Annotated in this window: 52 protein-coding genes (1 of these 52 cut by a window edge); 24 read left to right on the top strand and 28 right to left on the bottom strand. The window is 59.6% G+C overall.

All coding sequences use genetic code 11. The annotated features are described in order from the left end of the window. The 3 genes from ACI514_RS22575 to ACI514_RS22565 form a co-directional block, all read left to right on the top strand. Window positions 1–507: the 3' portion of a DUF2126 domain-containing protein gene (locus tag ACI514_RS22575; RefSeq protein ID WP_405122420.1), read on the top strand. The gene continues 2,769 nt to the left of window position 1, outside the view; 507 of the gene's 3,276 nt are visible here — the last part of the coding sequence; its start codon lies beyond the left edge, outside the window; it ends in the stop codon at window positions 505–507. 88 nt (window positions 508–595) lie between these two features. Beyond that, entirely contained in the window at window positions 596–3,082 is a 2,487-nt protein-coding gene (locus ACI514_RS22570; protein WP_405122419.1) for a circularly permuted type 2 ATP-grasp protein, read from the top strand. Then, window positions 3,082–3,972, top strand: a complete 891-nt coding sequence (locus tag ACI514_RS22565) for a transglutaminase N-terminal domain-containing protein (RefSeq protein ID WP_405122418.1) — start codon at window positions 3,082–3,084, stop codon at window positions 3,970–3,972. Before ACI514_RS22570 ends, ACI514_RS22565 begins: the two co-directional genes overlap by 1 nt. A 211-nt stretch (window positions 3,973–4,183) precedes the next feature. On the opposite strand, the gene ACI514_RS22560 is transcribed toward ACI514_RS22565, so the two are convergent. Together ACI514_RS22560 and ACI514_RS22555 are read right to left on the bottom strand one after the other, a co-directional pair. Then, a complete protein-coding gene (locus tag ACI514_RS22560; protein WP_077570658.1) occupies window positions 4,184–4,372 on the bottom strand; it encodes a hypothetical protein in 189 nt (62 codons plus the stop codon). Between the two features lie 67 nt (window positions 4,373–4,439). After that, window positions 4,440–5,027, bottom strand: coding sequence for a TIGR00730 family Rossman fold protein (locus tag ACI514_RS22555; RefSeq protein WP_160055379.1), 588 nt, complete (start codon window positions 5,025–5,027; stop codon window positions 4,440–4,442). Between the two features lie 340 nt (window positions 5,028–5,367). On the opposite strand from ACI514_RS22555, the gene azu reads away from it, so the two are divergent. Then, entirely contained in the window at window positions 5,368–5,811 is a 444-nt protein-coding gene (azu, locus tag ACI514_RS22550; protein ID WP_405122417.1) for an azurin, read from the top strand. A gap of 198 nt (window positions 5,812–6,009) precedes the next feature. Here the strand turns inward: azu and nadE are convergent, their stop codons facing one another. The 3 genes from nadE to ACI514_RS22535 form a co-directional block, all read right to left on the bottom strand. After that, the gene (nadE, locus tag ACI514_RS22545; protein WP_405122416.1) at window positions 6,010–6,837 is read right to left on the bottom strand and encodes an ammonia-dependent NAD(+) synthetase; all 828 of its coding nucleotides are present in this window, start codon (window positions 6,835–6,837) and stop codon (window positions 6,010–6,012) included. A gap of 4 nt (window positions 6,838–6,841) precedes the next feature. Continuing rightward, entirely contained in the window at window positions 6,842–8,065 is a 1,224-nt protein-coding gene (gene pncB, locus ACI514_RS22540; protein WP_160055381.1) for a nicotinate phosphoribosyltransferase, read from the bottom strand. Between the two features lie 213 nt (window positions 8,066–8,278). After that, the gene (locus ACI514_RS22535; protein WP_127925629.1) at window positions 8,279–9,181 is read right to left on the bottom strand and encodes a LysR family transcriptional regulator; all 903 of its coding nucleotides are present in this window, start codon (window positions 9,179–9,181) and stop codon (window positions 8,279–8,281) included. 163 nt (window positions 9,182–9,344) lie between these two features. On the opposite strand from ACI514_RS22535, the gene ACI514_RS22530 reads away from it, so the two are divergent. From ACI514_RS22530 to ACI514_RS22490, 9 genes are all read left to right on the top strand, one after another. Then, window positions 9,345–10,835, top strand: a complete 1,491-nt coding sequence (locus ACI514_RS22530) for an aldehyde dehydrogenase family protein (protein WP_405122415.1) — start codon at window positions 9,345–9,347, stop codon at window positions 10,833–10,835. 90 nt (window positions 10,836–10,925) lie between these two features. After that, window positions 10,926–12,209 (top strand): NAD(P)/FAD-dependent oxidoreductase, encoded by a 1,284-nt coding sequence (locus ACI514_RS22525; protein WP_405122414.1) that lies wholly within the window; start codon window positions 10,926–10,928, stop codon window positions 12,207–12,209. A 368-nt stretch (window positions 12,210–12,577) separates the two neighbouring features. Further along, entirely contained in the window at window positions 12,578–13,711 is a 1,134-nt protein-coding gene (locus ACI514_RS22520) for an ABC transporter substrate-binding protein (RefSeq protein ID WP_038360427.1), read from the top strand. 238 nt (window positions 13,712–13,949) lie between these two features. Continuing rightward, entirely contained in the window at window positions 13,950–14,864 is a 915-nt protein-coding gene (locus tag ACI514_RS22515; RefSeq protein ID WP_095121858.1) for an ABC transporter permease subunit, read from the top strand. Between the two features lie 3 nt (window positions 14,865–14,867). Further along, window positions 14,868–16,169, top strand: coding sequence for a high-affinity branched-chain amino acid ABC transporter permease LivM (gene livM, locus ACI514_RS22510; protein ID WP_095047315.1), 1,302 nt, complete (start codon window positions 14,868–14,870; stop codon window positions 16,167–16,169). Next, complete coding sequence (locus ACI514_RS22505) at window positions 16,166–17,038, top strand: ABC transporter ATP-binding protein (protein WP_077570679.1); 873 nt, start codon at window positions 16,166–16,168, stop codon at window positions 17,036–17,038. The genes livM and ACI514_RS22505 overlap by 4 nt, the downstream gene beginning before the upstream one ends. Beyond that, complete coding sequence (locus ACI514_RS22500) at window positions 17,035–17,751, top strand: ABC transporter ATP-binding protein (RefSeq protein WP_038360430.1); 717 nt, start codon at window positions 17,035–17,037, stop codon at window positions 17,749–17,751. The genes ACI514_RS22505 and ACI514_RS22500 overlap by 4 nt, the downstream gene beginning before the upstream one ends. 839 nt (window positions 17,752–18,590) lie before the next feature. Then, a complete protein-coding gene (locus tag ACI514_RS22495) occupies window positions 18,591–19,355 on the top strand; it encodes an SDR family oxidoreductase (protein WP_007915905.1) in 765 nt (254 codons plus the stop codon). A 175-nt stretch (window positions 19,356–19,530) separates the two neighbouring features. Next, window positions 19,531–20,436 carry a cation diffusion facilitator family transporter gene (locus ACI514_RS22490; protein WP_405122413.1) on the top strand — a complete coding sequence of 302 codons (906 nt, stop codon included), beginning with the start codon at window positions 19,531–19,533 and terminating at the stop codon, window positions 20,434–20,436. Window positions 20,437–20,546: 110 nt separating this feature from the next. On the opposite strand, the gene ACI514_RS22485 is transcribed toward ACI514_RS22490, so the two are convergent. From ACI514_RS22485 to ACI514_RS22455, 7 genes are all read right to left on the bottom strand, one after another. Further along, a complete protein-coding gene (locus ACI514_RS22485) occupies window positions 20,547–21,680 on the bottom strand; it encodes an AGE family epimerase/isomerase (RefSeq protein WP_160055391.1) in 1,134 nt (377 codons plus the stop codon). Between the two features lie 181 nt (window positions 21,681–21,861). Continuing rightward, window positions 21,862–22,434: a HupE/UreJ family protein gene (locus ACI514_RS22480; RefSeq protein ID WP_160055393.1), complete on the bottom strand. Its 573-nt coding sequence runs from the start codon at window positions 22,432–22,434 to the stop codon at window positions 21,862–21,864. A 27-nt stretch (window positions 22,435–22,461) separates the two neighbouring features. Then, window positions 22,462–23,076, bottom strand: a complete 615-nt coding sequence (ureG, locus tag ACI514_RS22475; protein WP_007915910.1) for an urease accessory protein UreG — start codon at window positions 23,074–23,076, stop codon at window positions 22,462–22,464. A gap of 11 nt (window positions 23,077–23,087) precedes the next feature. Next, window positions 23,088–23,762 (bottom strand): urease accessory protein UreF, encoded by a 675-nt coding sequence (locus ACI514_RS22470; protein WP_405122412.1) that lies wholly within the window; start codon window positions 23,760–23,762, stop codon window positions 23,088–23,090. Continuing rightward, window positions 23,759–24,259: an urease accessory protein UreE gene (gene ureE / locus ACI514_RS22465; RefSeq protein WP_160055397.1), complete on the bottom strand. Its 501-nt coding sequence runs from the start codon at window positions 24,257–24,259 to the stop codon at window positions 23,759–23,761. Before ureE ends, ACI514_RS22470 begins: the two co-directional genes overlap by 4 nt. Before the next feature lie 300 nt (window positions 24,260–24,559). Further along, window positions 24,560–25,192, bottom strand: a complete 633-nt coding sequence (locus tag ACI514_RS22460; protein WP_077570695.1) for a TetR family transcriptional regulator — start codon at window positions 25,190–25,192, stop codon at window positions 24,560–24,562. 155 nt (window positions 25,193–25,347) lie between these two features. Then, window positions 25,348–25,815, bottom strand: a complete 468-nt coding sequence (locus ACI514_RS22455; RefSeq protein ID WP_160055399.1) for a hypothetical protein — start codon at window positions 25,813–25,815, stop codon at window positions 25,348–25,350. A gap of 385 nt (window positions 25,816–26,200) precedes the next feature. On the opposite strand from ACI514_RS22455, the gene ACI514_RS22450 reads away from it, so the two are divergent. Beyond that, window positions 26,201–28,276 carry an AsmA family protein gene (locus ACI514_RS22450; protein ID WP_160055401.1) on the top strand — a complete coding sequence of 692 codons (2,076 nt, stop codon included), beginning with the start codon at window positions 26,201–26,203 and terminating at the stop codon, window positions 28,274–28,276. 93 nt (window positions 28,277–28,369) lie between these two features. Here the strand turns inward: ACI514_RS22450 and ACI514_RS22445 are convergent, their stop codons facing one another. After that, window positions 28,370–28,903: a bacterioferritin gene (locus tag ACI514_RS22445; protein WP_160055403.1), complete on the bottom strand. Its 534-nt coding sequence runs from the start codon at window positions 28,901–28,903 to the stop codon at window positions 28,370–28,372. A gap of 98 nt (window positions 28,904–29,001) precedes the next feature. Next, window positions 29,002–29,949, bottom strand: a complete 948-nt coding sequence (locus ACI514_RS22440) for a LysR substrate-binding domain-containing protein (RefSeq protein WP_405122411.1) — start codon at window positions 29,947–29,949, stop codon at window positions 29,002–29,004. 108 nt (window positions 29,950–30,057) lie between these two features. Here ACI514_RS22440 and ACI514_RS22435 point away from each other — a divergent pair, with 108 nt between their 5' ends. The 3 genes from ACI514_RS22435 (at window position 30,058) to ACI514_RS22425 (ending at window position 31,972) form a co-directional block, all read left to right on the top strand. Then, a complete protein-coding gene (locus ACI514_RS22435; protein ID WP_405122410.1) occupies window positions 30,058–30,696 on the top strand; it encodes an FMN-dependent NADH-azoreductase in 639 nt (212 codons plus the stop codon). Beyond that, complete coding sequence (locus ACI514_RS22430; protein WP_007950617.1) at window positions 30,697–31,002, top strand: multidrug efflux SMR transporter; 306 nt, start codon at window positions 30,697–30,699, stop codon at window positions 31,000–31,002. Window positions 31,003–31,093: 91 nt separating this feature from the next. Next, the gene (locus tag ACI514_RS22425) at window positions 31,094–31,972 is read left to right on the top strand and encodes a triacylglycerol lipase (RefSeq protein ID WP_160055408.1); all 879 of its coding nucleotides are present in this window, start codon (window positions 31,094–31,096) and stop codon (window positions 31,970–31,972) included. Window positions 31,973–32,081: 109 nt separating this feature from the next. On the opposite strand, the gene ACI514_RS22420 is transcribed toward ACI514_RS22425, so the two are convergent. Continuing rightward, on the bottom strand, window positions 32,082–32,969 hold the full coding sequence (locus tag ACI514_RS22420) for a DMT family transporter (protein WP_150775866.1): 888 nt from the start codon (window positions 32,967–32,969) through the stop codon (window positions 32,082–32,084). A 96-nt stretch (window positions 32,970–33,065) separates the two neighbouring features. On the opposite strand from ACI514_RS22420, the gene ACI514_RS22415 reads away from it, so the two are divergent. The 3 genes from ACI514_RS22415 (at window position 33,066) to ACI514_RS22405 (ending at window position 35,572) form a co-directional block, all read left to right on the top strand. Further along, the gene (locus ACI514_RS22415; protein WP_405122409.1) at window positions 33,066–33,860 is read left to right on the top strand and encodes an AraC family transcriptional regulator; all 795 of its coding nucleotides are present in this window, start codon (window positions 33,066–33,068) and stop codon (window positions 33,858–33,860) included. A gap of 63 nt (window positions 33,861–33,923) precedes the next feature. Continuing rightward, on the top strand, window positions 33,924–34,229 hold the full coding sequence (locus ACI514_RS22410) for a PsiF family protein (protein WP_077570711.1): 306 nt from the start codon (window positions 33,924–33,926) through the stop codon (window positions 34,227–34,229). A gap of 329 nt (window positions 34,230–34,558) precedes the next feature. Continuing rightward, on the top strand, window positions 34,559–35,572 hold the full coding sequence (locus ACI514_RS22405) for an AI-2E family transporter (RefSeq protein ID WP_016984798.1): 1,014 nt from the start codon (window positions 34,559–34,561) through the stop codon (window positions 35,570–35,572). A 112-nt stretch (window positions 35,573–35,684) separates the two neighbouring features. Here ACI514_RS22405 and ACI514_RS22400 read toward each other — a convergent pair whose 3' ends face one another. Continuing rightward, a complete protein-coding gene (locus ACI514_RS22400; RefSeq protein ID WP_405122408.1) occupies window positions 35,685–36,953 on the bottom strand; it encodes an Hsp70 family protein in 1,269 nt (422 codons plus the stop codon). Between the two features lie 291 nt (window positions 36,954–37,244). Between ACI514_RS22400 and ACI514_RS22395 the strand changes: the two genes are divergently transcribed. From ACI514_RS22395 to ACI514_RS22385, 3 genes are all read left to right on the top strand, one after another. Beyond that, a complete protein-coding gene (locus ACI514_RS22395) occupies window positions 37,245–38,195 on the top strand; it encodes a DnaJ C-terminal domain-containing protein (protein WP_095126127.1) in 951 nt (316 codons plus the stop codon). A gap of 23 nt (window positions 38,196–38,218) precedes the next feature. Continuing rightward, the gene (locus ACI514_RS22390) at window positions 38,219–38,524 is read left to right on the top strand and encodes a chaperone modulator CbpM (protein ID WP_160055416.1); all 306 of its coding nucleotides are present in this window, start codon (window positions 38,219–38,221) and stop codon (window positions 38,522–38,524) included. 204 nt (window positions 38,525–38,728) lie between these two features. Further along, window positions 38,729–40,135, top strand: a complete 1,407-nt coding sequence (locus tag ACI514_RS22385) for a hypothetical protein (protein WP_405122407.1) — start codon at window positions 38,729–38,731, stop codon at window positions 40,133–40,135. A 60-nt stretch (window positions 40,136–40,195) separates the two neighbouring features. On the opposite strand, the gene ureC is transcribed toward ACI514_RS22385, so the two are convergent. From ureC to urtA, 11 genes are all read right to left on the bottom strand, one after another. Next, window positions 40,196–41,896, bottom strand: a complete 1,701-nt coding sequence (ureC, locus tag ACI514_RS22380) for an urease subunit alpha (RefSeq protein WP_405122406.1) — start codon at window positions 41,894–41,896, stop codon at window positions 40,196–40,198. A 156-nt stretch (window positions 41,897–42,052) separates the two neighbouring features. Continuing rightward, window positions 42,053–42,358: an urease subunit beta gene (locus ACI514_RS22375; protein WP_038360474.1), complete on the bottom strand. Its 306-nt coding sequence runs from the start codon at window positions 42,356–42,358 to the stop codon at window positions 42,053–42,055. Beyond that, complete coding sequence (locus ACI514_RS22370) at window positions 42,358–42,891, bottom strand: GNAT family N-acetyltransferase (protein ID WP_110719598.1); 534 nt, start codon at window positions 42,889–42,891, stop codon at window positions 42,358–42,360. The genes ACI514_RS22375 and ACI514_RS22370 overlap by 1 nt, the downstream gene beginning before the upstream one ends. Before the next feature lie 5 nt (window positions 42,892–42,896). Beyond that, window positions 42,897–43,430 (bottom strand): GNAT family N-acetyltransferase, encoded by a 534-nt coding sequence (locus tag ACI514_RS22365; protein ID WP_160055422.1) that lies wholly within the window; start codon window positions 43,428–43,430, stop codon window positions 42,897–42,899. 9 nt (window positions 43,431–43,439) lie between these two features. After that, on the bottom strand, window positions 43,440–43,742 hold the full coding sequence (ureA, locus tag ACI514_RS22360) for an urease subunit gamma (RefSeq protein WP_016984788.1): 303 nt from the start codon (window positions 43,740–43,742) through the stop codon (window positions 43,440–43,442). A 223-nt stretch (window positions 43,743–43,965) separates the two neighbouring features. Then, window positions 43,966–44,805 carry an urease accessory protein UreD gene (locus ACI514_RS22355; protein ID WP_405122405.1) on the bottom strand — a complete coding sequence of 280 codons (840 nt, stop codon included), beginning with the start codon at window positions 44,803–44,805 and terminating at the stop codon, window positions 43,966–43,968. 43 nt (window positions 44,806–44,848) lie between these two features. Further along, a complete protein-coding gene (gene urtE / locus ACI514_RS22350; protein WP_103306101.1) occupies window positions 44,849–45,547 on the bottom strand; it encodes an urea ABC transporter ATP-binding subunit UrtE in 699 nt (232 codons plus the stop codon). Between the two features lie 137 nt (window positions 45,548–45,684). Beyond that, window positions 45,685–46,554, bottom strand: a complete 870-nt coding sequence (gene urtD / locus ACI514_RS22345) for an urea ABC transporter ATP-binding protein UrtD (RefSeq protein WP_405122404.1) — start codon at window positions 46,552–46,554, stop codon at window positions 45,685–45,687. Further along, window positions 46,551–47,630: an urea ABC transporter permease subunit UrtC gene (gene urtC / locus ACI514_RS22340; protein WP_160055426.1), complete on the bottom strand. Its 1,080-nt coding sequence runs from the start codon at window positions 47,628–47,630 to the stop codon at window positions 46,551–46,553. The genes urtD and urtC overlap by 4 nt, the downstream gene beginning before the upstream one ends. Then, entirely contained in the window at window positions 47,630–49,132 is a 1,503-nt protein-coding gene (urtB, locus tag ACI514_RS22335) for an urea ABC transporter permease subunit UrtB (protein ID WP_405122403.1), read from the bottom strand. Before urtB ends, urtC begins: the two co-directional genes overlap by 1 nt. 256 nt (window positions 49,133–49,388) lie before the next feature. Further along, on the bottom strand, window positions 49,389–50,654 hold the full coding sequence (gene urtA, locus ACI514_RS22330; RefSeq protein WP_123530867.1) for an urea ABC transporter substrate-binding protein: 1,266 nt from the start codon (window positions 50,652–50,654) through the stop codon (window positions 49,389–49,391). Between the two features lie 305 nt (window positions 50,655–50,959). Here urtA and ACI514_RS22325 point away from each other — a divergent pair, with 305 nt between their 5' ends. Continuing rightward, window positions 50,960–55,819 carry a DUF4329 domain-containing protein gene (locus ACI514_RS22325; RefSeq protein ID WP_405122402.1) on the top strand — a complete coding sequence of 1,620 codons (4,860 nt, stop codon included), beginning with the start codon at window positions 50,960–50,962 and terminating at the stop codon, window positions 55,817–55,819. 63 nt (window positions 55,820–55,882) lie between these two features. Here the strand turns inward: ACI514_RS22325 and ACI514_RS22320 are convergent, their stop codons facing one another. Further along, a complete protein-coding gene (locus tag ACI514_RS22320; protein ID WP_405122401.1) occupies window positions 55,883–57,253 on the bottom strand; it encodes a PepSY-associated TM helix domain-containing protein in 1,371 nt (456 codons plus the stop codon). Between the last annotated feature and the right edge of the window lie 68 nt (window positions 57,254–57,321).

Raw genomic sequence — 57,321 nt, 5'->3', positions numbered from 1 at the left:
ATCGAGCTCGAATTGCGTCAGGCGCTGGAGCCATGGCATGTCCTGGGCGAGGAGGGCGCGACAGGTGGCACGGTGCGTTACGTCGACTCATCGCTGGAGCGCCTGCAGGTCAAGCTCAAAGGCTTGCCGCCGCAGCGTTATCTGCTGACCTGTAATGGCATCGCCGTGCCATTGCATCCGACCGGACGCGTAGGAGAGTTCGTCGCTGGGGTGCGTTATCGCGCGTGGCAACCGGCTAACTGCTTGCAACCGACCATCCCGGTGCACGCGCCGCTGGTGTTCGACCTGCTCGACACCTGGATGGGCCGGTCACTGGGCGGTTGTCAGTACCATGTTGCCCATCCGGGCGGGCGCAATTACGAGACATTGCCAGTCAACGCCAACGAAGCCGAAAGCCGGCGTATGGCGCGGTTCTTTCGCGTCGGACACACGCCGGGGAAACTTCCTATACCGAATGTAGAAATCAGTGACGAGCTACCGATGACAATCGATTTACGACGTTTCTAAGGCCTACGCGACACGCGGATTTTTCGTCTATCCGCGCGTCATCTGCCTGCGTTAGTCTGACCGTTCCTTGCTGTCTGCCGAGCTTTCCATGCCTGACCTGCTAGACCGCTACCCGCTCACAGCGGGCACTTATCACGAACTGCTCGACGGCAGTGGCGCGGTGCGCCCGCACTGGCGGCGGCTGTTCGACCAGTTGCAGCGCAGCACCCCGGCGCAACTGGTACAGCGTCAGGCATTGCTGGCGCGGCAGATTCAGGAAAACGGTGTCACGTATAACGTCTATGCCGATCCCAAAGGCGCGGATCGGCCTTGGGAGCTGGATCTGCTGCCGCATGTGATTGCTGCAGATGAGTGGCAGCAATTGTCGGCAGGCATCGCTCAGCGTGCGCGCCTGCTCAATGCTGTGCTGGCGGACTTGTACGGCCCGCAACGGCTGATCAGCGAAGGTTTGTTGCCGGCAGAGCTGGTCTTCGGTCACAACAATTTTCTCTGGCCGTGTCAGCATATCGCGCCGCCGGAAGAGATATTTCTGCACCTGTACGCCGTGGATCTGGCACGCACGCCGGACGGGCGCTGGTGGGTCACGGCGGATCGCACACAAGCGCCGTCGGGCGCCGGCTATGCCCTGGAAAACCGCACCATCGTGTCCCGTGCCTTTCCCGAGTTGTACCGTGATCTCAAGGTGCAGCATCTGGCGGGTTTCTTCCGCGCATTGCAGGAAACCCTCGCACGACAGGCGCCGAGTGACGATGACACGCCGCTGGTGGTGCTGCTCACACCGGGGCGCTTCAACGAAAGTTATTTCGAACATTTGTATCTGGCTCGCCAGTTGGGTTACCCGCTGGTCGAGGGCGGTGACCTGACGGTGCGCGATGCCACGGTCTACCTGAAAACCCTCAGTGGTCTGCGTCGGGTGCACGCGATCATGCGCCGGCTCGATGATGATTTCTGCGATCCGCTGGAGCTGCGCACGGACTCGGCGCTCGGTGTTCCCGGTCTGCTCGAAGCGGTGCGTCAGGGCCGCGTGCTGGTGGCCAATGCATTGGGCAGTGGCGTGCTGGAGTCGCCGGGATTGCTTGGGTTTCTGCCCAAGATCAATCAATACCTGTTTGGCGAAGATATGATCCTGCCGTCGATCGCAACGTGGTGGTGCGGTGAGGCGCCGGTATTGGCGCAAGCCCTGGAAAAACTGCCCGAACTGCTGATCAAACCGGCGTTCCCCTCGCAAAGCTTCGCGCCTGTGTTCGGCCGTGATCTGAGTGAAAAACAGCGCCAGGCGCTTGCCGAGCGCATGCAGGCGCGCCCGTATGCCTATGTGGCGCAAGAGTTGGCTCAATTGTCCCACGCGCCGATCTGGCAGGCGGAAAATGGACAACTGCAACCACGGGCGATCGGCATGCGTATGTACGCCGTGGCCAGTGGTGAGGGTTATCGCGTGCTTCCCGGTGGTTTGACCCGGGTGGCCGCCGAGGCGGATGCCGAAGTGGTATCGATGCAGCGCGGCGGGGCGAGCAAGGACACTTGGGTACTTGGCGATCGTCCACCCAGCGGCGAGCAATGGAAGAGCCAGCGTAATGTCGGCGTGCACGATCTGGTGCGGCGCGATCCGTATCTACCCTCGCGAGTGGTGGAGAACCTGTTCTGGTTCGGCCGTTACTGCGAACGCTGCGACGACAGTGCGCGGCTGCTGCGGATCATGCTCGCGCGGTATGTCGATGGCGATGACCCGCAAGCGCTACAGGCGGCGGTCGACCTCGGTGAGCGGCTGACGTTGCTGCCGGACGAAGGTGAACTCCCTGAGCGCCTGTTGGCAGCGCTGCTGGGTGAGGACTGGTCGTTCAGTCTGCGCTCCAACCTGCAGCGTTTGCAGTGGGCAGCCTCGCAGGTGCGTGGCAAGCTTTCGCGCGAGAACTGGCAGGCGCTGGTGGAGTTGCAGCGCGAAGCGATGGACCTGGACACCGACGAACCCGACTTCGGCGAGCTGCTGGATTTCCTCAACCGGCTGGTGATGTCGCTGGCGGCGCTGTCCGGGTTTGCCCTCGACGACATGACCCGCGACGAAGGCTGGCGGTTTCTGATGATTGGCCGGCGCATCGAGCGACTGCAATTTCTCAGCAGCAGTCTGGCGGCATTTCTGCGTGGTGCCGGCGCATTCGATCAGGCGGGCCTGGAGTGGTTGCTGGAGTTGGGCAACAGCAGCATCACCTATCGCTCACGTTATCTGGCCGTGGCGCAATTGATTCCGGTGCTCGACCTGTTGCTGCTGGACGAGCAGAACCCGCACGCGGTGTTGTTTCAGTTGAAGCTGGTGACCCGCACGTTAAAGCGCTTGAATGATGATTTCGGTGTCCCACGGGAAGCGGGATTGCCACAGTTGGTCGAGCGTCTTGCGCGTTTTGATCTGGGATGCCTGGAGAATCCATTGTTCGGGGAGGCCAGCGTACGAGCGGCGCTCAATGGTCTGGCGGATCTGCTGCAAGAGATTGCCGATGCCAGCGGTCAGGTCTCGGATCGTCTGGCCCTGCGCCATTTCGCCCATGTCGATGACGTCAGCCAACGCACGGTGTCTGTCTGATGAATGCTCGATACCAGATTTTCCACGACACCTGTTACCACTACGACAGCCCGGTTTCTCTGGCACAGCAATTGGCGCACTTGTGGCCGCGAAAGTGCGATTGGCAGCGTTGTACCGCACAGCAATTGCTGATCAGTCCGGACCCGACCGCACGGCGCGATGAGCTGGATGTGTTTGGTAATCCGTTGACCCGATTGGCCTTTGAGCGGCCGCATGACGAATTGCAGGTCAATGCACAACTCACCGTTGAAGTGCTGGCGCGGCCGGCGCTGGACTTCAATCAGTCGCCCGCGTGGGAGCTGACCCGCGATGCGCTGAGTTACAGCAGTCAGCCGTTGTCCGCTGAGTTGCTCGAAGCCTGTCGCTACCGGTTCCAGTCACCGTACGTGCATCTGAAACGCAGTTTCGTCGAATTCTCGCAAAGTTGTTTTCCGCCGGGCAGGCCGTTGCTGCTGGGCGTGCAGGACTTGATGCAGAAGATCTTCAGCGAATTCACCTTCGATGCTGAGGCGACCCAGGTGGCGACACCGCTGGTGGAGGTGCTGGAGCGACGACGCGGGGTTTGTCAGGACTTCGCTCACTTGATGCTGGCATGCGTGCGCTCGCGAGGCTTGGCAGCGCGCTACATCAGTGGTTATTTGCTGACGCAGCCGCCGCCGGGGCAGCCACGCTTGATCGGCGCCGATGCGTCGCATGCCTGGGTGTCGGTGTTTTGTCCGGTGCTGGGCTGGGTGGATTTCGATCCGACCAACAATGTGCAGCCGGCGCTGGAGCACATCACGCTGGCGTGGGGGCGGGATTTTTCCGATGTGTCACCGTTGCGCGGGGTGATTCTCGGCGGCGGCAATCATGACCCGGAAGTGCGCGTCACCGTGATGCCGCTGGATTAACGACGATCAAAAAATGTGGGAGCGAGCCTGCTCGCGAAGGCGTCAGGTCAGTCAACTTATAGGTAGCTGGTACACCGCTTTCGCGAGCAGGCTCGCTCCCACAGGGAATTCGGGTGTATTGGGGAATGGAAGGCTGTGAGGGCCGGCAGTGAAACCGCCAGCCCCGTCACAAATCCGCAGGGTCTGATTCGATCATCAAACCCGGTGGGGTTCAGGCGTCGGGCGCCTGATCTTTCGGTGTTTCAGTTGCATCAACATCATCTTCCGGTGCCACTTCACCCTCAGGGTTCAGTGCTGCTTCTTCAGCGGTTTGTTTCTTGCGCTGAAGCTTTTCCTCTTTCTTCTGTTCCTTTGCCAGGTCTCGTTGACGTTTGGCGAAGGAGTAATTGGGTTTGGCCATGGGCGTTCCTCTTGGTCGAAGGTGAGGTTGAGCGGCGCGTATTCTGCCCTGTATCGGTGCCCGGTGGTTAGCCGGGTTTTTGCTCGACCCATTTGGGCGTGACGGTCGGCTTCCAGTTATCCAGGGCATCGAGCAGTGCTTGCGGCGATTCGCTCACTTGCAGCATGTCACGGTGTGGCGCGCGAACGAAGCCTTCGCCGACGATATGGTCAAGAAAAGCAGTGAGTTTGCTGTAGAAACCGTTTACTTCCAGCAGGCCCAAAGGTTTGCCGTGGTAGCCAAGCTGGCCCCAGGTCCATACTTCGAACAATTCTTCCAGTGTACCGAGGCCGCCGGGCAGGGCGATAAACGCATCGCTCAGTTCAGCCATGCGCGCCTTGCGCGCGTGCATGCCATCGACCACTTCCAGGCGTGTCAGGCTTTTGTGGCCGATTTCCTTGTCCATCAGGCTTTGCGGGATGATGCCGATCACTTCGCCGCCGGCAGCCAGTGCCGCATCGGCAACGATGCCCATCAAACCCACGGCGCCACCGCCGTAGACCAGGGTCAGTTTACGTTCGGCCAAGGCCCGGCCAAGGGCAATGGCGGCTTCGGTGTAAGCCGGATCAGTGCCCGCATTGGCACCGCAAAATACACATACGGATTTCAGAGACATGCCTTCCTCCTGGGTCAATCCGTCACAGGGTAATGGCTGGCACGCCGTGATCCAAGGCCTAAACTTCGCGTTCAGGCGATTCAAAGGTGCCGCTGGCGCCACAGGCGTAGGCGGCGAGCAAACTGCACAACAGACCGTTAAAGAACATGACAGGCACTCCGTCTCAGTAGATGCGCCGATCATAGGGCCGGTCGGGGAATCTGGCCGTTAGATTGTGTCGATGAGTGTCATAGCCTGAAAGTTGTATACAATTTTTGACTCAAGTCATAGGAACTTGCGAAGATTTCAGGCAGTCTTTCCACCATTCGTGTTTTTGTTAACCCTGCCTTGGAGATTCACCATGTTTTCCAAAGTTGTTGCGGTATCCCTGCTGGCGTTGGCCAGCAGCCAATTGATGGCTGCTGAGTGCAAAACCACCGTTGACTCCACCGATCAGATGTCCTTCAACACCAAGGAAATCGTGATCGACAAGAGCTGCAAGACTTTCACCGTCGAACTGACCCACTCGGGCAACCTGCCGAAGAACGTCATGGGCCATAACCTGGTGATCAGCAAAGAAGCTGACATGCAGCCAATCGCTTCCGCTGGCCTGGCCGCCGGTATCGACAAGAACTACCTGCCTGAAGGTGACGCGCGCATCATCGCTCACACCAAGATCATCGGCGCCAAGGAAACCGACTCGCTGACCTTTGACGTAGCGAAGATTGCTGACGGTGGCTACGGCTTCTTCTGCTCGTTCCCTGGGCACATCTCGATGATGAAAGGCACGATTACTGTTAAGTAAGCCGTTCAACCGCGTCATCGTTCTTCGCGAGCAGGCTCGCTCCCACAGGTTTTAGTTGTGCACAAATGCTGGGTCCGACAGCGAACCATGTGGGAGCGAGCCTGCTCGCGAAGGGGCCATCCGCATCAATGAAAGCAATGGCCAAAGAAAAGCCCGCTGAGGATCACTCCTCAGCGGGCTTTTTCATTCCATCAGCGCTTACGGCGCAAACGGCATCACACGTTTGTGATGGGTCTTGTTGTAAGTCGCAACGATGATGTCGAACGCTTCCTGACGCACCGGCTCGCCGTGCAGGAACGCGTCAATCTCGGCGTACGTCACACCATGGGACGCTTCGTCGGGTTTGCCCGGCGACAAATCCTCAAGGTCCGCCGTTGGCACCTTCTCGACCAGTGACTCCGGCGCACCAAAGCTGCGCGCAATCGCGCGAACCTGGTTTTTCACCAGACCGCTGAGCGGCGCCAGATCGCAGGCGCCGTCACCGAACTTGGTGAAGAAACCCATCACCGCTTCCGCCGCATGATCGGTGCCGATCACCAGACCATGCGCCGCGCCGGCGATGGTGTATTGGGCGACCATGCGCATGCGTGCCTTGGTATTGCCGAGCACAAAGTCCACCGACACCGCATGCTTGCCTTCAAACGCTGCCACTTCACTGGCCAGCGACTTCACTGCCGGGCCAATGTTGACCGTGTGGCGCTCGTCTGGAGCAATGAAGTCCACCGAGGCCTGGGCATCGTGTTCATCGAACTGGGTTTCGTACGGCAGGCGCACGGCGATGAATTTGTAGCTATTGTCGCCGGTCTGGTCGCGCAGCTCACGCATCGCGCGCTGGGCCAGCAGGCCGGCGGTCAGCGAGTCGACGCCGCCGCTGATGCCCAGCACCAGCGTCTTGAGCCCGGAATTGACCAGGCAATCCTGAATAAAGGTAATGCGCCGGGCGACTTCGGTCTGCAGAGCCTGGTAGTCGGCGAACGGCGGTTGCACCTTGAGCTGCTCAGCAATCTCACGCTGTACGGCTTGCATGAATTCACTCCTTGCTAGATAGACTGGAATCGGCAGGAACCTGGAAAACGTGTCGCAAATAGGCAACAAAATTGGGGTCTTTGCAGTGGGACTTGCCTGGCTCGTCGGAGATCTTCGCCACCGGTTGGCCGTTGCAGGCAGTCATTTTAAGCACGATGCTCATCGGTTCGACACCCGGAATGTCACAGGTGAGGTTGGTGCCGATGCCGAAGCTGACGTTGATCCGACCGTGCAGCGCGCGGAAGATCTCCAGCGACTTGGGCAGGGTCAGGCTGTCGGAGAACACCAGGGTCTTGCTCATCGGGTCGATGCCGAGCCTGTGATAGTGCGCAATGCATTTTTCGCCCCACACCACAGGATCACCGGAGTCGTGGCGCAGACCGTCGAAAAGCTTGGCGAAAAACAGGTCGAAATCGCCGAGGAACGCATCGGTGGTGATGCAATCGGTGAGCGCGATGCCCAGCAGACCACGGTACTCGCGAACCCAGCAATCGAGTGCGGCGATCTGGCTGTCGATCAGCCGTGGACCGAGTTGCTGGTGGGCCATGATCCATTCGTGGGCCATGGTGCCCAGCGGTTTCATGTCCAGTTCGCGGGACAGGTGCACGTTGCTGGTGCCGACAAAACGTCCGGGGAAATCGTGTTTGAGCACGTTCACCACTTCAGCTTGCACGCCGTACGAAAAGCGTCGACGGGTGCCGAAATCGGCGACTTGCAGTTGCGACAACTCATCGGCCGAAGCGTTGGCGGTCAGCCAGTCGAACTTGCGATAGAGCTGCTCGCGCGCCTGTTCCAGTGCGGTTTCACGGTAGCGATAGCGGTTACGCACTTCGCTGACGATCGCCAGCAATGGCACTTCATAGAGAATCACATGCAGCCACGGCCCGCGCAGACGGATGAACAACTCGCCGTTTTCGATACCAGTGTGCACATAGCGCAGGTTGAAGCGGAACAGTCCGAGGAAACGCAGGAAGTCCGGTTTGAGGAAGCTGATCCGCTCAAGGAAACTCAGTTGGTCGGCGCTCAGGCTCAGCTCGGCCAGACGCTCGATCTGATAACGGATCTCGGCCAGATACGGGCGCAGATCCTCGCTGTTACGGCAACGAAACTCCCATTCGACTTCGACGTTGGGGTAGTTGTGCAGCACCGCCTGCATCATCGTCAATTTGTAGAAGTCGGTGTCGAGCAGGTTCTGCACGATGCGATCGGCAAACACGCTCTCGCTCATAACGGGGTCTCCAGGTGCGCCGCGCCTGTGCGCGGACTCAATCAATGGCGCTAGTGGCGCATATCAGGGACGAAGATTGCCAGCAGTTTTTTAAATCACCGCAGAACCCTGGTGGGAGCGAGCCTGCTCGCGAAGGCGTCATTTCGGTCAACATTGATACTGAATATGCCGGTCTCTTCGCGAGCAGGCTCGCTCCCACATTTTTCAATCGAGTCAAATTTCCGGGCTGTCGATCTGTTCGAGCATCCACTTCACAAAATCCCGCACCTTGGGCACTTCCGCCGCATGCTCCGGGTACGCCAGGTAATAGGCATCAGTGCTGGGCATGGCATGCTCAAACGGAATGACCAGTTTGCCGTCAGCCAATTCCTCTTCCACTAGAAAACGCGGTAACAACGCCACACCACAGCCAACCTGCGCGGCGCGAATGCACATATAAAAGGTTTCGAAGCGCGGCCCATGGTAGCTGTGTTCGGTCTGGTAACCCTGACTGTCGAACCAGTCGTGCCAGGCTTGCGGGCGCGAGGCATTTTGCAGCAGGACCAGATCGGTGAGTTGTGTCGGGTCAGTAAATGGTGTGTCCGGCAGGCTGCCCGGCGCGCAGACCGGCACAAGTTCTTCGCCGAACAGTTTCAGGCATTCAGTCCCTGGCCGTGAGCCCTGACCGAAATAGAACGCCAGGTCGCTGCGCCCTTGCAGCAGATCATCTGCTTCCTGTTCATTGCACAGATCCAGGTGAATCGACGGATGGCGCAGACGCCAGCCTTTCAGGCGCGGCACCAGCCAGCGTGCGCCGAATGTCGATGGCGTAGACACGCGCAGGACTTCTGTTTCGCCGCCGTAGGAGCGCAGGTAATGCGTCGACATTTCCACTTGGGTGAGGATTTTTCGTACTTCAACCAAGTACAAATCCCCGGCCGGGGTCATCTGCAAACGCCGACGCACGCGGCGGAACAACAGGTGCTGCAGCAGCTCTTCAAGCTGTGCGACCTGTTTGCTCACCGCACTCTGGGTCAGGTTCAGTTCCTCGGCGGCGCGGGTGAAACTCAAGTGCCGGGTCACGGCCTCGAAACACTGCAGGGCGGTGATCGACGGCAAGTGGCGTTTGTTCAGCATGGCTGATCCTTTTCTTGTCTTTCTATGCCCAGCATGAATAAACGGAATGATATCTCGCGTAAAGGTCGTTTGTTGACTCGCCATTGTGACGCTACAACTAAAGGCCTGCCCGGTCGCGAAAAAGCGTCCGCACACATTCAGTTTTTTGCTTGAGGAGTGACCCATGGTTGCCGCATTGCTTGATCGTCTAGGTGTGAACCCGGCCCTTTATCAGAACGGCAAAGTGCCGGTGCATTCGCCGATCGACGGCAGCCGTATCGCTGCGGTCAACTGGGAAGGCCCGGCCGAAGTCGAGCAGCACATCAGTCGCGCAGATCATGCGTTCGAGCAATGGCGCAAGGTGCCGGCCCCGCGTCGCGGTGAGCTGGTGCGTCAGTTTGGTGAGGTGTTGCGCGAATACAAAACCGACCTCGGCGAACTGGTTTCCTGGGAGGCGGGCAAGATTACTCAGGAAGGTCTGGGTGAAGTGCAGGAGATGATCGACATCTGCGATTTCGCCGTCGGCCTGTCCCGTCAGTTGTACGGTTTGACCATCGCCTCCGAGCGCCCAGGCCACCACATGCGTGAAACCTGGCATCCGCTGGGCGTGGTCGGGGTGATCAGCGCGTTCAACTTCCCGGTCGCGGTGTGGGCGTGGAATACCACGCTGGCGCTGGTCTGCGGCAACCCGGTGGTGTGGAAACCGTCGGAGAAAACCCCGCTGACCGCACTGGCCTGTCAGGCACTATTCGACCGCGTGGTGAAGAACTTCACCGATGCCCCGGCGAACCTTTGCCAAGTGATTATTGGTGGCCGCGACGCCGGCGAAGCGCTGGTCGATGACCCGCGTGTTGCCCTGATCAGCGCCACCGGCAGCACACGCATGGGCCGCGAAGTGGCGCCGAAAGTCGCCGCACGTTTTGCCCGCAGCATCCTCGAGCTGGGCGGTAACAACGCGATGATCCTCGGCCCAAGCGCCGATCTGGACATGGCGGTACGTGCGATTCTGTTCAGCGCCGTCGGTACTGCCGGGCAGCGTTGCACCACCCTGCGTCGACTGATTGCCCATGAGTCGGTGAAGGAAGAAATCGTCACCCGTCTCAAGGCCGCCTACTCGAAAGTGCGCATCGGCAATCCGCTGGAAGGCAATCTAGTCGGTCCGCTGATCGACAAGCACAGCTTCGAAAATATGCAGGACGCGCTGGAGCAGGCGATGAGCGAGGGTGGTCGGGTGTTCGGTGGCAAGCGTCAGCTCGAAGACCAATTCCCCAATGCCTATTACGTTTCGCCGGCCATCGTTGAAATGCCGGAGCAAAGTGATGTGGTCTGCAGCGAAACCTTCGCACCGATTCTGTATGTGGTCGGTTACAGCGATTTCCAGGAAGCGCTGCGCTTGAACAACGCGGTGCCACAAGGTTTGTCGTCGTGCATCTTCACCACCGATGTGCGCGAGGCCGAGCAGTTCATGTCGGCGGTTGGCAGCGACTGCGGCATCGCCAATGTCAACATCGGCCCGAGCGGTGCGGAAATTGGCGGCGCGTTTGGTGGCGAGAAAGAAACCGGTGGCGGGCGTGAGTCCGGCTCGGATGCATGGCGCGCATACATGCGCCGTCAGACCAACACCGTGAATTATTCGCTGGAGTTGCCGCTGGCGCAGGGCATCACATTCGATTAAGCAGCAGCGAGCCTCAAGCCCCAAGCTACAAGCAGATCGGCTTGCTGCTTGTAGCTTAAAGCTTGCAGCTGCTCCGACAGGAGCTTGGCAATGCCGTTACGCGAAGAGTGTCTGTGGGAAAAGCTCACGCCGCAAAGGCCGGATAACACCGCGCTCAAAGGCGAAGTCAAAGTCGATGTCTGCGTGATCGGCGCCGGGTTCACCGGATTGTCGGCGGCGCTGCATCTGTTGGAAAAAGGCAAAAGCGTCTGCGTGCTGGAAGCTCATCGCGCCGGTCATGGCGGTTCCGGCCGCAACGTCGGGCTGGTCAACGCCGGCATGTGGATCCCGCCGGACGAGATCGAAGCCGGTTTCGGCGAAGCGGTGGGCAGTCAGCTCAATCGTATGCTCGGGGCCGCGCCGGCGCTGGTGTTCAGCCTTGTGGATAAATACAACATCGATTGCCAGTTGCGCCGCGAAGGCACGTTGCACATGGCGCACAACGCCAAGGGTGAGGCGGATCTGCGCAGTCGTGAACAGCAATGGAAACGCCGAGGTGCGCCGGTAGAATTGCTCACCGGCAAGGCCTGCGAACAGGCCACCGGCACGCAAAAAATCGCCGCTGCGTTGCTCGACGGTCGCGCTGGCACGCTCAATCCGATGGCTTACGTCACCGGGCTGGCCAACGCGGTGAAAGATCTCGGTGGGCAAATGTTCGATCATTCGCCGGTCACTCGCCTCGAGCGGCAGGGCTCGAACTGGTCGGTGCAGACCGAGCACGGTTCGGTGCTGGCCGAGCAAGTGGTCATCGCCTCCAACGCCTACACCGAAGGTGACTGGACCGAACTCAAGCGCAACTTCTTTCCCGGTTATTACTATCAGGTCGCCTCGGTGCGGCTCACCGAAGACGCCGCGCAGGAAATCCTCCCGGGCGGGCAGGGCTCGTGGGATACGCGTCAGGTCCTGAGCAGCATCCGCCGCGACAAAGAAGGGCGGTTATTGCTGGGTAGCCTGGGCAACGGCAATCAGAAACCGACGTGGTTTCTCAAGGCCTGGGCCGATCGCGTGCAGCAGCATTACTTCCCCAATCTGAAGCCGGTCGAATGGGAGTGCACCTGGACCGGGCGCATCGCATTCACCCCCGATCACCTCATGCGCCTGTTCGAACCGGCGCCGGGACTGGTGGCCGTCACCGGTTATAACGGCCGGGGCGTCACGACTGGCACCGTGGTCGGCAAAGCCTTCGCCGATTACTTGTGTCACGGCGACCCTCAAGCTTTGCCGATTCCCTTTGCACCGATGCAGCCCTTGGCGGGTGTGGGCTTGCGCAGTTGTTTGTATGAGGCCGGGTTCTCGCTGTATCACGCGGGCCAGTGCCTGCGCATCGTCATTTGAGTGTTGAAATATGTTGCCGGAAGCGGCGCTTTTCGATGCAGCGACTAGCCTGTAATGGTGCGGGTTGTAGCAGTCCCGCACCAGCAGTGTGCAGTTCGGTGACGCGGGCTGTTACAGGCTGGTTGCACGTCGTTTGGCACCGCGGTTGCAATGATGGCGCGTGCGGGTTGCGCCTGAAAAAATAAATGGTTTCACCTTCCGCGGTTTAGACGGTTGCACGCCCAATGAAAATGGGAACGAAACAGTCGAAATAACAAGAAAGCAGCGACTTTTTGAAGAATAAAAAACCGATGGCACGGCCCTTGCTCTGAGCATTCAGTGAAGTGAAGTCGCAGTGCCAACTAAAAAAAACCTTGGAGCACCACCTCATGTCCCAGACGTTTTACAAGAAAGGCTTTCTGGCCCTCGCAGTGGCTACTGCGTTGGGTGTTTCTGCGTTTGCTCAAGCTGATGTGAAAATCGGTGTAGCGGGTCCAATGACTGGCGCAAACGCGGCATTTGGCGAGCAGTACATGAAGGGTGCACAGGCAGCGGCTGACGCGGTGAACGCGGCTGGCGGTGTCAACGGGGAAAAAATCGTACTGGTCAAGGGCGATGACGCCTGCGAGCCGAAACAGGCCGTGACGGTCGCCAAGGACCTCACCAACCAGAAAGTCGCCGGCGTGGTCGGTCACTTCTGCTCCTCTTCGACCATTCCAGCGTCGGAAATCTACGACGAAGCCGGGATCATCGCGATCACCCCGGGTTCGACCAACCCGCAAGTCACCGAGCGCGGTCTCAGCGCCATGTTCCGTATGTGCGGGCGTGACGACCAGCAAGGCATTGTGGCTGGTGACTACATCGTCGACGTGCTCAAGGGCAAGAAAGTCGTCGTGCTGCACGACAAGGACACCTACGGCCAAGGCCTGGCGGATGCCACCAAGGCGCAACTGGTCAAGCGCGGCGTGACGCCTGTGTTGTACGAAGGCCTGACCCGTGGCGAAAAAGACTTTAGCACCATCGTCACCAAGATCCGTGGCGCCGGCGCCGACGTCGTCTACTTCGGCGGTCTGCACCCGGAGGCCGGCCCGCTGGTTCGCCAACTGCGTGAACAAGGCCTGAAAGACGTCAAGTTCATGTCCGATGACGGCATCGTGACTGACGAACTGGTGACCACCGCCGGTGGCCCGCAATTCACCGATGGCGTGCTGATGACCTTCGGCGCCGACCCGCGTCTGTTGCCTGAGAGCAAGACCGTAGTGGACGCATTCCGCAAGGCCGGTACCGAGCCTGAGGGCTACACCCTGTACGCCTACGCTTCGGTGCAGACCTTGGCTGCCGCGTTCAATGGCGCGAAGTCCAACAAGGGCGAAGAGGCTGCGGCCTGGCTGAAGAAAAATCCGGTGAAAACCGTGATGGGCGAAAAAACCTGGGATTCCAAGGGCGACCTGAAAGTCTCCGACTACGTGGTTTACCAGTGGGACAAGGACGGCAAATATCACCAGCTGGAAAAACAGAAGTAAGGGCTGACGCGATCAGTTAACCCACGATCCCTTTGTAGGAGTGAGCCTGCTCGCGATGACGGAGTTACAGGCAACACATGTGTTGAATGTTAAACCGCTATCGCGAGCAGGCTCACTCCTACAGGAGCGGTGGTAACTGGTAAATCGCGCTCTGACATTGCTCCGACGTAAATCTGTATTTTTCCTAGAAGAGCCGCACACCACCGGTGTGCAGGTTCTCACTGCGTGAGATTGCGTTATGGATGGTATTTTCCTGCAGCAACTGGTCAACGGCCTGACCCTCGGGTCGGTCTATGGCCTGATCGCCATCGGCTACACAATGGTCTACGGCATCATCGGCATGATCAACTTCGCCCACGGCGAGGTTTACATGATTTCTGCTTATCTGGCGGCAATCAGTCTGGCTCTGCTGGCTTACTTCGGTATCGAATCTTTCCCGCTGCTGATGCTCGGCACACTGATCTTCACCATCGTCGTCACGGCGGTGTATGGCTGGGTCATTGAACGAGTCGCCTACAAACCCCTGCGCAACTCCACCCGACTGGCACCGCTGATCAGCGCCATCGGTATTTCCCTGATCCTGCAAAACTACGCACAGATCGCACAAGGCGCCAAACAACAGGGCGTGCCAACCCTGCTGAGCGGTGCGTGGCGCGTCGACATCGGCACGGGCTTCGTGCAACTGACCTACACCAAAGTCTTCATTCTGGTGGCCGCATTCGTCGGCATGGGCCTGCTGACCTACATCATCAAGTACACCAAGCTCGGACGCATGTGCCGTGCGACCCAGCAAGACCGCAAGATGGCTTCGATCCTCGGCATCAATACCGATCGGGTCATTTCCTATGTGTTCATCATCGGTGCAGCCATGGCGGCGCTGGCCGGCGTGCTGATCACCATGAACTACGGCACTTTCGACTTCTATGCCGGCTTCATTATCGGCATCAAGGCGTTCACCGCGGCGGTGCTAGGCGGGATCGGTTCACTGCCCGGAGCAATGCTCGGCGGGATCATCCTCGGCATTTCCGAGTCGCTGTTCTCCGGTCTGGTCAACTCCGACTACAAAGACGTGTTCAGCTTCTCGCTGCTCGTACTTGTTCTGGTCTTCCGGCCGCAGGGCCTGTTGGGCCGTCCTCTTGTGTCGAAGGTGTAAGCGATGTCTTCAACCACTCAAAAATCCATCGATATCAAAAAAAGCCTGGTTGAGGCGATTCTTGCCGGCCTGATTGCCCTGATCGTTTTCGGCCCGATTGTCGGCGTGGTGCTCGAGGGTTACAGCTTCAACCTCGAGCCGACCCGTGTGGCCTGGATCATCGGCATTGTCATGATTGGCCGCTTTGCCCTCAGCCTGTTCCTGCAAACGCCCAAGGGCCTGAAAATTCTCGACGGATTCGAGAGCACCGGCTCTGGTGTGCACGTGCTGCCTGCCGATCACAAATCCTCGCTGCGCTGGATCATCCCGCTGCTGATTGTGCTGGCCGTCATCGTGCCGTTTGTCTCCAACTCCTATCTGCTGGGCGTGGTCATCCTCGGGTTGATCTATGTGCTGCTGGGGCTGGGGCTGAACATTGTGGTCGGTCTGGCCGGTCTGCTCGACCTTGGTTATGTGGCGTTCTACGCCATCGGTGCCTACGGTCTGGCGCTCGGTTATCAGTATCTCGGTCTGGGTTTCTGGACGGTGTTGCCGCTGGCGGCGATCACCGCTGGGCTGGCCGGCTGCATCCTCGGCTTCCCGGTGTTGCGTCTGCACGGCGACTATCTGGCAATCGTGACTCTGGGCTTTGGTGAAATCATTCGCCTGGTCCTCAACAACTGGTTGTCGCTGACCGGCGGCCCGAACGGCATGCCGGCGCCACTGCCGACGTTCTTCGGTCTGGAGTTCGGCAAACGGGCGAAGGATGGCGGGGTGCCGTTTCACGAGTTTTTCGGCATCGCCTACAACCCGGACGTGAAGTACTACTTCATCTACGCGGTACTTTTCCTCGTGGTGCTGGCCGTGCTGTACATCAAGCATCGTCTGGTGAAGATGCCGGTCGGCCGCGCTTGGGAAGCTCTGCGTGAAGATGAAATCGCCTGCCGCTCGATGGGCCTCAACCACGTGCTGGTCAAGCTCTCGGCGTTCACCATCGGTGCGTCGACCGCAGGTCTGGCCGGGGTGTTCTTCGCCACCTACCAAGGCTTCGTCAACCCGACCTCGTTCACCTTCTTCGAATCGGCGCTGATCCTCGCCATCGTCGTCCTCGGCGGCATGGGCTCGACCATCGGTGTGGTAATCGCCGCGTTTGTGTTGACCGTCGCCCCGGAATTGCTGCGCGGCTTCGCCGAATATCGCGTGCTGCTGTTCGGCATCCTGATGGTGTTGATGATGATCTGGCGACCACGCGGGCTGATTCGCATCAGCCGTACCGGGGTCACTCCACGCAAAGGTGCCATTCACTATGAGAGGACTGCGCCATGAGTGAAGTCGTACTCTCTGTTGAAAAACTGATGATGCATTTCGGTGGCATCAAGGCCTTGAGTGATGTCAGCCTGAAGGTCAAACGCAACTCGATCTTCGCCTTGATCGGCCCCAACGGCGCCGGCAAGACCACGGTGTTCAACTGCCTGACCGGGTTCTACAAGGCTTCCGGCGGCAAGATCGAACTCAACGTACGCGGCCAGCAGACCAACGTCATCCAGTTGCTGGGCGAGTCGTTCAAGCCGACGGATTTTGTCTCACCGAAATCTTTCCTCAGCCGCATGTACTACAAGATGTTCGGCGGCACGCACCTGGTAAACCGTGCTGGCCTGGCGCGGACATTCCAGAACATTCGCCTGTTCAAGGAAATGTCGGTGCTGGAAAACCTGTTGGTGGCCCAGCACATGTGGGTCAACCGCAACATGCTCGCCGGTATTCTCAACACCAAGGGCTACCGCAAGGCGGAGAGCGACGCGCTGGACGTGGCGTTCTACTGGCTGGAGGTGGTCGATCTGGTCGACTGCGCCAACCGTCTCGCCGGTGAGCTCTCGTACGGCCAGCAACGCCGTCTGGAGATCGCCCGGGCCATGTGCACGCGGCCGCAGATCATCTGCCTCGACGAACCGGCCGCCGGCCTCAACCCTCAGGAAACCGAAGCGCTCAGCGCGATGATCCGGCTGCTGCGCGACGAGCACGATCTGACCGTGGTGCTGATCGAACACGACATGGGCATGGTTATGAGTATTTCCGACCACATCGTGGTGCTGGACCACGGCATTGTCATCGCCGAAGGCGGGCCTGAAGCCATTCGCAACGACCCGAAAGTGATTGCCGCCTACCTGGGCGCCGACGAAGAGGAGCTGGTATGACGCAACCGATCCTCGAACTCAAAGATCTCGATGTCTTTTATGGCCCGATCCAGGCGCTCAAAGGTGTTTCACTGCAGATCAACGAAGGGGAAACCGTCAGCCTGATCGGCTCCAACGGTGCCGGTAAATCAACGTTGCTGATGTCGATCTTCGGTCAGCCACGGGCGGCGAGCGGGCAGATTCTCTATCAAGGCGTCGACATTACCCACAAGTCTTCGCACTACATCGCCTCCAACGGCATTGCGCAGTCGCCGGAAGGGCGGCGGGTATTCCCCGACATGACCGTCGAGGAAAACCTGCTGATGGGCACGATCCCGATTGGCGACAAGTACGCCAAAGAGGACATGCAGCGTATGTTTACGCTGTTTCCACGGCTGGAAGAGCGACGTAACCAACGGGCGATGACCATGTCTGGTGGTGAACAGCAAATGCTCGCCATTGCCCGGGCGTTGATGAGCCGACCAAAGTTGTTGCTGCTCGATGAGCCGAGCCTGGGGTTGGCGCCGATTGTGGTGAAGCAGATTTTCGCGACCCTGCGGGAATTGGCGAAAACCGGCATGACCATTTTCCTGGTCGAGCAGAACGCCAACCATGCGCTGAAGCTGTCTGACCGGGCGTATGTGATGGTCAACGGCGAGATTCGCCTGACGGGCACGGGTAAAGAGTTGCTGGTGAATGAGGAGGTGCGTAACGCCTATCTGGGCGGGCACTGATTCCTCGACGTTATGCACAGCCCCGGCGACGCGAGTTCCGGGGCTTTTTTATATCCTAAATTCACCGCAAACCCCTGTAGGAGTGAGCCTGCTCGCGATCGCGGTTTCCCATTCGCCATCACCGGTGACTGATATACCGCTATCGCGAGCAGGCTCACTCCTACAGTTGATCTGCGCCGGATTTCAGAATTGTGGAAAACAAATTCCCCAAGCTACCAAAGCGCGACATATAGACGCTGCAAATGGCTGTTTTTCCACAGTTTTGACTTGTCCCCGGTTACTGTGGAGCTGGCTGTGAATAACGTGGGTGTATCTGGCTGCGCGCCACGTAAACCGTGGTCTGCAAGCGTGTGGTTGTTTTTTGATCAGTCGTTTTTGCGGGGGTTTAAGTCTTCGTTGTCAACCTTTTTATAGAGGCGCCAGTAGCAGCGATTACCGGTTAACAAGCCTGTGGATAAGTCTGTGATTAAACTCTGGAAAGACTGCGCTGAGGGCCGTAATTACTGGCCTCGCGCAATCACTGTGCTGACTGACCAGTCGTGCAAAATGCCATCTCCCGCACATCCGCCACTTCAGGGTCAAGCAAAAAACTTTCTATTTCCCCCGCAAAGCCTTGTGTGGCGCGGCTTTGCGCGTTTGCACTTGCCCCCGGAAACTGTGGAAGGGACTGTGGATAACATGCGTGCACATGGCTACAGGCCACGGTGGCTATGGTGTTGGTGCGGTTGGTCGTTTTTTGTACAGCTTGTGGGTGTTGCCCGTGAATGCGCGGGCGGGCATGCTGCCTGCTGATTTTCTATTCCAAGGGCTGCCCCGGCGGCCGAAGCAAGGAGAACACGATGTCCAACACCCTGTTTATCACCGGCGCAACTTCCGGATTTGGTGAAGCCTGTGCCCGCCGTTTTGCCGAGGCAGGCTGGAAACTGGTGCTGACCGGTCGTCGTGAAGAACGCCTCAATGCGTTGTGTGCTGAATTGTCGAAGCAGACAGAAGTGCATGGCCTGGTGCTCGATGTGCGTGATCGCAAAGCGATGGAAGAGGCGATTGCCAATCTGCCGCCATCGTTCGCCAAGCTGCGCGGCCTGATCAACAACGCCGGTCTGGCATTGGGCGTGGACCCGGCACCGAAGTGCGATCTGGACGATTGGGACACCATGGTCGACACCAACGTCAAAGGCCTGATGTACGCAACCCGCCTGCTGCTGCCGCGCCTGATCGCCCATGGTCGTGGCGCTGGCATCGTCAACCTTGGCTCCATTGCCGGCAATTATCCGTACCCGGGCAGCCACGTGTATGGCGCGACCAAGGCGTTCGTTAAACAGTTCTCGCTGAACCTGCGTTGCGACTTGCAGGGCACCGGCGTGCGGGTCAGCAACATTGAGCCGGGGCTGTGCGAGAGCGAGTTTTCGCTGGTGCGTTTCGCGGGTGATCAGGAGCGTTACAACGCGACTTATGCCGGTGCCGAGCCGATCCAGCCACAGGACATCGCCGAGACGATTTTCTGGGTGATGAATGCGCCGGCGCATATCAATATCAACAGTCTGGAATTGATGCCGGTGAGCCAGACCTGGGCTGGTTTTGCCATCGAGCGGAACAAGGCTTAAGACCGCGCTGAAGCCCTTCGCGAGCAGGCTCGCTCCCACATTGGAATGCATTTCAAAGTGGGAGCGAGCCTGCTCGCGAAGGCGGCAAATCGGCCAAAACACGGCGATAAGGTAAACTCCCCTCGTAACAACCCGACCGCACCCCGCGGTTTTCAAGGTTTTTCGAGGAGTCAAAGTGAGTAACCGAGGTGAGCAGGCACTGCTCAAACAATCGACCATTCTGATGTTGGCGGTGGCGATTGCCGGGATCGTCACCGGTTTTGTTTCAGGTTCGCAATCCATCCTGTTCGATGGTTTTTTCTCGCTGATCGCAACGTTCATCAAAGTCCTGATGCTGATTACTGCCAAGCTGATCGCCAAGCAAAGCAATCACCGTTTCCAGTTCGGTTTCTGGCACCTGGAGCCGATGGTGCTGCTGATCGAAGGCAGCTTCCTGATGTTGATCGCGATCTACGCGTTTCTTAACGGCGTGTTCGGCATCATCAACGGTGGCCGCGACATCGAGTTGGGGCTGGTGATCATTTATGCGGCGGTGTTTACCGTGGTCGAATTCGCCTACTTCTTCTACGTACGGCAGCGTAATCGCAAGCTCAAATCCAGCCTGATCCAGTTCGACAACATCAGTTGGCTGGTGGACGCGATGCTGTCCGTGGGCCTGTTGATCAGTTTTCTCGCGGCGCTGCTGCTCAAGTCCCAGGGTTATGGAGAGTGGGCGGTGTATGTCGACCCGCTGATTCTGATCGTGCTGGCCCTGACCATGTTGCCACCGGCGTTCAAAATCCTTGGCCCGGCGCTGCGCGATGTCTTGGGGATCGCCCCGGACACGCTGGATGATCAGGTGCGACAGGTAATGGACGCGGCAAAAACCGAGCATGGTTTCGATGATTATGTGTCGTACGTGCAGAAGCACGGGCGGGCACGGTTTATCGAGATTCATGTGGTGTTGCCGGCGGATTATGCGCTGAGCAATGTCGGGCAGCTGGATGCGTTACGCGAAAAGATTTCGGCGAAGCTGGGCAAGCCGGATGCGGCGCGCTGGTTGACGATCAGCTTTACCGGGGACAAGAAGTGGATCGCCTAGCGACCGCGTAACGGCTAATCGTCGGATCGCCGCCCGGAGCAGGCTCACTCCTACATTTGGAATGCGTTCCCCCTGTAGGAGTGAGCCTGCTCGCGATAGCTATTTATCCATCAGCGAAGATATTCAGCCAGACCGTGGTAACAAGTCGCCAAGTGATACGGCGTAGTAGAAGGCATGTCCTTGCGACTCACCTCGCCCAATTCATCCCGGCACTCATGCCAGCCACCCGCATGCAGAAACCGCTGCTGCAACGCCTGCAACTGGCGCAGTACCACCGCTTCACTGCCCTGACGCAAGGTCAGCGCGCGCAGATATTCCGCCTGCGCCCAGATCCGCTGAGTCGAGTCGCGCGGGCGTCCATTCGTTTCCAGATCGAGCATCGCCCGCACCGCGCCGGATGACTGCACCACACCGTATTGCTCGGTGAAGGCAAACGCCCGATCCAGCGCCGCATGCAGTTTCGAACCGCGCAGCAACGCTGACGATTCCAGCAGGAAATACCATTCGAACTGATGCCCCGGCTCATACCAGTTATCCACAGCGCCGAGCGGCTTTTCCATCAACACGCCATCTTGCGGGTCGACGAACTGCTTGTGCATGGCTGTGCATAACTCCAGCAATGCCTGCTGCGTCTGGGCATCTTCGCGAACCGCCAGGGTGGCGAGGAACGCTTCGGCCAGATGCATCAACGGGTTTTGCAGCGGACCGGTTTGCAGGGTGATCCAGTCGCGCTCCAGGCACGCTTCGTACAAACCATCGCCGGTGGCAAAGCGCCGGCCAATGATTTCCAGCGCCGCATTCAGCGTCGACTCGACCAGCGAATCGCCGGACTTTGCCCAGTAATGCGCGCAGGCAAACAGGATAAAGGCGTGGGTGTAGAGGTCCTTGCGCTGATCCAGCGGCTTGCCTTGTGCATCGATGCTGTAGAACCAGCCGCCATGCTCGGCATCATGAAAGTACCGTTGCAGCGAGCGGAAAAGCGCCGCGGCGCGGACTTCAGCGTTATCCACAACCCCGATCAGACTGGAAAACAGATACAGCTGCCGCGCACAGGCCATCGCCCGATAGCGCTGCGGTGGCAGCGGCTGATGCGTGGCGTCCAGCGCCTCAAAGGGCAGCGCCATGTCGGCGTTCCAGCCCGGGCCTTGCCAGAGCGGCACGATCACGTCGACGAAGTGCTGTTGCACATCATCAAACAGGGCGGTCAATTCGGGCAGGGCGGTGGAGCGGGAAGCGTGGGGCATGGGCGGACGTCGTCACGGCTGGGGCGATTGCGCGACATGGTAGCAGAGAGACCGGCCTGAGCGATGTGGTGTCTGTCAGACCGCCTTCGCGAGCAGGCTCGCTCCCACAGTGGATTTGCAGCGTACACAAAACCTGTGGGAGCGAGCCTGCTCGCGAAAGTGGCAGTTCAGGCGATAGAAATCAGCCGGCCAGCAACCAGGCACCGGTCACTGCCGAAGCTGCTCCGGCCAACCGCACCAACGGTGCCGCCGCCTGAGGCAGGAAACGCACCACGGCATAACCCGCCGCATGCAGCGCTGCTGTCGCAGCCACGAAACCAGCTGCATACGCCCAAGGACTGCTCATGTCCGGTAGCTCCAAGCCATGCGCCACACCGTGGAACAACGCAAACGCCGCCGTCGCCACCACCGCCATCGCCAACGGCGGACGCACCGCCAGCGCCACCGCCAGACCCAACGCCAGCACAGACGCGGCAATCCCGCTTTCCAGCGCCGGCAATTCCAGCCCTTCAAAACCGAGCATGCCGCCAATCAACATGGTGCCGACAAACGTGCAAGGCAGCGCCCAACGCGCCGCGCCTTGCTGCTGCGCGGCCCACAAGCCAACAGCCACCATTGCCAGCAAATGGTCGAGGCCACCGATCGGGTGGCTGATGCCAGCAATCAAACCGCTGTCGCCATGCCCCGGATGAGCGAAGGCCAATGCCGGAGTCAGCAGCAGCGCCACAGCGCCAAGAATACGTTTGAGTGTCATGAATAAGCTTCCTTGTTGATCAGTGAATCAGGCTGCGGTCAGCAGGCCCTGGCGTTCGATGAAGGCGATGATTTGTTCAAGGCCCTGACCGGTTTTCTGGTTGCTGAACACGAACGGCTTGCCGTTGCGCATGCGTTTGGTGTCGCTGTCCATCATCTCCAGCGAGGCGCCCACCAGCGGCGCGAGGTCGATCTTGTTGATCACCAGCAGGTCGGATTTGCAGATCCCCGGGCCGCCCTTGCGCGGCAGCTTGTCGCCGGCCGAGACGTCGATCACATAAATGGTCAGGTCGGACAGTTCCGGGCTGAAAGTCGCCGATAGGTTGTCGCCGCCGGACTCCACCAGAATCAGGTCCAGTCCCGGAAAGCGCCGGTTCAGTTGATCCACTGCTTCGAGGTTGATCGAGGCGTCTTCACGGATCGCCGTGTGCGGGCAGCCACCGGTTTCCACGCCGATGATCCGCTCGGGGGCGAGGGCTTCGTTGCGCACCAGGAAATCGGCGTCCTCGCGGGTGTAGATATCGTTGGTGACCACGGCGAGGTTGTAGCGCTCGCGCAGGGCCAGACACAGGGCCAGGGTCAATGCGGTTTTGCCGGAACCGACCGGGCCGCCGATGCCGACGCGCAGAGGTTGTGTGTTCATGAATGTTTCTCCTAGGAGCGAAAGAGGCGGCTGTACTGGCGCTCGTGGGCCATGCACGCCAGGGACAGGCCGAACGCGGCGCTGCCGATGTGTTCGGGATTGATTCGGCTCGCGTCCTGCTGCGCCTGTTGCAGTAACGGCAGCAATTCGCTGGTCAGGCGCTGGGCGGCTTGCTGGCCGAGCGGCAGGGTTTTCATCAGCACGGCGAGCTGGTTTTCCAGCCAGCTCCACAGCCACGCGGCGAGCGCGTCCTGCGGGCTGATGCCCCACGCGCGTGCGGCCAGCGCCCAGCACAAGGCCAGATGCGGTTCGGTGCATTGATCGAGAAAGTCACGAGCACAGGCGTCGAGTTCCGGCAAACCGTTGAGCAGTTGCTGCAACGAATAGCCCATCTGCCGACTTTCCAGATGCAACTCGCGAGTCTCGCGGCTGGCGCGGTGGCTTTCGCAGAGGCTCAGCAACTCGCTCCAGTTTTCATCCGCCGCCGCTTGGCAATGTGCAAGCAACAGCGGCGCTTCAAAGCGCGACAGATTCAGCAGCAACTGATCGCTGATCCAGCGGCGGGCGTCGTCCGGTTTTTTCACCCGGCCGTTATCTACCGCCATTTCCAGGCCTTGCGAATAGCTGTAGCCACCAATCGGCAATTGCGGACTGGCCAGGCGCAGCAGCGCCCAGGCCGGATTCACAGGCGGACGCCGAACTGATGGAGTTTTGGCGCGTAGTTGAAGTCTTCGTCGCCGTGGCGTGAATGGTGATGGCCGCCGCCGTAGGCGCCGTGTTCCGGCTGGAACGGCGCTTCAATGGCTTCCACCTGTGCGCCAAGCTGTTCGAGCATCGCTTTGAGGACGTAATCGTCGAGCAGACGCAGCCAGCCATCGCCGACTTGCAAGGCGACGTGACGATTACCCAGGTGATAAGCGGCGCGGGTCAGTTCAAAGGCGTTGGCGCAGGTGACGTGCAGCAATTGCTCGGGGCGCGCGCAGACGCGGACGATGCGGCCGTCTTCGGCCTGCAGGCATTCACCGTCATACAGCGGCGGCTGACCGCGCTCCAAAAACAGCCCGACGTCTTCGCTCTCGGCACTGAAACAGCGCAAACGGCTTTTGCTCCGCGCTTCGAAGGTCAGGTGCAACTCGGCGGCCCAGACGGGTTGAGGGTCGATTCTGCGGTGAATCACCAGCATCGGAAAGCTTCCAGCTATGGACAATGCTCTGGCTAGAGCAAGGGCCTTGCCAATCGGACGAGATGTAGGAAATCCCTGTCGGAGCGTAGTGGATGTTTCAAGATGTTGCGGGAATATGGAAGGTTTTGGTGCGTGAAGATTTTTTTATGCACCAAATGGAGGCCGTGACGGCGCACCTTTGTAGGAGTGAGCCTGCTCGCGATAGCGGTGTGTCAGTCAGCAAATATGTAGCTGATAAACCGCTATCGCGAGCAGGCTCACTCCTACAGGGGACCGGATGTATCAGTAAGGAAGAGGTTGTTACTCGGTACTGCCTAGGCCCTGCCAGTGCTTGAGGCCAATAAAGATAAAGCGCAGTTGCTGGGTGATCTTCGCCTGTGGCGTGAGATGCTCCGGCAGGGCTTCGGCGGGCGGGTCGATGATGTCGGGGAGGGTGGCAAACACCGATTTGACGATCAGATCTGCCATTACGCTCAGGCCCTCGGCGTCCAGATGCTGAAGCTTGGGCATCATCGTCAGGTCAGCCGCCAGGTCGGAACTGATGTTCTCGCGCAACCGGCCGATCGCCTGACGCACCGGCAGCGAGCCGCCATATTGCTCACGGGCGAGAAACAGGAATTGCGAGCGATTGGCGCTGACCACGTCGAGGAAGATCCGCACCGAGGCATCAATAATGCCGCCCATGACGAATTCGTTGTGCCGTACCAAGCGGATGGTTTCGCGGAAGGTCTGGCCGACTTCGCTGACCAGCACCAGGCCCAGTTCGTCCATATCGGCGAAATGCCGGTAGAAACCGGTGGGCACGATCCCGGCAGTTTTCGTCACTTCGCGCAGGCTCAGGCTGCCGAATCCTCGGCCGCTTTCCATGAGGTGGCGGGCAGCGTCCATCAAGGCGTTGCGGGTCTGTTGTTTCTGTTCGGCGCGGGGCAGCATCGCAGAGTGTGTTCTTTGGCAGGACAAGCGCCGCACTCTAGCAAATCGGCTTTGTCGGCGTCGAACGGGAGGGCATGCAGCGAAGGATTTTATCGGTCCGGAAAAGTCAAAAGCCCAATCCGGGGATTGGGCTTTTTTTCGAGGCCGCCATGGGCTTAGCTCAATTTGCTGTTGCGTTCGATCACACGGTCACCACCACCTTCGGCAAGGGTTTGACCTTGTGGAGTGCGGTCGCTGCCATCAGAAGCCAGGGTTTGGCCTTGTGGGGTACGGTCGCTACCATCGGACGCCAGGGTCTGGCCTTGTGGAGTGCGTTCGGTGCCGTCAGATGCCAAGGTCTGGCCTTGTGGAGTGCGATCGCTACCGTCGGAAGCCAGAGTCTGACCTTGTGGAGTCTTGTCGTAGCCGTCCTGAACCAGACCTTTCTCTTCCAGACGATCACGGCCGCCTTCAGCCAGGGTCTGACCTTGTGGAGTGCGGTCACCACCATCAGCGGCTACGGTTTGGCTGAACACTGAGTGGCTGGATTTCACTTGCGGAGTAGCTTGGTCGGCAGCGGGCAGGGCGAAAGCAGTGCTGGCTAGCATCGACAGGGTAAGGCTGAGCAGTAATTGGCGTTTCATGATGGGTTGCTCCTTGGGAGGGCGATAAAGTGGGTACGAGGGCAATGCTACTCTCGATAAGTCGATATAAAAGTTCATAAACGCAATGGTAATAATCAACAGAATTGATTGTTCTGCCGGAAGGCTCTAGATCGCGGCTTTGCGGGCGACGGTTTTGCACCGGGGTGGGTATTTCCGACTCACTCGCGCCTCGCAAAAGTGCGGGACGCGGTAACACTGTTCGACTGATCGGTCAGAATTCGCGCGACTTTTTGCGCCTTAATCGACCTTTCGATTAAACCTGCGGCTGGTTTGCCAGTCGTAGATTTCATGAGGGCCGCTTTGGCCCGCCGTTTCAGCCGTGCGCCGCAGTCTTTGCGTGCGGTCGTGATCAGGAGCTTTGTGCATGACGCGCACTGGAAAAATCTTCAGCTGGACTTTCGCCATCCTCGTGCTGCTACTGGCCGTGCTGGTGTTGATCATCGTGTTCTTCGACTGGAACCGGATCAAACCGCCGCTCAACGCCAAAGTCTCGGAAGAACTGCACCGACCGTTTGCCATCAATGGCAACCTCGCGGTGATCTGGCAGCGCGAGCCGGACGAGGGCGGCTGGCGCGCCTGGGTGCCATGGCCGCACGTGGTTGCCGAGGATTTGAGCCTGGGTAACCCGGACTGGTCGAAGAAGCCGCAGATGGTCACGCTCAAACGCGTTGAGCTGCGTATCTCGCCGCTGGCATTGCTGGCGCAACGCGTGGTGATTCCGCGCATTGACCTGACCGAACCGAACGCCGAGTTGCAGCGTCTGGCCGACGGCCGCGCTAACTGGACGTTCAAGTTCGATCCGAAGGATCCGAACGCTGAGCCGTCGAATTGGGTGGTCGACATCGGCGCCATCGGTTTCGACAAGGGCCACGTTACCCTTGACGACCAGACCCTTAAGACCAATCTCGATGTGCTGATCGATCCGCTGGGCAAGCCGATTCCCTATAGCGATATCGTCGGTGCCAAAGCGGCGAAAACCGCACAGGACAAGGGCGGCTCACCGCAGGATTATGCGTTTGCCTTGAAGGTCAAAGGCCAATACCACGGCCAGAACCTCACAGGCCAAGGCAAGATCGGCGGGTTGCTCGCCTTGCAGGACGCGAGCAAGCCGTTCCCGTTGCAGGCCCAGGCGAAGATCGGCGACACCAGCATCGAACTGGCCGGCACGCTGACTGATCCGCTGAATCTCGGCGCCCTCGATCTGCGGCTGAAACTGGCCGGCGCCAGCCTCGGCAATCTTTATCCGCTGACCGGCGTGACCCTGCCGGACACACCGCCGTACGCCACCGACGGCCATTTGATTGCCAAGCTGCACGATGAGGCCGGGGCGAAATTCACTTATGAGCAGTTCAACGGCAAGATCGGCAGCAGTGACATTCATGGCGACCTGACCTACGTCGCCAGCCAGCCACGGCCAAAGCTCAGCGGCGCGTTGCTCTCCAATCAACTGCTGTTCGCCGACCTCGCGCCACTGATCGGCGCCGACTCCAATGACAAGCAAAAGGCTCGCGGCGGCGAGAGCAAACAACCGGCGGATAAAGTGCTGCCGGTCGAAGAGTTCAAGACTGATCGCTGGCGCGCGATGGACGCTGACGTCGAGTTCACCGGCAAGCGCATCGTCCACAGCGAGAAACTGCCGTTCAACGATCTTTATACCCACCTGAAACTCAACGACGGCGAGCTGAGCCTGGAGCCGCTGCGCTTTGGTGTAGCAGGCGGCAATCTTGATGCGCAAATCCGCCTCAATGGTCGCACCGAGCCGTTGGAAGGCCGGGCGAAACTGACGGCGCGCCGCTTCAAGCTCAAGGAATTGTTCCCGACCTTTGAACCGATGAAGACCAGTTTCGGTGAGCTCAATGGCGACGCTGATATCACGGGGCGCGGCAACTCGGTGGCCAAGTTGCTGGGCGGCGCCAACGGCAAATTGAAGATGCTGATCAACGACGGCGCGATCAGTCGTGAGCTGATGGAACTGGCCGGGCTCAACGTCGGTAACTATGTGGTCGGCAAGATCTTCGGCGACAAGGAAGTGAAGATCAACTGCGCGGCCGCGGACTTCGACATCAAGAGCGGTCTGGCTACAACGCAGTTGTTTGTCTTCGATACCGAGAACGCGATCATCTACATCGACGGCACCGCGAACATGGCCACCGAGCAGTTGGATCTGACGGTGACGCCGGAATCCAAGGGCTGGCGGTTGATTTCTCTGCGTTCGCCGCTATATGTGCGGGGCAAGTTCATCAAACCGGATGCCGGCGTGAAGGCTGTGCCGCTGCTGCTGCGCGGGGCGGGGATGGTTGCTCTAGGTGTGATTGCAGCGCCGGCGGCGGGGCTCTTGGCGCTGGTGGCGCCGAGTGGCGGTGAGCCGAACCAGTGTGCGCCGTTGCTGGAGCAGATGAAGGCTGGCAAGGCGCCGGTTACCGTCAAACCTACCAAGTAATCTTCAGCGTTAATAAAGACGCCATCGCGAGCAGGCTCACTCCTACATGGGAACGCATTCCAAATGTAGGAGTGAGCCTGCTCGCGATAGGGGTTACAGGTCTTTCAGGATGTCAGCCATGTCATCGGCATGCTCTTCTTCCTGCGCCAGAATATCTTCGAAGATCCGTCGGGTTGTCGGGTCTTTCTCGCCGATGTACTGGATGATTTCGCGGTAGCTGTCGATGGCGATGCGCTCGGCCACCAGGTCCTCGTAAACCATTTCTTTCAGGGTTTCCCCGGCCACGTATTGCGCGTGGGACATTTTCGACAGCATGTCGGGGTTGAACTCCGGCTCGCCGCCCAACTGCACGATGCGCTCGGCCAGACGGTCGGCGTGCTCGGCTTCCTGATTCGCATGTTCGAGAAACTCTTCGGCGGCCACATGAGCTTTCACGCCATTGGCCATGAAGTAGTGTCGTTTGTAGCGCAACACGCAGACCAGTTCAGTGGCCAGCGATTCATTGAGCAAGCGCAGCACCTCTTCACGGTCGGCGCTGTAGCCCTCGGTGACGGCGCCGTTCTCGACATGTTGGCGCGCACGGTCGCGCAGGGTTTGAACATCTGACAGATGCAGGTCGTCGCTCATTTCGATCTCCTGGAGGCTAATCCGATTGTCGCCACGTTCTGCGGACGCGGTCGGTACCTAAGCTGTGAGTCATGAGCGTTGCAAAAAGTTTTATCGGTTTACGCAACCCCTGTAGGAGCTGCCAAAGGCTGCGATCTTGGCGCCAGCCCGGACAAAACTGCTTCCTCGCGCAACCAGGCAAAAAACGCCCGCACCGGCGGATGCCGCTCGCGCCCCGGTACACACAACGCGCTGTACCCGGCGCCATCAACTTGAACCTGACCCATGAACGGCACCAGCAAGCCACTGGCAACGCTCTCCGACACCAGAATATTGCTCGCCAGTACCAGCCCTTGCCCGGCAATCGCCGCTTGCAGGGCGTAGTGCTCTTCATCGTATTCGCGGATGGCTGGCTGCTGGTTCAACCAGTTTTCGCCAGCCTTCGTGCACCACGCTTCCCAGCCATGGGCGTAAAGCTTGGAGTTGTGCCAGCGCACGCTGATCAACGTCGGTGTGCGCCGCGCGGCCAGCGCTACTTGCTCGGGCGAGCCGTATACGCCGAATGATTCATCGAACAGGCACAGACCATAGAGGTTCGGGTATTCGTCGAGGCTATAACGCAGAACCAGATCGACACTGGCGTCCTGATGCAGATCGATGACCTCGCAATGGGTATCGAGGCGCACGTTGATGTTCGGATGCTGCGCATAAAACCGCCCGAGGCGCGGCACCAGCCACAGCGCCGCAAATGCCGCGGTCGTCGAGAGCGTCAGTGTGCTGGCGTTGCGCTGCGGGCGCAGGGTATCGACGCTTTGCGCCACCTCCAGCAGCGCGCCATGCAAGCTGCGAAACAGGCGCTCGCCGCCCTCGGTCAGACGCACCTGACGCGGCAGGCGCTCGAACAGCGCGACGCCGAGCCAGTCTTCCAGCGAACGAATCTGGTGCGAAATCGCTGTCGGCGTGACCGACAGTTCTTCGGCGGCAGCCTTGAAACTCAGCAACCGTGATGCCGATTCAAAGGCGCGCAGGGCGGTGAGTGGCAGCGAGGCAAACATTGATATCTCCATGGATGAAATCAATTCATCCAGACTGACTTTTGCTCATTTGAGGCTTAGGCGTGTCGCCTGCAATCTGCGACGACACAGCAACCAAAGTCTAGTCTCAAGGAGTTTCAGATGAGCAAAATTCTTGCGGTCCATGCCAGCCCCCGTGGCGACCGTTCGCACTCGCGGCGGCTGGCGGAAAGCTTTCTCAGTGCCTGGCAGGTGCGTCATCCACAGGCGCAAGTGACCCGCCGCGAGGTCGGGCGGGCCATGATTCCGGCGGTAAACGCAGCCTTTGTCGCTGCCGCGTTTTATCCCGAGCCTGATGCACGGCCACTGTCGATGCAGGCCGATCTGGCCCTGAGCGATCAACTGGTCGGCGAGTTGTTCGACCACGACCTGCTGCTGATTTCCACGCCGATGTACAACTTCAGCGTACCCAGCGGCCTCAAGGCCTGGGTAGATCAGATCGTGCGCCTGGGTCTGACCTTCGATCACACGCTGGACAACGGTGTCGCCCAGTACACGCCTTTGTTGCAGGGCAAGAAAGCCTTGATCGTCACCAGTCGCGGCGGTTTCGGTTTTGGTCCGGGTGGTGAGCTGGAGGCCTTGAATCACGCCGATCCATGGCTGCGCACGGCGCTGGGGTTCGTCGGCATCAACGACGTCAGCGTGGTTGCGGCCGAGGGCGAAGAGTCCGCCGAGCGCACCTTCGCGGTATCGGTGGCCGAGGCGGAGCAGCGTTTGCTCAACCTTGCCCGGGAGTTCTAGGTGGCCTGGCTGTTCCTGCTGATCGCCGCCGGGTTTGAAGTGACCTTCGCTATGGGCATGAAGTACGCCGAAGGCTTCACCCGGCTCTGGCCTTCGTTGATTACGGTGGTTGCGGCGGTTGGCGGGATCTACTTCCTCACGTTGGCGATGCGCGAGTTGCCGGTCAGCATCGCCTATCCGATCTGGACGGCGATTGGCTCACTGGGCACGGTGTTCCTCGGGTTTGCGTTGCTCGGCGAGAGCCTGACCCTGGTCAAACTGCTGTCAGTCGGGCTTATTGTGGCGGGAGTGGTGGGCCTGAAGTAGGCTGGTGGTTGAGTTGTCATCATCAGGGAGGATGCTTGGCGGGCGTTTTGCACGCCTTGCATCCACTCACCGACCACAAGGATGTTTGCCCATGTCGACGCGTTATCCATTGGTGCTGGTGCCCGGAATGCTCGGGTTTATCCGGCTGGTGCTCTATCCGTACTGGTACGGCATCATCAAGGCATTGCGCCGTGGTGGTGCGACGGTGATTGCGGTGCAGGTGTCGCCGCTGCATTCGACTGAGGTGCGTGGCGAGCAGTTGCTCGCGCGGATCGATGAGATCTTGCGTGAGACAGGGGCGCAAAAGGTCAACCTGTTCGGCCACAGTCAGGGCTCGCTGACGGCACGGTATGCCGCGGCGAAACGGCCGGATCTGGTGGCCTCGGTGACATCGGTGGCCGGGCCGAATCATGGTTCGGAACTGGCGGATTATCTGGAAAAAAATTATCCGGCCGACAGCGCCAAGGGCCGACTGCTTGAGGCGTTGCTACGGTTTGTCGGCTGGCTGATGGCGCTACTGGAAACCGGTTATCGCGGGCCGAAATTGCCGGTGGATATCCACGCCTCGCACCAATCGCTGACCACTGAGGGCGTGGCGCTGTTCAATCAACGTTATCCGCAGGGCCTGCCTGAAACGTGGGGCGGGCATGGGCCGGAAGAGGTTAACGGCGTGCGTTATTACTCGTGGTCGGGGACGTTGCAGCCGGGCAAGACCGATCGTGGCGGTAATCTGTTTGACGGTACCAATCGCAGCTGTCGCTTGTTTGCGAAAACCTTTGTCCGTGAGCCGGGGCAGTGCGATGGGATGGTCGGGCGGTATAGCTCGCATCTGGGCACGGTGATTGGCGATGACTATCCGCTGGATCACTTCGACATCGTCAATCAGTCGCTGGGGCTGGTCGGTAAAGGAGCGGATCCGGTGCGGCTGTTTGTCGAGCATGCGGCGCGGCTTGAGGCTGCAGGCGTTTAGGATCAAAAGATCGCAGCCTTCGGCAGCTCCTACAGGTTCGGTGTCGAACACAAATTTTGTGAACGCCCCGAACTCATGTAGGAGCTGCCGCAGGCTGCGATCTTTTCTATCAGGCAACGCTGATCCGGCGGCCTAACACGGTTGTCCAACGCTCGGAAAGAATCACCCCGGCCAACGTCAACAACCCACCCACCAGGTGATACATCGCCAACTGCTCCTTCAACACCACCGCCGCGATCAGCGCGGTAATCAACGGCAGCAAGTTAAAGAACAACGTCGTGCGGCTCGGCCCCAGACGCTGCACTGCCTGCATCCACGCCAGCGGCGCGAGCATCGATGCCAACAGGCACGCATACAGCACCAGCGGAATGTTCTGCAGAGTCAAACCGGTCTTCGGCGAAGCGGCATACAACGGAAACAACACGACAATCGCCACCAGCACCTGCAAATACAACAACACCAGCGGCGGCAGGCGCAGCTGCCATTTTTTCAGCAAGGTGCTGTAGATCGCATAGGCCAGTGTGGCGATCAACATCATCGCATCACCCATGTTCACGCCGTGCTGCAGCAACGCGCCGAGGCTGCCGGACGACACCACCACCAGCACACCGGCAAACGACAACACGGCACCGACCAACGCGCCGGCGGTCAGGCGCTGGCCAAGGCTGATGATCGCCATGGTCAGCGACATCAACGGCATCAGCGACAGGATGATGCCCATGTTGGTCGCCGTGGTCAGCGTCGCAGCGAAATAGGCGAGGCTCTGATACACCGCCATGCCGAGTACGCCGAGAATGAAAATCTTGCCCAGGTTCGGGCGGATCTGCGGCCAGTGCGCGATCACCGCTTTGAGCATGAATGGGGTGAACAGCAAACCGGCGAGCAGCCAGCGATAGAAACCGATCTCGGCGGGAAAAATTGCCCCGACCGCCAGTTTGTTGATCACGGTATTGCCGGCCCAGATAAAAATCGCCAGCAGCGGAAACGCGTATTGCATGAGTCGAAACCAGTACGTTGATGAAGGGCAATTATCCCTTGTCTGGATCCAAGCCTATACTGCGAACCGGACAACCTGCCTCTGCAACCGGACAGCATGAACAGCAAACACATCGATCTGCTGGATTTCAGCGAACTGCCATCGGCGGTGTACTTCCGCTACGCCGACTTCAACGCCCATGAATACGCTGCGCCGCATCGGCATCCGTGGGGCACGCTGGAGTACGCCGCTCATGGCGTGCTGCATATGGACGTCGACGGCAGCCGTTTCATGTCGCCGCCGCAGTACGCGGTGTGGGTGCCACCGCAGGTCGAGCACAGCTTTTACAGTCATCAGCCGGTCAACTATCGCGCGGTGTGTCTTGATCCCAAGGTCTGCGCCGAACTGCCGAAACGCGCCTGCACCCTGGCGATCAGCGACATCCTCAAGGCGATTCTCAAGGACTTCGCCGCCCGCGACGTGAAGATTCCCGAACGGGATGCCGATCAGCGTCTGGCGCAGGTGCTGGTCGATCAATTGCAGCAGGCACCGGTGCATGAGTGTTATCTGCCGTACGCGAGCAGTCCGGGGTTGCTGGCAATCCTCGAAACCTTGCAGGCGGAACCGGGCAACAATCAGCCGTTGGGACATTGGGCGCTGCAGGTGCATGTCAGTGAGCGCACGCTGGCGCGGCAATTTGTGCGTGAACTGGGGATGAGTTTCGGCGAGTGGCGTCAGCGCCTGCGTTACCTCGCTGCCATCGAGGCATTGGAGACTTCACGCAGTGTGCAGGAAATCGCTTTCGATCTCGGTTACAGCAGCGGCTCGGCATTCATCGCCATGTTCGCCCGGCAGGCGGGGTGTACGCCGGAGCAGTATCGCCGCAGCCATCTGGAAGGGAGGAAGGTGTAACAGGATTTGGCTACACTCCAGCAGAGGCCGCCCCCCTCGGTGCGGCGCCAAGGAGAAAACTCCATGAAGATGTTGCGTGTGCCGTTGTTGATGATTGGTTTGCTCCTGTGTTCCCAGGGTTTCGCCGCCACGGCGCAACAGAACAAGATGACCACCTGCAATGCCGATGCGACCGCCAAGAGTCTGAAAGGCGATGAGCGCAAAACCTTCATGAGCACCTGCCTCAAGGCAGCGCCAGCGGCCAACGATGCCAAGGCCCTGACCCCGCAGCAGCAGAAAATGAAGACCTGCAACGCCGATGCCGCCACCAAAGCCCTGACCGGTGATGCGCGCAAGACGTTCATGAGTGATTGCCTGAAGAAAAAATAACCTGGTTCTGTGGGGTGACTGGTTTAGGCGTTCGCTTGAGATTTGCCCTCACCCTAACCCTCTCCCAGAGGGGGAGGGGACTGACCGCGGTGTTTTCAGATATCCATCGACCTGAACTATCCGGCCGATTCTGAATTCAATACAGCACTGGCAGGTCACCGGATTTCTTCGCCATTCCTTGATCGGTCCCCTCTCCCTCCGGGAGAGGGCTAGGGTGAGGGCTGGATCTCAAGCCGTGCAGCAAAACCCGAAACACCGCATATACCTAGTGCTCCCCCGGGAACGCTGGCAGACTGCCAATCCTTTTACGCCGTTCGTTTTGAGGCTGTATGCCAACGTTTTCTGAGCGTCATGTAGTGTTCTGGGTCAGTTGCATCATCATTTTCGGCGGTTTGCTGCTGGTGCTGCCGCTGCGCTTGTTGCCCAGTCTGTTGGCCGGTTTGTTGGTCTATGAGCTGGTGAACATGCTCACCCCGCAACTGCAACGGCTGATCGAAGGCCGCCGCGCACGTTGGCTGGCGGTGGCTTTGCTCGGCACCTTGGTGGTGAGTGTGCTGGCGCTGATCTTCGCCGGCGCGATCAGTTTTCTCCTGCACGAAGCAGAAAACCCCGGCGCGTCACTCGACAAATTCATGGGCGTGGTCGACCGCGCGCGTGGGCAATTGCCACCGTTCATCGACGCCTACCTGCCGGCCAGTGCTGCGGAATTTCGCGTGGCGATCGGCGAGTGGATGAGCAAGCACCTGTCGGACCTGCAACTGGTCGGCAAGGACGCCGCGCACATGTTCGTGACGTTGCTGATCGGCATGGTCCTCGGCGCGATCATCGCCTTGCAGCGCATCCCCGACGTGACCAAACGCAAACCATTGGCCGCCGCGCTGTTCGACCGTTTGCACCTGTTGGTGCAGGCGTTCCGCAACATCGTCTTCGCGCAGATCAAGATTTCCCTGCTCAACACTTTCTTCACCGGGATCTTCCTCGCGGTGATCCTGCCGATGTTCGGCATCAAACTGCCGCTGACCAAAACCCTGATCGTGCTGACCTTCCTGCTCGGCCTGTTGCCGGTGATCGGCAATCTGATGTCGAACACGCTGATCACCATCGTCGGTCTGTCGCTGTCGATCTGGGTGGCATTGGCGGCGCTGGGTTATCTGATTTTTATCCACAAGCTCGAGTACTTCCTCAACGCACGCATTGTCGGCGGTCAGATTAGTGCCAAGTCGTGGGAGTTGCTGCTGGCGATGCTGGTGTTCGAGGCCGCGTTTGGCCTGCCGGGGGTGGTGGCGGGGCCGATTTATTACGCGTATCTGAAGAGTGAGTTGAAGCTGGGCGGGATGGTTTAACAGCAGCTTCGAGTTGCAAGCTTCAAGCTACAAGTAAAAGCAGAAGCGAGAGCGCAGTGGCTCTTGCTTTTGCTCTTACTTACCGCTTGCAGCTTAAAGCTTGCAGCTGCCGTTAAACGCCATAGCGTTTCATGGCTTCAATCGCCAAGCCGCTACCAATGCTGCCGAATATGTTGCCTTCAACATGCCGAGCATTCGGCAGCATCGCCGAGACGCTGTTGCGCAGCGCCGGAATCCCGCTCGACCCACCGGTGAAGAACACCGTGTCAACCTGATCCACCGCCACACCGGCATCGTTCAGCAGTTGGGTAACACTGCCGCGTACCCGCTCCAGCAACGCATCAATCGCCGATTCAAACAGCGCACGGGTAAGTTCCACGCTCAGCCCGGCCTCGATCCGGTCCAGCGGCACATGGCGGCTGTCGGTGTGGGTCAGCTGGATCTTGGTGTCTTCGACCTCCATCGCCAACCAGTGGCCGGCGCGCTGTTCGATCAACTTGAACAGGCGATCGATGCCGCCGGTGTCTTCGATGTCGTAGCGCATGCTGCCCAGCGCCAGGCTGGATTTCTGCGAGTACACCGAGTTGATGGTGTGCCAGGTCGCCAGGTTCATGTGGTGGCTGGTCGGCATGTAGGCGCCGCTTTTCATGCGGCTGCCATAGCCGAACAGCGGCATCAGGCCTTGCAGGCTCAATTGTTTGTCGAAGTCGGTCCCGCCGATGTGCACGCCGCCGGTGGCGAGGATGTCATCGTGACGGTTGTCGAAGCCGCGGCGCTCAGGCGACAGACGCACCAGCGAGAAGTCGGAGGTACCACCGCCGATGTCGACGATCAGTACCAGCTCTTCTTTCTCGATGGTCGACTCGTAGTCGAAGGCCGCCGCAATCGGTTCGTATTGAAAGGAGACTTCCTTGAAACCGATCTTCTTGGCTACGTCGACCAGGGTGTCTTCGGCTTCCTGGTCAGCCAGCGGATCGTCATCGACGAAGAACACCGGACGACCGAGCACCACTTGCTCGAATTCCCGACCGGCGGCGGTTTCCGCACGGCTCTTCAATTGGCCGATAAACAGGCCGAGCAAGTCCTTGAACGGCATCGCCGTACCGAGCACGCTGGTGTCGTGCTTGATCAGCTTGGAACCGAGCAGGCTTTTCAGCGAGCGCATCAGCCGGCCTTCGTAGCCTTCCAGGTACTCGTGCAGCGCCAGACGACCGTACACCGGGCGGCGTTCCTCGATGTTGAAGAAGACCACCGACGGCAGGGTGATCTTGTCGTCTTCCAGCGCGATCATTGTTTCCATGCCGGGGCGCAGCCAGCCGACGGTGGAGTTGGACGTGCCGAAGTCGATGCCGCAGGCACGGGCTGGAGAGGCGTCTTTCATGTCTTTCGGTTCCGGTCAAAAAAACGGCCGCGCAGTGTATGTCAGTGCGCGCCAGATTCGAAGGCCGGTCATCTGCTATTTCACGACTAAACTGGTTGAAAATCGCAGCTTTGCCCCAAACTTGCTGGCATGGGCCGGCAGAACCACCGGCGGTCGCAAGAACCGCCGTCCACTGCCGATAAACTTCTGCTGCGCCACCCGGTCACAACCTTGAGATCGGTCAACCTGGCACGCGCGAATCGGCGCATGCTGGCATCGGCGCGAAATCGATAACGGATGGTGATTCCTTCAATGGACTTCAAAGACTATTACAAGATACTCGGCGTGGAGCCGACAGCAGACGACAAGGCAATCAAGGCTGCCTATCGCAAGCTGGCGCGTAAATACCACCCCGATGTCAGCAAGGAAAAGGACGCCGAGGCCAAATTCAAAGATGCCTCGGAAGCCTATGAAGCGCTGAAAAGCGCCGACAAACGCGCCGAATACGACGAACTGCGCCGCTACGGCCAGCACGGTCAACCGTTCCAGGGGCCACCGGGCTGGCAGAGCCGTGGCGGCTTTGGCGGCGGCGGTGGCGACACCGGTGACTTTTCGGACTTCTTCAGTTCGATCTTCGGCAATCGCGGCCCCGGTTTCGGTGGCGGTGAAGGTCGGCAACAACGCAGTGCTGGGCGCCGAGGGCAAGACGTGGAAATGGAACTGCCGATCTTCCTCGAGGAGACGCTGTCGAACGAGTCGAAGAAAGTCACCTTCCAGGTGCCGCAATACAACGCCAACGGCCAGCACGTCAGCAATACCAGCAAGAGCCTGAACGTGAAGATCCCGGCGGGCGTGACCGACGGCGAGCGCATCCGCCTCAAAGGCCAGGGCGCACCGGGCGTCGGTGGCGGGGCGAATGGTGACCTGTACCTGACCATTCGTTTTGCGCCGCACCCGAAATTCGATGTCGAAGGCGAAAACCTCATCATCACTTTGCCGCTGGCTCCGTGGGAGCTGGCGCTGGGAGCGGAAGTGGCGGTGCCGACGCTGACCGGCAAGATCAATCTCAAGGTGCCGGCCGGCAGTCAGAACGGCCAGCGCATGCGCGCCAAAGGTCATGGCTTGAAAAACAAGGCCGGCGAGCGCGGTTATCTGTTTGTGCAACTCAAAGCGGTGATGCCGAAAGCGGCCGACGACGAGGTCAAGGCGCTGTGGCAGGAACTGGCGAAGAAAGCCGCCTTCAATCCGCGAGAGAACTTCTGAATTCGACGACGGAGTAGCCCATCATGAGCAGCCCCCTGATCGTTCAACTGGACCTGGCAGAATTCTGTGAGGCGGCCGATTTGTCGGACGTCTACGTGATCGAAATCGTCGAGCACGGCATCCTCGAACCTCAGGGCGCGCAGCCCCGGGAATGGCGCTTCACCGATTACGAATTGGCTCTGGCCAAACGCGCCGCCAAGCTGCGGCGCGATCTGGAGCTTGAGTGGGAAGGCGTCGCCCTGGCGCTGGACCTGCTGGAAGAGGTGCATGAATTGCGCGCTGAAAACCGCATGTTGCGCCAGCGTCTGGGGCGCCTGGTGGTCGAGTAGTTTTCCGCCGGTTTTGCCTGGCCGGATCGACCTTGCTCATGAAGCGAAGCCGCTTGCGCAAGGTTAATGTTTTTGCAGGTGTTTCCCCGGTTTTAACCGGCGAATCTCTCTGATAGTTTCGAGCAAGGATCGGCAATGGATGCCGGTCACCGCAGCGCCAGCCATGCCGGCGGGCGCAGCGTAACGCTCACAAGGAACGTAAAAATGCCAGTCAAACCCAAACCGCCAACGCCGGCAACGGGCCGCGTCGATGTGCCCGCGAGCCCGCGTACATCCGCTGATGCGGATTCTTCAGGAACCGGGACAGCGCATCTCGCCCCAGACCCCTTTCTGCGCAAAACGCCCGGTCCTACGCCTGAAACGGCGGGTGGCGCGCCTGAGTCTTCGGTGGCTGCGGCAACGTCGAGAGTGCATGTGCATGAGTCGACGTCCGTTTCCACCGGTGCCAGTACTACCGATGCCCCAGGGCTGCAGCAATACCTGATCCCCGCGTCGAGCGCGTTACCCGCCGCCGATGCCGAGGGCTTTCGCACTTTCAAGGGCCGGCAATACGCCGATATTCAGGATGGCGGCACGGTATTGCTTGCCGTCGATGCGCAAACCGGTCTGCACAGGGCCCGTCTGGCGAGCGAACTGCAACCGTCAGGGCCGGCGCTTGCATTTGATCCTGCGAGCAATCACTGGTTTCCATTGCAGGACTTCTCCGCTTCCACGCCGCAGGCTGTCATGCCGCGCAAGAGCCGTCGTTCTCCGCGCAGAAGTGACGATGAGTTCGAGTTGGCGCTGGAGGAGTTGCCGCGCAATGACGACGGTGCGTCGGAGCAGTTTTATCTGGCCTCCGAGTCCATGCCGATCAAGCCTTACACGGCGCAAGAGCTGAATCTGATGCGCAGTGAAACGCGCTATTCGTTTCTCGGTAATCAGCTGGGCACTTACAACCGCGCCAACAACGGCAAGTACCCGCTCCGGGACACCGCCGGCCGGCCGATCCGCATTCGCAAGCTGGAGACCAAAGTGCGTCTTGCAGACGGCGAGTTGTATACCTCTGAGCAGATCAAGCCCTACATCAAGTTCGAAGGCCATGAAGATGTCGCGATGCTTTATGAGCAGAAACTGCAATGGCGATTGTTCACCGCGGCCGATGTAAAAGTCCCCGGTGAAAAAGCGTTGATCGGACAGTCCATGGTGGTAGCCAACAGGCGTATCGCCAAGGGCGAGGCGGTTGGGGTCTACGGCGGGGTCATTACCCCGGCACGGTTCGTAGGGCCCCATGAACAAACATTCAGCATGCTGGCGGGGGTGCGTCTGCAATATGGTCCGGGGCAAATGCTGCCCGACCCGTTGGCCATACTGGGCGACAACATCATTTCCAGGATCAACTCCAACTTTGAGTATGACGCGACGGGCAAGCCCGTTCGCCAGGCACCGGATGGCTATAACGTTGTAACGGTGCCCTTCGACATCGAGGCGCAACAGTGGGTCGGCAAGCAATTGGTGACCAAGGACTTCATCCTCAACGTCGTGTTCGCTTCGCAAGACATCCCGGCAGGCACTGAGCTGCGCCTGGATTACAACTACACCGAACAACAGATGTCGTGGGCATTTCCCTGATTGATCTGGCATCGCCGCTGAATACGGATTTCAACGTCCGTATTCAGACGGCGACGCTTGTCAGAACAGGAAATAGCGCTGCGCCATCGGCAACGTTTCCGCCGGTTCACACCACAGCAACACACCATCCGCCTTGACCTGATAGGTTTGCGGATCGACATCGATGTCCGGCAAGTAATCGTTGTGGATCAGATCGGTTTTCTGCACGTCACGGCAGCCTTTGACCACGCCGATTTTCTTCTTCAACCCCAATGCCTCAGGCAGCCCGGCTTCCTGCGCCGCCTGACTGATAAAGGTCAGGCTGGTGGCATGCAGGGAGCCACCGTAGCTGGCGAACATCGGGCGGTAGTGCACCGGTTGCGGGGTCGGAATCGAGGCGTTGGCATCCCCCATCAGGCTTGCGGCAATCGCGCCGCCCTTGAGGATCAGCGTCGGTTTCACGCCAAAAAATGCCGGGCGCCAGAGCACCAGATCGGCCCACTTGCCGACTTCGATCGAACCGACTTCATGGCTGATGCCATGGGTGATCGCCGGGTTGATCGTGTACTTGGCGATGTAGCGTTTGGCGCGGAAGTTGTCATTGCCTGCGCCATCATGCGGCAGCGGGCCGCGCTGCTTTTTCATCTTGTCGGCGGTCTGCCAGGTGCGCGTGATGACTTCGCCGACACGGCCCATGGCCTGGCTGTCGGAGCTGATCATCGAGAACGCGCCGAGGTCATGAAGGATGTCTTCGGCGGCAATCGTTTCGCGGCGGATGCGGCTTTCGGCGAAGGCGACGTCTTCGGCAATGCTCGGGTCGAGGTGGTGGCAGACCATCAGCATGTCGAGGTGTTCGTCGATGGTGTTGCGGGTGAACGGCCGGGTCGGGTTGGTCGAACTCGGCAGCACGTTAGGGAAGCCGCAAGCCTTGATGATGTCCGGTGCGTGACCGCCACCGGCACCTTCGGTGTGATAGGTGTGAATGGTGCGGCCTTTGAATGCGCCGAGGGTGGTTTCGACGAAACCGGACTCGTTGAGGGTGTCGGTGTGGATCGCCACCTGCACATCGAACTGATCGGCGACGCTCAGGCAGTTATCGATGCTTGCTGGCGTGGTGCCCCAGTCTTCGTGCAGCTTGAGGCCGATGGCGCCGGCCTTGACCTGCTCGATCAGCGGCTCCGGCAGGCTGGCGTTGCCCTTGCCAGTGAGGCCGATGTTCATCGGGAACGCATCGGCGGCCTGGAGCATGCGCGCCAGGTGCCATGGGCCGGAGGTGCAGGTGGTGGCGTTGGTGCCAGTGGCTGGGCCGGTGCCACCGCCGATCATGGTGGTGACGCCACTCATCAGCGCTTCTTCGATCTGCTGCGGGCAGATGAAGTGGATGTGCGTGTCGATGCCGCCGGCGGTGAGGATCATGCCTTCGCCGGCGATCACTTCGGTGCCGGCGCCGATGGCGATGGTCACGTTGGGCTGCACGTCGGGGTTGCCGGCCTTGCCGATCGCGGCGATGCGCCCGTCCTTGAGGCCGACGTCGGCTTTGACGATGCCCCAGTGGTCGATGATCAGCGCGTTGGTGATCAGCGTGTCGACGACTTCGGCGGCCAAGAGTTGGCTCTGACCCTGGCCGTCGCGGATGACTTTGCCGCCACCGAATTTCACTTCTTCGCCGTAGGTGGTGAAGTCTTGTTCGACTTCGATCCACAGCTCGGTGTCGGCCAGGCGCACCTTGTCGCCGACGGTGGGGCCGAACATGTCGGCGTAGGCTTGTCTGGAGATTTTCATGCAGCGTCCTTCAGGAAAATAGTGGTGAGCCATCGACCCTCACCCTAGCCCTCTCCCAGAGGGAGAGGGGACTGATCGCGGTGAGGCTGCTATCGGTGATCGGCTCCCTCTCCCTCGGGAGAGGGCTGGGGTGAGGGGCCGCGGTGCACGCAGATATCAGAGGTCCCCCATGATTCGTCCGGCAAACCCGAATACCCGCCGCTTTCCGGCGTAATCCACCAACTCAACCTCACGGCTTTGCCCCGGCTCAAAGCGCACGGCGGTGCCCGCCGGAATATTCAGACGCATGCCCCGGCTCGCCGCGCGATCAAAGGTCAGCGCGTCGTTGGTTTCGAAAAAGTGATAGTGCGAACCGACCTGAATCGGCCGGTCGCCGCTGTTGGCGACTTTCAGGCTGAGGGTGCGACGGCCGACGTTGAGTTCGATGTCGCCGGGCTGGATCTGGTATTCGCCAGGAATCATCACTGGGCTCCTTGCAGAATCTTGTAATAGAGGGCGGTCGGCCGATAAGTGCCGGTCGGGTCGCAGGCGTAATCAGGAATCTGGCCCGCACGGGTGTAACCCAGCGCCTTGTAGAAATCCTCGGCGGGCGAGCCGGCCTCGGTGTCGAGGTAAAGCATGCCGCGCTTGTGTTTGGGCGCTTCGAGTTCCAGCGCACTCATCAATTGCTGACCGAGACCGCGACGCCGTGCGTGTTCGCGCACCAGCAGCTTCTGCACTTCGGCGCGATTGAGGCCGTTGGCTTTCTGGCACAACCCGAGCTGCACACTGGCCAGCACTTGTTCGTCCTTGACCACCACCCAGAGCAGCACGCTGCCCTTGTTGACGTTGTCCTGCACCTCATCGAAATAAGCGCGCGCCTGCGCGGCATCGAGATCGGCCATAAAGCCGACACTGGCGCCGTAACCCACGGCATCGAGCAGCAGGTCGATCAGGCCCTGACGGTAATGCGCAAAACTTTCCGCGTTGACGCGGCGCAGCTGGGCGGCGTTCATCGGTGTCACTCCTTGTTGGCGTCAGGCGGCTCCGCGCCAGGGTTGAGGGTCAGTTGCATGAAGGTCAGGTCGAGCCAGCGGCCGAACTTGGTGCCGACTTGCGGCATTTGCCCGGTGATGCTGAAACCGGCGCGCTCGTGCAGGCGAATCGAGGCAGCGTTGCCGCTTTCAATGGCGGCGACCATCACGTGCTTGTCGCAGGTCTTCGCCCGTTCGATCAGCACAGTCATCAGTTGCGGGCCGAGGCCGTTGCCGCGCTGATCGCTGCGCACGTAGACCGAGTGCTCGACGGTGTGACGGAAACCGTCGAACGGCCGCCAGTCACCGAAGGAAGCGTAGCCGAGCACACTGTTGTCGGCGTCGACGATCACCAGAATCGGATAGGCCTGGGCCTGACGCGCGCTGAACCACGCCTGGCGGTTGCCGAGGTCGACGGCTTGTTCATTCCAGATCGCCGTGGTGTTGAACACGGCGTCGTTGTAGATGTCACGGATCGCCGGCAGGTCGGCGTGAACGGCATCGCGAATGGAGTAAGTCATGACGCGGCCTCAGACGATCGGTTGGTGAACGGTGACCAGTTTGGTGCCGTCGGGGAACGTCGCTTCGACCTGGATTTCCGGGATCATTTCCGCGATGCCTTCCATCACTTGTTCGCGGCTGAGCAGGGTAGTGCCGAAGTGCATCAGCTCGGCGACGGTCTGGCCGTCACGCGCGCCTTCGAGCAGTGCGGCGGAGATGTAGGCCATGGCTTCCGGGTAATTGAGTTTCACGCCGCGCGCCAAACGCCGCTCGGCGACGAGGCCGGCGGTGAAGATCAGCAGCTTGTCTTTTTCGCGTGGGGTCAGGTCCATTGTGGGGTTCCATCAGGGCAGATTTGTGAGGTTCTTGCCGGTGTGGGGTGCCAGTTGGAGCAGCCCCTCACCCTAGCCCTCTCCCGAAGGAGAGGGGACTGATCTCGGTTGTTTTCAATGGCCGGTTCAGTCAGCGGTATTCGTTCAGTCAGTTAAATTCATTTCAAGCGACTCGGTCAGGCTCCCTCTCCCTCCGGGAGAGGGCGGGGGGTGAGGGTTGCTTTCAGGTGTTCCATATTCTCGGTGACACCGCCTCGCGATCCAGAAGCACCGGACGCAGCAAGCGCCATAAATCGATGAGCCAGGCCCGTGCGAGCAACGCTTCACTGGCCAGACAACGGGCAACCAAAAGTCCCGGCAATTGCGTCAAATCCCCGCGAACCTGGTTATCCAGCGAACGACAACGCTCCAGCAATTCAGCATCAATTTCACCGGTGACCAACAACGTCGCAAACACCGGATTGCCATCCAGGCCAATCGGCGAATCAAGCAAACCGTCATCACCGACAATGCGCTGGCGTTCATGCCAGAGCAATCGACCATCACGGCGAATATCCAGATGCGCCTGAAAATGCCCACGGTCGAAACGCTCGCCACTGGCCGGGCGACCCAGCGCCACCACATCCCAGTAAAACAGCCGTGCATCACCCTCAAGTTCAATCGAAGTGCTCAGCTCAGCCTGCGCGGCGCTATAGACGATGGTCTCCTGCGGCAGCCATTCCAGCGTCGCCCCGGCCGCCACTTTCAAGTCGAGCTTCTGATAAGCCGGCCCACCGGCGCGATACCATTTGGCCGCGCCGGGGCTGGTGATCTGCGCCCAGGCGTCCTGTTCGACGCGGGCGCTGATGTCCAGTCGATCACCGCCGGCAATCCCGCCCGGCGGGTGGACGATGATGTGCTGACAGACTTCAGGGCCTTCGGCATACAGGTGCTTTTGCACCCGCAGCGGCCCGAGGTGTCGGCGCATGACCGGACGCGTGCAATCGCCGAAGCGGGCATAAGCGAGTTCCAGCGCGGCGTGCCAGCTCGGGGTAAACAGGGCAGGTGCAACAGTCGAATTCATGGTGTGTAATTATCGTTAGGAAGCTACAGATTAATTCGTTGTACTAGATCGTTACCAGCCCGCGTACACCCTCGGCCTCCATATTTTCACCGCGCCCCTGCTGGACGATCTCGCCCCGGGACATCACCAGATACTGATCGGCCAGTTCCGCGGCGAAATCGTAGAACTGCTCGACCAGCAAAATCGCCATATCACCGCGCGCCGCGAGTTTCTTGATTACCGCGCCGATCTCCTTGATCACCGAAGGTTGAATGCCTTCGGTAGGCTCGTCGAGGATCAATAAACGCGGACGACTGGCCAATGCGCGACCAATCGCCAACTGCTGTTGCTGACCACCGGAGAGGTCACCGCCGCGACGCTGCTTCATTTGTAGCAGCACCGGGAACAATTCGTAGATGAAACCTGGGACTTCCTTGGCTTCACTGCCGGGAAAACGCGACAAACCCATCAGCAGATTCTCTTCCACGGTCAGGCGGCCGAAGATTTCCCGGCCCTGTGGCACGTAGGCAATCCCGGCGTGAACACGCTGGTGTGGCTTGAACGTGGTGATCGGTTTGCCTTCCCAATTGACTGCGCCTTCTTTGGCCGGCAGCAGGCCCATCAGGCATTTGAGCAGGGTGGTTTTGCCGACACCGTTACGGCCGAGCAGGCAGGTGACTTCGCCGACTTTCACGTCGAACGAAAGGCCACGCAGGATGTGGCTACCGCCGTAGTACTGGTGCAGCTTGTCGACTTGCAGCATGTTCAAATTCCTTAAAATTCACCCAAATCCCTGTGGGAGCGAGCTTGCTCGCGAATGCGGTTGACCTGTCACTGAGATGTCGGATGTGCTGCCGTCTTCGCGAGCAAGCTCGCTCCCACAGTGACTTTGTTTGCAGTTCAGCGGCCGAGGTAGACCTCGATCACACGCTCGTTTTCCTGCACTTGTTCCAGTGAGCCTTCCGCCAGAACACTGCCCTGATGCAACACGGTGACGTGGTCAGCAATCGAGCCGACAAAGCCCATGTCATGCTCCACCACCATCAACGAATGCTTGCCCGCCAGGCTCTTGAACAGTTCAGCGGTGAACTCGGTTTCCGCATCGGTCATGCCCGCCACCGGCTCATCGAGCAGGAGCAATTGCGGGTCCTGCATCAGCAACATGCCGATCTCGAGAAACTGCTTCTGACCGTGGGACAACAGCCCGGCCTGACGATTGACCGAGGTGGTCAGGCGAATCGTCTCCAGCACTTCGCTGATTCGATCTTTTTGCTCGCCGCTCAAGCGCGCACGCAAACTGGCCCACACCGACTTGTCGGTTTTCTGCGCCAGTTCAAGGTTTTCAAACACGCTCAGCGCTTCGAACACCGTCGGCTTCTGAAACTTGCGACCGATGCCGGCCTGGGCAATCTGCACTTCGCTCATCTGCGTCAGATCCAGGGTTTCACCGAACCAGGCCTTGCCGTGACTCGGCCGGGTCTTGCCGGTGATCACGTCCATCAGCGTGGTTTTACCCGCGCCGTTAGGGCCGATGATGCAGCGCAATTCGCCGACGCCGATGTACAGGTTGAGATTGTTCAGCGCACGAAAGCCATCGAAGCTGACGCTGATGTCTTCCAGGGTGAGGATCGTGCCGTGACGGATATCCAGCCCCGGTCCGACCCGCTGGCCAAGGCCGATGGAGTCGCGGCTGGTGCCGGCGTCCTTGTTCGGTTCGACGGGAAAGAAGGCCGGTTCCAGCATGAATTCAGCGCTCGCTGTGACTCTCATTGTTCACCTCGTTTCTTCAGCAGGCCGATCACACCTTTAGGCAAGTACAGCGTGACGACGATGAACAGCGCGCCGAGAAAGAACAGCCAATATTCCGGGAAGGCCACGGTGAACCAACTCTTCATGCCGTTGACCACACCGGCACCGAGCAGCGGGCCGATCAAGGTGCCACGACCGCCAAGGGCCACCCAGACCGCCGCTTCAATCGAGTTGGTTGGCGACATTTCGCTCGGGTTGATGATGCCCACTTGCGGCACGTACAACGCACCGGCCAGACCACACAACACCGCGCTCAACACCCACACGAACAACTTGAAACCGCGCGGATCGTAGCCGCAGAACATCAAGCGGTTTTCCGCATCACGAAGTGCCGTCAGCACACGACCGAACTTGCTCTGCGCCAGGCGCCAGCCGATGAACAGACTCGCCACCAGCAACAACACTGTGGCCAGAAACAACACCGCGCGGGTGCCCGGATCGGTGATGCCGAAACCGAGGATCGTGCGGAAATTGGTGAAGCCGTTGTTGCCGCCAAACCCGGTCTCGTTGCGGAAAAACAAGAGCATGCCGGCGAAGGTCAAGGCCTGGGTCATGATCGAGAAATACACGCCTTTGATTCGCGAACGGAAGGCGAAGAAACCGAAGACCAGCGCCAGCAATCCCGGTGCCAGCACCACCAGACACATCGCCCAGACGAAGCTGCTGGTGCCGGTCCAGTACCACGGCAGTTCGCTCCATGACAGGAAGGTCATGAACGCCGGTAGACCATCGCCGGCAGCCTGACGCATCAGGTACATGCCCATCGCATAACCACCGAGGGCGAAGAACAGGCCGTGACCCAGCGACAGCAAACCGGCGTAACCCCAGACCAGATCCAGCGCCAAAGCGACGATGGCGTAACAGAGGATTTTGCCGACCAGCGTCAGCGTGTACGCCGAGATGTGCAGCGCATTGTCGGGCGACAACAACGACAGCAGCGGCAGGGCGATCAGCAGAGCGAGGATTACTGCGCCGACCGCAATCGTGACTTTCGGCCCGGCCTTTTGTGTCGCGGTAACAAGCAGAGGCTGGTTCATCAGTCGATCACCCGTCCTTTCAGTGCGAAGAGGCCTTGCGGACGTTTCTGGATAAACAGAATGATCAGCGCGAGGATCAGGATCTTGCCGAGCACCGCACCGATCTGCGGTTCAAGAATCTTGTTGGCGATACCGAGGCCGAACGCCGCGAGCACGCTGCCGGCCAACTGGCCAACACCGCCAAGCACCACCACCAGGAACGAGTCGATGATGTAGCTCTGACCGAGGTCCGGGCCGACGTTGCCGATCTGGCTCAGCGCCACACCGCCGAGACCGGCAATGCCCGAGCCGAGGCCGAAGGCGAGCATGTCGACACGACCGGTCGGCACGCCACAGCAGGCGGCCATGGTGCGGTTCTGTGTGACGGCGCGGACGTTGAGGCCCAGACGCGTTTTGTTCAGCAGCAGCCAGGTCAGCACAACGACGAACAGTGCGAACGCGATGATCACGATGCGGTTGTATGGCAGAACCAGATTTGGCAAAACCTGAATCCCGCCGGACAGCCATGCCGGGTTGGCCACTTCAACGTTCTGCGCGCCGAACAACAGGCGCACCAGTTGAATCAGCATCAGGCTGATGCCCCAGGTGGCGAGCAGGGTTTCCAGTGGGCGGCCGTAGAGGTGACGAATCACCGTGCGCTCCAGCGCCATGCCGATCGCCGCTGTGACGAAGAACGCCACCGGCAAGGCAATCAACGGATAAAACTCAATCGCTTGCGGTGCGTAGCGCTGGAACATCAACTGCACCACGTACGTCGAGTAGGCACCGAGCATCAGCATCTCGCCGTGAGCCATGTTGATCACGCCGAGCAGGCCGAACGTGATTGCCAGACCGAGCGCTGCCAACAGCAGAATCGAACCGAGCGACATGCCGCTGAACGCCTGGCCGAGGATCTCGCCGACCAGCAGTTTGCGTTTGACTTGGGCGAGGCTGGTTTCGGCCGCCGTGCGTACGCCGGCATCGGCTTCGACGCCGGGTTCGACCAAACCTTCGAGGCGCGTGCGCGACAGTGGATCGCCGGTTTCGCCAAGCAATCGCACCGCCGCGAGTCGTACGGCCGGATTAGTGTCGACCAGTTGCAGATTGGCCAGCGCCAGGCTCAGTGCGGCATGGACGCTTTCATCTTTTTCGCCAGCGAGTTGCTGGTCGAGGAATTTCAGCTGCGCGGGTTTCGCGCTTTTCTGCAATTGCTGCGCGGCAGTCAGACGGATTTTGGCGTCGGCGGCGAGCAATTGATGGCTGGCCATGGCGGTGTCGATCAGACCCCGCAGGCGATTGTTCAGGCGCAGGGTTTTGGGTTGGCCGTCGATGGTCAGCTCGCCTTGTTGCAGGGCGTTGAGCAATTCGATACGGGCCGGATCGGGCTGCGCGGCCCAGGTTTCCAACAGTTTGGCTTGCTGCACGGGATTGGCCGCGACGAAGTCTTCGGCATCACCGGCGTGGGCCAGCATTGGCAGCAACAGTGCGATGGCTATGAGAAAGCGGTGTATGGCAGTGGGCATTAGTGGTGTTTCCTTTCTTGCGGTGGCCGATGGAGCGGTGTCCGGCTGTGAATCCGCCCCTCACCCTAACCCTCTCCCAAAGGGAGAGGGGACTGACCGAGTTGTCAGGGCATCCAACATCGACCTGACATTCCTGCGTCGAACTCAGGTTCTGAAAGCCGTAGAGATCTGCTCCCTTCCCCCTCGCCCCCCCTGGGGGAGAGGGTTGGGGTGAGGGGGAAAAGATCTCCGCCCCAGCCCAAAATCCAAGTCAGACTCAGTTGCTCTTCACCGCATAATCCGGCTTCTTGTCGTTGCCCTGAATGAACGGGCTCCACGGTTGCGCACGGATCGGCCCTTCGGTCTGCCACACCACGTTGAACTGACCATCGCTCTGAATCTCGCCGATCATCACCGGTTTGTGCAGGTGGTGATTGGTCTTGTCCATGGTCAGCGTGTAGCCCGACGGCGCGGCAAAGGTCTGCCCGGCCAGCGCTTCACGCACCTTGTCGACGTCAGTGGATTTGGCTTTCTCAACCGCTTGCGCCCACATGTGGATGCCGACGTAAGTGGCTTCCATCGGGTCGTTGGTCACGGCTTTATCCGCGCCCGGCAAGTTGTGTTTCTTCGCGTAGGCTTTCCAGTCAGCGACGAACTTCTTGTTCTGCGGGTTTTCAACCGACTCGAAGTAGTTCCACGCCGCGAGGTTGCCCACCAGCGGTTTGGTGTCGATGCCGCGCAGTTCTTCTTCGCCGACCGAGAACGCCACCACCGGTACGTCGGTAGCCTTCAAGCCTTGGTTGGCCAGCTCTTTATAGAACGGCACGTTGGAATCGCCGTTGACCGTCGAGATGACCGCAGTCTTGCCACCGGCGGAGAATTTCTTGATGTTGGCAACAATGGTCTGATAGTCGCTGTGACCGAACGGCGTGTACACCTCTTCGATGTCCTTGTCGGCGACACCTTTGGAATGCAGGAACGAGCGCAGGATCTTGTTGGTGGTGCGTGGGTAGACGTAGTCGGTGCCGAGCAGGAAGTAGCGCTTGGCGCTGCCACCTTCTTCGCTCATCAGATATTCAACCGCCGGGATCGCCTGCTGGTTTGGCGCGGCGCCGGTGTAGAAGACGTTCGGCGACATCTCTTCGCCTTCGTATTGCACCGGGTAGAACAGCAGGCCGTTGAGCTCTTCGAACACCGGCAACACCGATTTACGCGACACGGAGGTCCAGCAGCCGAACACCACGGCAACCTTGTCCTGAGTCAGCAACTGCCGGCCTTTCTCGGCGAACAGCGGCCAGTTCGATGCCGGGTCGACAACGACTGGCTCGAGCATCTTGCCGTTGACGCCGCCCTTGGCGTTGATCTCGTCGATGGTCATCAGCGCCATGTCTTTGAGCGACGTTTCGGAGATCGCCATGGTGCCGGACAACGAATGCAGAATCCCGACCTTGATGGTCTCGGCGGCCTGGACAGTCCAGGTCATGCCCATCGCGGCAATCGATGCCGTGAGTGTGAAAGCCTTGATCAAACTGCGACGCTTCATTGTGCGATCTCCATGAACGTTTGAAGTTTTTCTGGTTGGCAGATGCGGACGACTGAAGGGTGTTTTGCAAGGGCTGTGCCCGGTCGGGATGGGCAGGGAAATGTCGTGTTAGAGCGGTTGCGCCGCAGTAGCGCGCACCAGTAAGGCACAGAGTGCGGGTGTTGGTGCGTAGAGTTGCGCCAGATTGGGGCGCGTCTGTGTTGGCAGATGAGGATACATAAACGATAAACATGTACCACGGTCCGGCAGACCTGGGGGACCACACTCATTCGATCGTTATCCCGATTATTTTTCGCAGGATGCTTATGATGAATGACGTGTCAGGCCAGATCGGCCGCACTGCAATACCTTCCCGCAAATTCAGGCTGCCTTCCCTGAGTCCCGCGTTCCTCACCGAGGAGGATGCAGCCTATTGGGTCCATACCCGTATTCCCCTGAAGCCGGACAGGGAATATGGCAGCGTGATTCTGCTGCGTCCGGATGGACGCTTTGTCGCCACCGTACCCATTCCGGGAGAGGTCACCCGCTTCGATTTCGGCACCATTATCGAAGTCGATGCTGCAGGGCAATACGTGCACCCTCGTGGATACAGATGTGTGGCGAATCTGCATTGCCATGCGCCTCTGTACGAGGATGTTCGCAAGAACAATCCGCGTCAGGATGAAAGGCTGGTGAGGCTGTTCATCAATTTTTTCTCCGATCTGGATTTCGTCGCGGATGTGGCCGCGCGGGATTTTTTTCGCAGCGCGTACCTTTCTGGACCCGATGGAACATTGCTCAAGTATTCATCGAGCGGTTCGAAAGAGGAGTTCAGTTACTACCTCTGGCGCAAGGCCGGCTCGCCGTCGGGTAATCCGGTGGGGACTTATGACGTAATGAGCATCATCAACAAACTGGCGTCTGTAGGTGAGCTTAAAGTTATCGTTTCGAACGCAGATTGGGGGCATTCCGTTGGCCAAGTGCCGCCGGACTGGAAAGCGGGCCAGGCATTTTCCAGTGGCAGAGTGACCGAATTACCGCTGATGACCCGCGTCTGCGTGAATGCCGAGCGCGCCGTGCTCGCGGCATTGAAATCCAGAGGTGCGCAGACCGCCGGACTGATACTGAAAAAACTCATCAGCGAAGAATATGTTGCGACCCATGCGCGTCAGACCGGGTTGCCTGCCTGGGATGCCGAGCACCTGTTTCCGTTGGATGCCAAAGGACAATTGCAACTGCCGCGGGGCTATCGGCTAGAAGGTTTTTACTTCGCTTCGCAACCCGATCCCAAACAGTTTCCGCCTACGCAGCCGTGGCTCTACGAAAACTTCTTCAGCCCGCATGACCTGGCCGTGGCGATCGCAGCCTTTGCGCGTAATCAGCATTTGGCAAAGGTCGGGCGCGGCTTGGCGCTGTACATGCAGGCGCCGGACTTTGCCATGTTGAAATATACGTTCAGCGGCAGTCCGATCGAAGCAGCACTGAGCGTCGAGCATGCCGACGCCACGATAGGCGATAACGGTGTGCAGGCAAGGTTGTCGGCCGGCACGCTTCGCCCCCGCGAATTTGTCTCGATGCTGGTGCTGGCCGGACAGCTGGAGGTGCTGCGCGGCAGTGCATTGTGGGCAAGCCTGGGCGCGGTGGATCTGGAGTGGCAGCCTTTCGATCATTTCTCCTGGCCGGTATTAAGCCGGGAGTTTTTATCTGCCGACGACGCAGCTCGCTATGCCCACGAGCAGGTCGGCCTCCGCCGGGATCGACAATACGCCGGTTACGTCTTCCAGTGCAGCAACAAGCATTTCGTGGTAACCGAGCCGCTGGAGGGCGATATCGATGCACTCAGCCAGGGCCGGCTTTATCCGCTGGACAATAAAGGTCGCTCGATTTTTCCCGACGATCATGTCGTGCACGCGCGCTATGTATCCCATGTTGCATTGTCGCGGCTCAATCCCGTAGAGGTTGACTACTTCAAATGGACCTATCATGAAGCGGTGCTGAGTCTGCAGATGTTCAATGTCGATGAGATCAGACAGGTGCTACTTGATCAGATCGACCTGTACGTATCAGCTGTCCCGAAGTCTCTGCTGCGATATGAATCCAATGGCTCTTCGTCCGCAAAGAGTCTGGGCAGACGTCTAGGCACGCGCCAAAATCCCGGTGCGTTGGCTACGGAACTGGCCAGTGGCAGCAAGCGCCCTCAGGAATTCATTCGTGAGCAGGCTGCAGGCGGTCGGTTGACCAGTCTTTTGGATAATCAGCTATGGGGCTATCGCGGCCGGATAGCGTCGACCTGGTCAGTGCGCGAAGCGCCACTTGCGGCAGACGCGCCCGTCTGGCAAGTGATTCACGAGTTTCCCAAACCTATAGCGGAGCTTCCTGCCGCGCAGTTACCTGGGCAAACCCGGCCAGCAACGGCTTTGCTTCCGTTGGCCTTACCGTTGCCGTTGCCATGGCGTCTCCCGGACACGGTGGCCTACGGTGCGGTGTTCGCTTCAGCCGACGAGGCGGCCCAGAGTCAACATGTGCTTGACCGAGATTGGCAAGAAGAGGCAAGCGCCTGTTTCTCCTTCATCCTCAAACATCGGGAACGTGACGAGTACATCGCCACTGAGCGGGTTCCCGTCAGCGCTGTGCAGAGCAATCTGTTTGAGTTGAATAGCCTGTTTGCCGTGCAACGAACCGCTCCTTGGTATCGATTCCCTGAAGGCTTCGAGTTACACGCCAACTGGTATTCGCATCATCACGTGGAGGATCCGGCAAAAAGTCCGGACGACTGGCTGGCCCATTACTTCATTTCGCCAGATAACCTGACAACCTCGATGTATTACGGACGCCGTCGTCCGGTAATAGCATCAGACGATCCGGCAGCTCTTTATATAACAGCGCGCGATGGCGCCCTGTTGAAATACGCAAGAAGCAAGTCCAGCAAGCTGTTTCATGACGCTACGTCGCAAGGTACGCTCGAGACAATCAAGAACCATCTGGCATCCGGGAAATGGCTGCCGACCGATTTTGTTCATGAGGTCGCCAACAGTGGCGAACTCGCAGTGATGCGCGCCGGTTTATGCTGGGACCGGACCGGGCCGGTCAATGTGACCTGGCAGCCGTACGCCAATCTGCAGCGGTGCTGGCTCGGCCCGGTTTTTCAGACGGCTGACGACGCGGCTATCCACGCCAGAACGTTGCTTCCCGTTGTGACCGACAGCGTATATGGCGGCCTGATTCTGGAGACGGCCGAGAAGCGTTATGTGGCCACCGCACCGATTGAAGTCAGCCATGAAGATTTCGATGTCACCCAGGTTTGCCCTGAGGAAAGCCGGACCTATGGATTATTTCCCCTCGGTTGTCACATCGTGGCACGCTACCGATCACGCATCGCTCGTGAGGCGTCGCTGGTCGTATCGCCGGTTCAGAAACAGATCTATCTGAACATGTTTTCGGTCGACGTACTGGAGTCGGCATTCAACAGGCGCGGGGTGACAGACCGCTACCGCGTGCTGGCGGACGGCTCGCTGGTGCGCTACAAACCGGAGCCATTGCACGAATACCTGTTTGCACCGGACGGTTCGGTGCTCAGTTACCAGCCGCAAGCCGAACTTTTTTCGCAGCTGCTTGGCCAGGGCGATCGATTTCCCGCCATTGATGCAAAGGCGATAAAGCAGGGCTTGCGCAGCAGGCATTTGCAGCCCGTTGAATGGATCAACGCCCTGGCCAAGGGGGGGCGTCTGCAGGTGATCAAGGGTAGCGACATCTGGGGGCTGCCACGCCGGGTATCCGTCTGGGCGCCTTATTCGACCGATCTTTTGCGGACGAGAGACTACGACAAGGCCCTGAGCAGACCCGCCTGCAGTCCACAGTTCGTTCAGGTAGATGCTGCCGCCAGATATGTTCACGAAGCGTCTGTGAGCCGGGAAACGGCGGCCTTCGGTTACATTCTGGGTAATCCGGAGGGGATTTTTCTCGCAACCCTGCCCGTGGCGGTACAGCGTTCGGCGTTGGCTCTGGATCGGGTCTTCGAACAGGGCAAGCTGTTTTCAGATTTTACTCTGCACGCCATGTATCTTCGAGCAGCGCTGCCGCCGTTGGGCGTGCGATCTGACGATGTGCGCCAGTTCTTTTTTCTGCCGAGCGATATTCAGTTGGCGTGCTTGCGGGCCGACACACCGCAGGGATATCTGCCAATCTACTTTTCCTGCGCGGATGGGGCGTTGTTGAAACTGCAGTTGCATGCGTTCGAGCCAGGCGAGTTTTACGACCAGTTCGGACAGATCGAGTTTCGTCCCAATGCATTTGTATCAGTACAACAGGCCGCAGCCGATGAAAGGGAAATTGCCAAAGGCACGTTCAGGATTTCTGCCTATGTTCACCGAATGGCACGAGCGGGCAAGTTAGAGGTTATCGAGAGCAGCGATCACTGGTCGCGACATGGCGAGGTGGTAGACAGTTGGCAACCACGACAGGTCGATGTCGACCGTGAGCAACGTTGGCAGGAAAATCCGGTCCCGGCGCTGGGCCCGGTTTTCCATCACCCCGACGATGCTGCACGCCATACACAAAAGCGTGCGACCGAGTCCGTTTTCGATGTCGGCCATGAGAGCGCCATCCTGGCTTCGGCAACCGGCAGTCAATTTGTGCCGCTCGAGCCCATGCTCTGGTCCGCACATGACCGAAACCCGCTGGCGCGGATATTCCTGTCGGCGAATGACGCATCGGCCAGTTGGCGACACCCGGCGCCGCATTATCCCGAAGGTTACACACCGGTCGCTGCTCATCAGTTGCACCTGTCAGGCAACACCACTCTGGGGCAGGACGCGGAGGAGGTGGGAGTCAACTTTGCCGCACCTGAGCTCGTGTACGCCCACACCCATGATCTGAAGAGCAGGGGTTTTGATATCCAGCATTATTTTTACTCGACGCCACATCAGGTATTGCTTAAATACACACCAAGTTATTCAGATGCCGAAAGGGATCTGTTGCTGACCCGATCGGTGTTTTTCCTGGGTGGGCGCTGGACCAACCGGCTAAGTCCCGGGGAATTCATTTCACGTCTCATGGCACTCGGTGAGTTCCGGGTACTCGTCGCAGGACACTACTGGCGGCAGACCGGGCTGATAAGACGCGGCTGGAACCTGCTGCGCCAACAGCCGTCGCCCCAAGGCCCTGTCCGTGTCCGGGATGAGTTGTAACTGACGATAGCGGGCCTCGACAAAGGAGTGTGCCGCCGGCGGCCACTCTTCGTTGAGTCCGACTCAAGTCGAGACCGACTCAGTCCGCCCAACGCGCGACAGCAGCAGGCGGTCAAGCAACCACACCACCACCAGCGAAGCCCCCACCAGCGGAAATATCGCCGCCAGCGCCAACATGATCACCACGCCGGTTTTCCATTTCGGCAGGTCATGCCGTAGCGGCGGTACGCCGAATTTGCCTTGCGGCCGACGCTTCCACCAGATCACCACGCCGCTGACGGCGCTGAGCAGAATCATCAGGCAGATCAGCAGCACGACGATCTGATTAAAGGTGCCGAACATTTTTCCTTCGTGGAGCATCACGCCAATTTCGGTGGCCCGCGCTACTGCGCCGTATTGCTCGAAACGCACATCGGCGAGGACCTTGCCGGTGTACTGATCGACATGCAGAGTCGCGTCGTTGCGCGGGTCATCGGCGAACACGGCGATGGTGAACACGCCGGTGGCAGTGGTCGGCAGGGTGATGCTGTAACCCGGCTCGACCTTGCGCTGGGTGGCGATGTTTTGCACGTCTTGCAGGCTGATGGCGGGTGCTGCGGGGCCCGCGTTGGCGGCACCGTGGGCCATGTGCTCGGCGTGATCGCCGGACATCGGCATCGGCGTATTTTCCATCGCCCATGGCACGGTCTGGCGGCTGGCGGTGTTCAGGCTGCGCGCCTCGACGTCGGAGGTCGGCACGTTGTCCCACATCGCGGCCGGGAACACGTTCCACACTTGCGCATATTGCTTGCCCCAGAAACCGGTCCAGGTCATGCCGCTGAGCAACATTACCAGCAACAGTGTGGCCCCCCAGAACCCGGTGACCGCGTGCAGATCACGCCACAACACGCGGCCGCGACTGTTCAGGCGCGGCCACAGAATCCCCGCTGCCTGACCGCGGGGCCACCACAGGAACAGGCCGGACACGACCAGCACCACGCCCCAACCGGCAGCCATTTCGATAAGACGGTCACCGACGGTGCCGATCATCAATTCACCGTGGATCGCGCGGGCGATGGCTTGCAGATTCTGCTTGGCATCCTGCTCGCCAAGGATGTCACCGTGGTATGGATCGACGAATACGTTGAGTTCGTGGCCGGCGTTCTTCACCACAAACTGTGCGCTGCGCTCGGCGTTGACCGGTGGCAGGTATTGGGTGACCTGGCCTTGTGGATAAGCGTTCTTGACCCGTTGCAACAGGTCATCGGCCGAGACGGTGTGATGACCGGCGGGGACGTTGAGCAGGCTGCTGTACATCAGTGAATCGAGCTGTGGTTTGAACAGATAAATGATGCCGGTCAGGGCCAGCATCACCATGAACGGGGCGACGAACAGGCCGGCGTAAAAATGCCAACGCCAGGCCAGGTTGTAGAAGTTCGGTTTGGGCTGTTTCATCACGTGTGCTCCGCTTGGCGAATTTTTTAGAGCAAAAGATCGCAGCCTTCGGCAGCTCCTACAGGGTT

Source organism: Pseudomonas sp. M20, assembly GCF_045037865.1.
Lineage (GTDB): Bacteria > Pseudomonadota > Gammaproteobacteria > Pseudomonadales > Pseudomonadaceae > Aquipseudomonas.
The sequence above is the reverse complement of the archived record's forward strand: the minus strand, read 5'-3'. Positions and strand labels throughout refer to the sequence as shown.

Coding starts and splice junctions, on each gene's coding strand:
- ACI514_RS22570 (WP_405122419.1), top strand. CDS start 596: ATGCCTGACCTGCTAGACCGCTACCCGCTCACAGCGGGCACTTATCAC.
- ACI514_RS22565 (WP_405122418.1), top strand. CDS start 3,082: ATGAATGCTCGATACCAGATTTTCCACGACACCTGTTACCACTACGAC.
- ACI514_RS22560 (WP_077570658.1), bottom strand. CDS start 4,372: ATGGCCAAACCCAATTACTCCTTCGCCAAACGTCAACGAGACCTGGCA.
- ACI514_RS22555 (WP_160055379.1), bottom strand. CDS start 5,027: ATGTCTCTGAAATCCGTATGTGTATTTTGCGGTGCCAATGCGGGCACT.
- azu (WP_405122417.1), top strand. CDS start 5,368: ATGTTTTCCAAAGTTGTTGCGGTATCCCTGCTGGCGTTGGCCAGCAGC.
- nadE (WP_405122416.1), bottom strand. CDS start 6,837: ATGCAAGCCGTACAGCGTGAGATTGCTGAGCAGCTCAAGGTGCAACCG.
- pncB (WP_160055381.1), bottom strand. CDS start 8,065: ATGAGCGAGAGCGTGTTTGCCGATCGCATCGTGCAGAACCTGCTCGAC.
- ACI514_RS22535 (WP_127925629.1), bottom strand. CDS start 9,181: ATGCTGAACAAACGCCACTTGCCGTCGATCACCGCCCTGCAGTGTTTC.
- ACI514_RS22530 (WP_405122415.1), top strand. CDS start 9,345: ATGGTTGCCGCATTGCTTGATCGTCTAGGTGTGAACCCGGCCCTTTAT.
- ACI514_RS22525 (WP_405122414.1), top strand. CDS start 10,926: ATGCCGTTACGCGAAGAGTGTCTGTGGGAAAAGCTCACGCCGCAAAGG.
- ACI514_RS22520 (WP_038360427.1), top strand. CDS start 12,578: ATGTCCCAGACGTTTTACAAGAAAGGCTTTCTGGCCCTCGCAGTGGCT.
- ACI514_RS22515 (WP_095121858.1), top strand. CDS start 13,950: ATGGATGGTATTTTCCTGCAGCAACTGGTCAACGGCCTGACCCTCGGG.
- livM (WP_095047315.1), top strand. CDS start 14,868: ATGTCTTCAACCACTCAAAAATCCATCGATATCAAAAAAAGCCTGGTT.
- ACI514_RS22505 (WP_077570679.1), top strand. CDS start 16,166: ATGAGTGAAGTCGTACTCTCTGTTGAAAAACTGATGATGCATTTCGGT.
- ACI514_RS22500 (WP_038360430.1), top strand. CDS start 17,035: ATGACGCAACCGATCCTCGAACTCAAAGATCTCGATGTCTTTTATGGC.
- ACI514_RS22495 (WP_007915905.1), top strand. CDS start 18,591: ATGTCCAACACCCTGTTTATCACCGGCGCAACTTCCGGATTTGGTGAA.
- ACI514_RS22485 (WP_160055391.1), bottom strand. CDS start 21,680: ATGCCCCACGCTTCCCGCTCCACCGCCCTGCCCGAATTGACCGCCCTG.
- ACI514_RS22480 (WP_160055393.1), bottom strand. CDS start 22,434: ATGACACTCAAACGTATTCTTGGCGCTGTGGCGCTGCTGCTGACTCCG.
- ureG (WP_007915910.1), bottom strand. CDS start 23,076: ATGAACACACAACCTCTGCGCGTCGGCATCGGCGGCCCGGTCGGTTCC.
- ureE (WP_160055397.1), bottom strand. CDS start 24,259: ATGCTGGTGATTCACCGCAGAATCGACCCTCAACCCGTCTGGGCCGCC.
- ACI514_RS22460 (WP_077570695.1), bottom strand. CDS start 25,192: ATGCTGCCCCGCGCCGAACAGAAACAACAGACCCGCAACGCCTTGATG.
- ACI514_RS22455 (WP_160055399.1), bottom strand. CDS start 25,815: ATGAAACGCCAATTACTGCTCAGCCTTACCCTGTCGATGCTAGCCAGC.
- ACI514_RS22450 (WP_160055401.1), top strand. CDS start 26,201: ATGACGCGCACTGGAAAAATCTTCAGCTGGACTTTCGCCATCCTCGTG.
- ACI514_RS22445 (WP_160055403.1), bottom strand. CDS start 28,903: ATGAGCGACGACCTGCATCTGTCAGATGTTCAAACCCTGCGCGACCGT.
- ACI514_RS22440 (WP_405122411.1), bottom strand. CDS start 29,949: ATGGAGATATCAATGTTTGCCTCGCTGCCACTCACCGCCCTGCGCGCC.
- ACI514_RS22435 (WP_405122410.1), top strand. CDS start 30,058: ATGAGCAAAATTCTTGCGGTCCATGCCAGCCCCCGTGGCGACCGTTCG.
- ACI514_RS22425 (WP_160055408.1), top strand. CDS start 31,094: ATGTCGACGCGTTATCCATTGGTGCTGGTGCCCGGAATGCTCGGGTTT.
- ACI514_RS22420 (WP_150775866.1), bottom strand. CDS start 32,969: ATGCAATACGCGTTTCCGCTGCTGGCGATTTTTATCTGGGCCGGCAAT.
- ACI514_RS22415 (WP_405122409.1), top strand. CDS start 33,066: ATGAACAGCAAACACATCGATCTGCTGGATTTCAGCGAACTGCCATCG.
- ACI514_RS22410 (WP_077570711.1), top strand. CDS start 33,924: ATGAAGATGTTGCGTGTGCCGTTGTTGATGATTGGTTTGCTCCTGTGT.
- ACI514_RS22405 (WP_016984798.1), top strand. CDS start 34,559: ATGCCAACGTTTTCTGAGCGTCATGTAGTGTTCTGGGTCAGTTGCATC.
- ACI514_RS22400 (WP_405122408.1), bottom strand. CDS start 36,953: ATGAAAGACGCCTCTCCAGCCCGTGCCTGCGGCATCGACTTCGGCACG.
- ACI514_RS22395 (WP_095126127.1), top strand. CDS start 37,245: ATGGACTTCAAAGACTATTACAAGATACTCGGCGTGGAGCCGACAGCA.
- ACI514_RS22390 (WP_160055416.1), top strand. CDS start 38,219: ATGAGCAGCCCCCTGATCGTTCAACTGGACCTGGCAGAATTCTGTGAG.
- ACI514_RS22385 (WP_405122407.1), top strand. CDS start 38,729: ATGCCAGTCAAACCCAAACCGCCAACGCCGGCAACGGGCCGCGTCGAT.
- ureC (WP_405122406.1), bottom strand. CDS start 41,896: ATGAAAATCTCCAGACAAGCCTACGCCGACATGTTCGGCCCCACCGTC.
- ACI514_RS22375 (WP_038360474.1), bottom strand. CDS start 42,358: ATGATTCCTGGCGAATACCAGATCCAGCCCGGCGACATCGAACTCAAC.
- ACI514_RS22370 (WP_110719598.1), bottom strand. CDS start 42,891: ATGAACGCCGCCCAGCTGCGCCGCGTCAACGCGGAAAGTTTTGCGCAT.
- ACI514_RS22365 (WP_160055422.1), bottom strand. CDS start 43,430: ATGACTTACTCCATTCGCGATGCCGTTCACGCCGACCTGCCGGCGATC.
- ureA (WP_016984788.1), bottom strand. CDS start 43,742: ATGGACCTGACCCCACGCGAAAAAGACAAGCTGCTGATCTTCACCGCC.
- ACI514_RS22355 (WP_405122405.1), bottom strand. CDS start 44,805: ATGAATTCGACTGTTGCACCTGCCCTGTTTACCCCGAGCTGGCACGCC.
- urtE (WP_103306101.1), bottom strand. CDS start 45,547: ATGCTGCAAGTCGACAAGCTGCACCAGTACTACGGCGGTAGCCACATC.
- urtD (WP_405122404.1), bottom strand. CDS start 46,554: ATGAGAGTCACAGCGAGCGCTGAATTCATGCTGGAACCGGCCTTCTTT.
- urtC (WP_160055426.1), bottom strand. CDS start 47,630: ATGAACCAGCCTCTGCTTGTTACCGCGACACAAAAGGCCGGGCCGAAA.
- urtB (WP_405122403.1), bottom strand. CDS start 49,132: ATGCCCACTGCCATACACCGCTTTCTCATAGCCATCGCACTGTTGCTG.
- urtA (WP_123530867.1), bottom strand. CDS start 50,654: ATGAAGCGTCGCAGTTTGATCAAGGCTTTCACACTCACGGCATCGATT.
- ACI514_RS22325 (WP_405122402.1), top strand. CDS start 50,960: ATGATGAATGACGTGTCAGGCCAGATCGGCCGCACTGCAATACCTTCC.
- ACI514_RS22320 (WP_405122401.1), bottom strand. CDS start 57,253: ATGAAACAGCCCAAACCGAACTTCTACAACCTGGCCTGGCGTTGGCAT.